The 44,852-nt window shown below is 34.1% G+C and carries 39 protein-coding genes and 1 pseudogene (1 of these 40 only partly in view); 6 read left to right on the forward strand and 34 right to left on the reverse strand.

Features of this window, described 5'->3' with window-relative positions:
* From ACLMCG_RS22275 to ACLMCG_RS22320, 10 genes are all read right to left on the reverse strand, one after another.
* Positions 1-1,134 carry the 5' portion of a DUF5458 family protein gene (locus ACLMCG_RS22275; RefSeq protein ID WP_413961319.1) on the reverse strand. 225 nt of this gene lie to the left of the window's left edge, so the window shows 1,134 of its 1,359 coding nt (coding positions 1-1,134); its start codon is at positions 1,132-1,134; its stop codon lies beyond the left edge, outside the window.
* A 10-nt stretch (positions 1,135-1,144) separates the two neighbouring features.
* Positions 1,145-1,594, reverse strand: coding sequence for a hypothetical protein (locus ACLMCG_RS22280; protein ID WP_413961320.1), 450 nt, complete (start codon positions 1,592-1,594; stop codon positions 1,145-1,147).
* Between the two features lie 80 nt (positions 1,595-1,674).
* The gene (locus ACLMCG_RS22285) at positions 1,675-3,498 is read right to left on the reverse strand and encodes a type VI secretion system baseplate subunit TssF (protein ID WP_413961321.1); all 1,824 of its coding nucleotides are present in this window, start codon (positions 3,496-3,498) and stop codon (positions 1,675-1,677) included.
* A 5-nt stretch (positions 3,499-3,503) separates the two neighbouring features.
* The gene (locus ACLMCG_RS22290) at positions 3,504-3,965 is read right to left on the reverse strand and encodes a GPW/gp25 family protein (protein ID WP_413961322.1); all 462 of its coding nucleotides are present in this window, start codon (positions 3,963-3,965) and stop codon (positions 3,504-3,506) included.
* A gap of 77 nt (positions 3,966-4,042) precedes the next feature.
* Positions 4,043-4,582: a hypothetical protein gene (locus ACLMCG_RS22295; RefSeq protein ID WP_413961323.1), complete on the reverse strand. Its 540-nt coding sequence runs from the start codon at positions 4,580-4,582 to the stop codon at positions 4,043-4,045.
* On the reverse strand, positions 4,582-5,094 hold the full coding sequence (gene tssO, locus ACLMCG_RS22300) for a type VI secretion system TssO (protein ID WP_413961324.1): 513 nt from the start codon (positions 5,092-5,094) through the stop codon (positions 4,582-4,584). Before tssO ends, ACLMCG_RS22295 begins: the two co-directional genes overlap by 1 nt.
* Before the next feature lie 21 nt (positions 5,095-5,115).
* On the reverse strand, positions 5,116-6,270 hold the full coding sequence (gene tssK, locus ACLMCG_RS22305; protein ID WP_413961325.1) for a type VI secretion system baseplate subunit TssK: 1,155 nt from the start codon (positions 6,268-6,270) through the stop codon (positions 5,116-5,118).
* Between the two features lie 9 nt (positions 6,271-6,279).
* Entirely contained in the window at positions 6,280-7,221 is a 942-nt protein-coding gene (locus ACLMCG_RS22310) for a TssN family type VI secretion system protein (RefSeq protein ID WP_413961326.1), read from the reverse strand.
* Between the two features lie 20 nt (positions 7,222-7,241).
* Positions 7,242-8,180, reverse strand: coding sequence for a type VI secretion system baseplate subunit TssG (locus ACLMCG_RS22315; RefSeq protein ID WP_413961327.1), 939 nt, complete (start codon positions 8,178-8,180; stop codon positions 7,242-7,244).
* A gap of 2 nt (positions 8,181-8,182) precedes the next feature.
* The gene (locus tag ACLMCG_RS22320; RefSeq protein WP_413961328.1) at positions 8,183-8,836 is read right to left on the reverse strand and encodes an NlpC/P60 family protein; all 654 of its coding nucleotides are present in this window, start codon (positions 8,834-8,836) and stop codon (positions 8,183-8,185) included.
* A 265-nt stretch (positions 8,837-9,101) separates the two neighbouring features.
* Here ACLMCG_RS22320 and ACLMCG_RS22325 point away from each other — a divergent pair, with 265 nt between their 5' ends.
* Positions 9,102-10,157, forward strand: a complete 1,056-nt coding sequence (locus tag ACLMCG_RS22325) for a PKD domain-containing protein (protein ID WP_413961329.1) — start codon at positions 9,102-9,104, stop codon at positions 10,155-10,157.
* Positions 10,158-10,322: 165 nt separating this feature from the next.
* On the opposite strand, the gene ACLMCG_RS22330 is transcribed toward ACLMCG_RS22325, so the two are convergent.
* From ACLMCG_RS22330 to ACLMCG_RS22360, 7 genes and pseudogenes are all read right to left on the reverse strand, one after another.
* Entirely contained in the window at positions 10,323-11,141 is an 819-nt protein-coding gene (locus ACLMCG_RS22330; RefSeq protein ID WP_413961330.1) for an RsiV family protein, read from the reverse strand.
* Positions 11,142-11,170: 29 nt separating this feature from the next.
* Positions 11,171-12,085: an oxygen-dependent coproporphyrinogen oxidase gene (gene hemF, locus ACLMCG_RS22335; protein ID WP_413961359.1), complete on the reverse strand. Its 915-nt coding sequence runs from the start codon at positions 12,083-12,085 to the stop codon at positions 11,171-11,173.
* Positions 12,086-12,227: 142 nt separating this feature from the next.
* Positions 12,228-12,770: a CopD family protein gene (locus ACLMCG_RS22340; RefSeq protein ID WP_413961331.1), complete on the reverse strand. Its 543-nt coding sequence runs from the start codon at positions 12,768-12,770 to the stop codon at positions 12,228-12,230.
* A gap of 30 nt (positions 12,771-12,800) precedes the next feature.
* Positions 12,801-13,430, reverse strand: a complete 630-nt coding sequence (locus ACLMCG_RS22345) for a porin family protein (RefSeq protein WP_413961332.1) — start codon at positions 13,428-13,430, stop codon at positions 12,801-12,803.
* 21 nt (positions 13,431-13,451) lie between these two features.
* Complete coding sequence (locus ACLMCG_RS22350; RefSeq protein WP_413961333.1) at positions 13,452-15,215, reverse strand: M12 family metallopeptidase; 1,764 nt, start codon at positions 15,213-15,215, stop codon at positions 13,452-13,454.
* Positions 15,216-16,128: 913 nt separating this feature from the next.
* Positions 16,129-16,308: a hypothetical protein gene (locus ACLMCG_RS22355; protein ID WP_413961334.1), complete on the reverse strand. Its 180-nt coding sequence runs from the start codon at positions 16,306-16,308 to the stop codon at positions 16,129-16,131.
* A pseudogene (locus ACLMCG_RS22360) lies at positions 16,299-16,616 on the reverse strand (chloride channel protein); the annotation flags it as partial. The pseudogene ACLMCG_RS22360 and the gene ACLMCG_RS22355, both read right to left, overlap by 10 nt.
* 1,103 nt (positions 16,617-17,719) lie before the next feature.
* On the opposite strand from ACLMCG_RS22360, the gene ACLMCG_RS22365 reads away from it, so the two are divergent.
* Positions 17,720-18,991: an FISUMP domain-containing protein gene (locus ACLMCG_RS22365; protein WP_413961335.1), complete on the forward strand. Its 1,272-nt coding sequence runs from the start codon at positions 17,720-17,722 to the stop codon at positions 18,989-18,991.
* Positions 18,992-19,798: 807 nt separating this feature from the next.
* On the opposite strand, the gene ACLMCG_RS22370 is transcribed toward ACLMCG_RS22365, so the two are convergent.
* Positions 19,799-20,224 carry a hypothetical protein gene (locus ACLMCG_RS22370; RefSeq protein WP_413961336.1) on the reverse strand — a complete coding sequence of 142 codons (426 nt, stop codon included), beginning with the start codon at positions 20,222-20,224 and terminating at the stop codon, positions 19,799-19,801.
* Positions 20,225-20,946: 722 nt separating this feature from the next.
* Here ACLMCG_RS22370 and ACLMCG_RS22375 point away from each other — a divergent pair.
* From ACLMCG_RS22375 to ACLMCG_RS22385, 3 genes are all read left to right on the forward strand, one after another.
* Positions 20,947-23,931, forward strand: coding sequence for a two-component regulator propeller domain-containing protein (locus ACLMCG_RS22375; protein ID WP_413961337.1), 2,985 nt, complete (start codon positions 20,947-20,949; stop codon positions 23,929-23,931).
* 5 nt (positions 23,932-23,936) lie between these two features.
* Complete coding sequence (locus ACLMCG_RS22380) at positions 23,937-24,569, forward strand: response regulator (RefSeq protein ID WP_413961338.1); 633 nt, start codon at positions 23,937-23,939, stop codon at positions 24,567-24,569.
* Positions 24,570-24,940: 371 nt separating this feature from the next.
* Positions 24,941-26,173, forward strand: coding sequence for a helix-turn-helix transcriptional regulator (locus tag ACLMCG_RS22385; RefSeq protein ID WP_413961339.1), 1,233 nt, complete (start codon positions 24,941-24,943; stop codon positions 26,171-26,173).
* 813 nt (positions 26,174-26,986) lie between these two features.
* Here the strand turns inward: ACLMCG_RS22385 and ACLMCG_RS22390 are convergent.
* The 12 genes from ACLMCG_RS22390 to ACLMCG_RS22445 form a co-directional block, all read right to left on the reverse strand.
* Positions 26,987-28,876, reverse strand: a complete 1,890-nt coding sequence (locus tag ACLMCG_RS22390; protein ID WP_413961340.1) for a hypothetical protein — start codon at positions 28,874-28,876, stop codon at positions 26,987-26,989.
* Entirely contained in the window at positions 28,876-29,238 is a 363-nt protein-coding gene (locus ACLMCG_RS22395) for a hypothetical protein (protein ID WP_413961341.1), read from the reverse strand. The genes ACLMCG_RS22390 and ACLMCG_RS22395 overlap by 1 nt, the downstream gene beginning before the upstream one ends.
* 344 nt (positions 29,239-29,582) lie before the next feature.
* On the reverse strand, positions 29,583-30,563 hold the full coding sequence (locus tag ACLMCG_RS22400) for a glycosyltransferase family 2 protein (protein ID WP_413961342.1): 981 nt from the start codon (positions 30,561-30,563) through the stop codon (positions 29,583-29,585).
* A gap of 193 nt (positions 30,564-30,756) precedes the next feature.
* A complete protein-coding gene (locus ACLMCG_RS22405; protein ID WP_413961343.1) occupies positions 30,757-31,689 on the reverse strand; it encodes a Dabb family protein in 933 nt (310 codons plus the stop codon).
* Between the two features lie 70 nt (positions 31,690-31,759).
* Complete coding sequence (locus tag ACLMCG_RS22410; RefSeq protein ID WP_413961344.1) at positions 31,760-32,359, reverse strand: DUF6759 domain-containing protein; 600 nt, start codon at positions 32,357-32,359, stop codon at positions 31,760-31,762.
* Positions 32,360-32,396: 37 nt separating this feature from the next.
* Positions 32,397-32,843 (reverse strand): transposase, encoded by a 447-nt coding sequence (locus ACLMCG_RS22415; RefSeq protein WP_413961345.1) that lies wholly within the window; start codon positions 32,841-32,843, stop codon positions 32,397-32,399.
* Positions 32,844-32,900: 57 nt separating this feature from the next.
* Positions 32,901-33,155, reverse strand: a complete 255-nt coding sequence (locus ACLMCG_RS22420; RefSeq protein ID WP_414136889.1) for a helix-turn-helix domain-containing protein — start codon at positions 33,153-33,155, stop codon at positions 32,901-32,903.
* A 112-nt stretch (positions 33,156-33,267) separates the two neighbouring features.
* Positions 33,268-34,686 (reverse strand): peroxiredoxin family protein, encoded by a 1,419-nt coding sequence (locus ACLMCG_RS22425; RefSeq protein WP_413961347.1) that lies wholly within the window; start codon positions 34,684-34,686, stop codon positions 33,268-33,270.
* Positions 34,687-35,091: 405 nt separating this feature from the next.
* Positions 35,092-36,372 (reverse strand): hypothetical protein, encoded by a 1,281-nt coding sequence (locus ACLMCG_RS22430; protein ID WP_413961348.1) that lies wholly within the window; start codon positions 36,370-36,372, stop codon positions 35,092-35,094.
* 143 nt (positions 36,373-36,515) lie between these two features.
* On the reverse strand, positions 36,516-37,799 hold the full coding sequence (locus ACLMCG_RS22435; protein WP_413961349.1) for an FISUMP domain-containing protein: 1,284 nt from the start codon (positions 37,797-37,799) through the stop codon (positions 36,516-36,518).
* A gap of 554 nt (positions 37,800-38,353) precedes the next feature.
* Entirely contained in the window at positions 38,354-38,758 is a 405-nt protein-coding gene (locus tag ACLMCG_RS22440) for a lipocalin family protein (RefSeq protein ID WP_413961350.1), read from the reverse strand.
* A 720-nt stretch (positions 38,759-39,478) separates the two neighbouring features.
* Positions 39,479-39,892 (reverse strand): lipocalin family protein, encoded by a 414-nt coding sequence (locus ACLMCG_RS22445; RefSeq protein WP_413961351.1) that lies wholly within the window; start codon positions 39,890-39,892, stop codon positions 39,479-39,481.
* Positions 39,893-40,223: 331 nt separating this feature from the next.
* On the opposite strand from ACLMCG_RS22445, the gene ACLMCG_RS22450 reads away from it, so the two are divergent.
* On the forward strand, positions 40,224-40,997 hold the full coding sequence (locus ACLMCG_RS22450; protein WP_413961352.1) for a YdcF family protein: 774 nt from the start codon (positions 40,224-40,226) through the stop codon (positions 40,995-40,997).
* Between the two features lie 486 nt (positions 40,998-41,483).
* Here the strand turns inward: ACLMCG_RS22450 and ACLMCG_RS22455 are convergent, their stop codons facing one another.
* From ACLMCG_RS22455 to ACLMCG_RS22470, 4 genes are all read right to left on the reverse strand, one after another.
* On the reverse strand, positions 41,484-42,083 hold the full coding sequence (locus ACLMCG_RS22455; protein ID WP_413961353.1) for a hypothetical protein: 600 nt from the start codon (positions 42,081-42,083) through the stop codon (positions 41,484-41,486).
* 31 nt (positions 42,084-42,114) lie between these two features.
* Entirely contained in the window at positions 42,115-43,137 is a 1,023-nt protein-coding gene (locus ACLMCG_RS22460; protein ID WP_414136890.1) for an alpha/beta hydrolase, read from the reverse strand.
* 30 nt (positions 43,138-43,167) lie between these two features.
* Complete coding sequence (locus tag ACLMCG_RS22465; protein ID WP_413961355.1) at positions 43,168-43,560, reverse strand: hypothetical protein; 393 nt, start codon at positions 43,558-43,560, stop codon at positions 43,168-43,170.
* A 407-nt stretch (positions 43,561-43,967) separates the two neighbouring features.
* A partial coding sequence (locus ACLMCG_RS22470; protein WP_413961356.1) for a thioesterase domain-containing protein occupies positions 43,968-44,852 on the reverse strand: 885 nt, incomplete at its 5' end.

The raw sequence follows: 44,852 nt of genomic DNA on the forward strand, positions 1-44,852 counted from the left end.
TTCTTTACGGGTCACCGCTGTAAAGTTTTCGAATGCTCTTCTGTTGAGAAAATCCATCAGAACTTTAGTAACATAGTCAAAAACACGAACTACGGAATACGTCTGTAGCCCTAAATTATCTCCATTAAAAAGGGTTTTTCCAGAAAAGGCCATTACCTTTCCATATTCATTGACCATGGGAATAAGTCCTAAATTCTCAAGGTTGGCAATTTCACTTTTTTTAAGATCAAATTTTACTCCCTCCACTTCATTAATTCCTCCGAATTTTTTTCCTGCCGTAACCTGGGACATCAGTGTTTTATAAATTTTTCCCGCTAACGCCGTAGAAGGAGGTATATACATATTTTCCCGCTCTTCAATTTCTTCAAACCTTCCCCTTCCTACTAACCAGTTGCAGGTCATCAAAACATTTGACCTGTATACATCTCCTCCTGTAAGATATGCCTGATCAAACATTTCCATCACATCATCCGGTTCATCAAGGTGCTCAAAATCTGTAACAAGCATTACTTTATTTTCATAGACCAGCTTTGCCCATTTTTCTATGACCTTGTTGGACCCCAGATATCCCGGAATAACCAAAATTCCATAATTATTTTTGAGATCAAGTCTATCATAGTTATCTGTGAGTTCCGTATGTATCGTATCAATAAAACGGGTATTATCCAGATCTTTTAACTGCTCAAGTGTCGCATTGACAACAGTGATATTTTTCACCTTGGCCGATTCCGTATTTTTGTAGAATAAAGCAACGGTTCTGTAATTACCTTCTATTTCCCTGGTATCTTCAACTGCTTTCGATAAATTGTTCACTAAGAGCTGCTCCGCAAATTTTTTCCTTTCTTCACAATCTGTAATCATATCTGATAATGATTCGCTGTTAGCCAATACACTTGCCCATAGTTTCAGTGTCTTTTTCAAGGTTTCCCTTTCTTTTTCTTTACCTGGTTCAGTCAAAAAAATTCTTTTTCTGGCTTTTCTGTCGGGATTAATATTCTGTACTCCATCAATGGATATTTCCAGCAGGTCGAAACCGCCATAACGGGCCAACGCTGCCAGGTGGTCCGACGGCACATAATTTTCTCTGATTCTTTCCTGAGTAGTATGTTGCTGTAATTGTTGTTGCTTGTCCATAATACGTGTTTTAATTGTTATTTTCTAATTCAAGGATCAAAGACTGCAAAGTACTGTATAAGGCTTTTCTGGCATCCGGATCTTCTATAGCAGCTTTTAATATCTTATTGGTCTTCAGCTGTCTGATGATCTGTTGGTATTGATTTTTTTCTGTTTCTAATCCTGACAAAAAATCACTCTGTTTGGTAATACCTTTTATTCCGAAATCTCCCAGATTATTAAACTTGAGGGATTCTATTTTAGAGGCTCCATTTTCATCCTCAAAATCAACTTTAATTTCCGGTTTAAAATGCTCAAAAACTTTCTCTACCGTATCTAACCCTTCTATCAGTTCGGGTTTAACGGGATCGTGAGCGGTTAATTTTTGTGCCAATAGCGTTCTGTTCTGAGGAATCTCAAAAATGGATTCGCTTATTTCTGGTGGTACTTCATTCCCTCCAATTCCTTTGTTTAATAACATAGTATGTATTTTTTAATTATTTTGTCATCGTCTTTATTGCGGCCAGATCAGTATTGACACGCGAGTGATCAGTAATATGCCTAATGCTCAAAAATCCTGTAAGGAAGCATATTAGCTGAATTGTTTTCAAGTGTAAGCAAGAAGCTGTCACATAAGTATTTCCATTCATCCTCATGGATGTCTTTAATGATGGGATTTCTAAAAAGATGAACATCTATTGTTCTGCTAAACCCTTCTTTTAAGGCGACTTCCTTTTTAATTCCTTTTTCTATTTTGACATCTGTTATTGCATCTTTGAAATGCCCCATAGCAGACTCTCTAATATCTGCTGGGGTTACCACTCTTCCTCTACTGAGCAATGCTCTTCTGAATTCTAAAATCTTATCCTGAGGTGAGAGACTGTTCCTTCCGCCAAATGAAGTGGTGATCATAACAGAACTTCTTTCACACGCCAGAGTTCCAGGCTGGTCAGCAATAAATAAAGTACCCGGCCTGATATGATTAGCCTCCTGCGCCTGTGTATTCCAATAAGAGATATTATAAGACGCTTCAGACTTCAAACTGTTACCTTTTATAATGAGATATGGATTATGGATGTATGAGAAATTCTTTTCCTGGGCAAGCTGGTGCAATGCTGCAATATTCTGATTGATCTGTACAAGCATCTCCCGGGCTGAATCACCCCCAATTGCTGAAAACGCAGCGGTTTCATCTTTTATCACTTCTAAAAGATATTGCAGTAGTTCTGAGGCATTCCGCCTATCAAACCTACAGACCCCTCCCTTTCTCAGAATAGCCGAAGCGTCATCTCCTTCTGTAGAATAATTTCTTACATCAAATCTTCGTCCTACATCATCAGCAACATAATCCAAAGCTAAAAAATGATCTTCAGATTGAATCGGAAGGATGTCAAATCTTCCTAAAGCTCTTCTGTAGGTCTTAATATTATAGATATTGATGACCGGAACACAATTAAGAATAATACTGATATTTTGCAGCACATCCTCTTCAACGGCTTCGGGAAACTTAAATCTAAGCCAAACCAGATCTTCATCTTCAGAAAGTGTACAGTCAGGAAAGTACCGGATAAAAAGCTCTTCATGCCGGCCTTTTTCAGCAGGTTTTATTTTTTGCTTTACAGTAAAGTAACGGGAATAATAATAAGCATTCACTTCCTGATATATATGCTCAAGCTCCAGATAGTTCTTCATAAGAATATCTTCAAAGTCAATGGGCCGCTGGTCTGTGTTATACCCTTGGGTAAGCTCAAATTCCTGATCTCCGGAATACACCTTGACCTGTTTGATATAATGGGAAAATAATTCCTTCTGATATTGATTATTAATGTCAATGTAAAACATCAGGTTTTCCAGGTTTTCATTATCAGGAGCGTGCATACCTACCCAGATTTCCCCTGCCGGAATATGGCGATCACTTTTCTGCAGTACAATTCCGGGAAAAGAATTCGTGATCTCCTTAATAACCTTACCATGAGCAATATATTCGATCCTGGCTGTAGTCAGGTAGGCTTCCATTGTTGGGCAGAAGTAAATATCTTTGCCCGTAGTCTCATTGCGATGAAGTCCATTCGATATCTTTTTTTCCATTTTAAAATGATCATGTAATGATATCTTAGAACCATTTTCAGCAGGAAACACCTGAAGCAGCGATCTGGAAGGAACTACTCCGGAAATCTCCTCTGGAAACAACACTTCAAGAACACGCTCTATAATCCGTGCCTTGGAACTTTCCAATTCAAATCCTAACTTTTCAAGTTCCGAGGCCGTTGCTGATAGCATAAGACCTACAATAGGGTCAAAGGAAGAATCTGCCCTCACCTCATTATATCCCCAGAGTTTTGCCGCTCTGCGAAATATTCTGTCTTTTATTTTTTCTTGATTCATATGACTTAATATGAAAGAGGTCCTATAAAAAATGATTTTTGAAAGAAGAAAGGTCTGTCCGTTTCTTTAACTAATCCTTTTACTGAGACCATTACCTTTTTCTTTACTCTTTTTCTGTCTGCTTTTCCAATATCTGTATTTTTAACTGCCACTTCAATATCTTCCAGTAAAAGCCTCTGCTCATGTTTGACAATGGATTCTGTGACAGTCCTTGCAATAAACTCCTTGACTGAGTTATCACTTTTTGGAAGATCAAAGTCAACTTCAAAAATTTCAGCTCCGAAACTGTCATCAAATTTGCACCTTCCTAAAGGGGTTGTAACAATAATAAAAATATGTTGGCTAATCGATTGTTCAATTGACACCTTTTCAGTATCTCTTTCATCCATAATCTTGGCAAAGTCTATGGGTATTTTATAATAAATTCCTTTCATTGCAATGATATTTTTAAATGATTTTTGACCCATTATAAGTTTTTATATGATCAAGCAGTAATTACATAACCGGCTTACATCAACTCTGTCTTAATGATGAGCTATCCTTACTACATTGATTTGATCCTATAAGCAGCCAGACAATGAATCTGATTGTTAATATCATAGTTCAGTGTATTGCTGACTAAAAATTCATAGTTTTTTTGGTAGGTGTATATTTTAATTGCAATCATCTCATTTTCACTGATTTTCTTTAATTCTTTTTTATCAAATTTTCTAACGAAGATCCCATCGCAGTTCACTGAATAGTCATTTTTATAACTAACTGTTTCGCCACTGATATACTGTATTTCAAGGATCTGATCTTTTTTAATACACACATTTTTATCTATAATCCTGATGTACATAAAAATATGATGGCCCCTTTTTCCTAATTGCATCACCGCATAAACAAATTTTTCATTGTTCGCTCTGAGCTGCAGGTTCTGCGTAGTGACAAAATATTTATTTTGAAGTTTTTCCTTTGTCTGTGTTATTTTACAATCGAACTGTGCTGCTTTCAAAGTAGAATCTCCTACCGCCTGTGCCTGCAAAAACATCGCGCCAAAAACAATAAAAAATACAGTATAATAGGTTTTGAGAGTGTCCATTACTGAGCTTTATATAATTGACGGCAAACATCAAGGTCAGTTTTAATCTTATCGTACTCCTGTTTCAGTATCTTATTGAGTGCCTGTAAACTGTCTGCTGCCTTTCCGTTTGAGGATAATCGTTTGATTTCTTTCTTCCTATCCACAAGTTCTTTATAGCCAATAATGATGTTATTATACATTACTTCATTTTTAATACTATCTTTAGGAAGATGCTGATACATGTCTGCAAGCAGTGATAAAGCCAGGTTTTCATTAAAGAAATCATTCCTCCCCGGAGCTCCTATCGAATCTACAGCAGACTTTACTTTCTCTAATTGAAACGAAACATGATCCTGAATCTCCATTTCTTTTTTAAGTGTTACATTTTCGGCTTTTAACAATGAGTTCTCCTTAAAAGGAAAATAAGTATTAAAAAACAAGCCGACAACCAAGGTAGATACAGCAATCAAAAAGAAAAGAATAAAAAACAGAAATGCACGTAATCTTTCTTTTTTATTAAGGATTTCCATAATTCAATATTCATAGGATTATTAATCGGCTAGAAAAGACTGGTTTCGTTTGGAATGAATGATAGCATCACGTTGATCCGGATTCTCAGAAACAAAAATACTACCGTCTCTTTTTTTACCGATATAATCCAATTGGTTAAGAATGGAAAACATCTCTTCCGCAGTTTTGATAAAACGCTCTATTTTAATGATTACCGAACCCACCTGATTATGATTATAGTCAGCATTCAGCACTTCAGAAAAAATTGATTCAAAATCTCCCTGGTTTATATTGCACCATTCTGTTAAGTAATTCAACAACTCTTCTTTTCCGCAGCCCGTATAGGTTTCTATACAATTCTTAAGTATCCTTCCTAAAGCAATCACTGATGAAAACATATAGATCGGAGGAGCATAAGGAGCAGACCATCGGTAATGGTTTACTTCTGATCCCAGGTAACATACAACTTTATCTGCCATATCATCCACTATTACCGATAAGAGGTTATTCTGCTTTTTAGCACGGATCTTTTGTCTGATCTGAGATGCAAAAAGCTCAACCTGACTATAAAAGCGGTCAATTTCAAGATACAGTGTTTTTAATTTTGGATGACTTGATACACTTACACAAGGAGGAATATAATCTGCATCCATAGTACATTCTCCGGCTCTTACAAATATTCTTGCAACTGTAAGATACCCCGTCCCAAATCCCAGTGTGCTTCTCAATTCACTTTCCGCAATAAGCTGCAAAGAATGTCCCGGCTTTGTATAAGGATACCTGGGAGGATTCTCATCGGGATCAGGCTCTCCAAAAGGAACTCTATTGAAGTGATTTGCAGAAATACAGACCATTAGGTTGAGATCTTCTTCATCCTTGACCACATAGTTCGCAACCGGCTGTAAATGTTCAGAAAATCCTGTATCTTGTGTACTGACATCAATTCGGCAGCCATTCGGTGTAACAGCCTGGCACTCTTCAATGGAAACCTTTAGTAATTTGTGCTGATCTACAGACATATTGACTTTGATAGCATCATTAACAGGCAGAAGACCATAATCTACAGGAGATGTATGAACTGCGACTGAATCACGTACCGAGTCACTTATAAAATTTTGTATATCTGTAAAATGGCTTTTATTAATCTTCATCCCATCCATCCAGTGCACAGGAAAATGTTTTAACTTTTCTATCATTTTATTTAATTATTGTAATTCATCATAGTCCCTTTCTTTGTATTCAAAGTCAGGCAAATCTTCATTTTCATTTATATTTTCTTCGATAATCATATGCTGTGCCCGTGCACAGATTACCACACTGTTTTCTTCAATACCATTCATATAAAGAGGCAGGTCCGTATCCACATACCTGGTAGATTCATACCATTTAGGTCGTAAAAAAAATACCCAGTCGTAAAAACCATTTTCCCCTTCTACTTTAATCTCGTTTTCCGAATTCCTTTCATTATAGTCCAATATAAAACTGTAAAAAAGTCTGCCAAAATCAATCCTCGTTGGACCTTTGGCTTTATAGGCACTGTAGTTTTTTGCATTCAGGTCTTTATCTATAAGTAATGTAAAAACTACCAGATCTTTCATCTCTTCATCAGTGACTCCTGGAAGATTCTTATAATTTTCCGGAAAATGCCAGGTTCTGTAAATCTGAGGAGGAATAGCCATCGCCCTGTTAAACGTTTCGTTCAATAATGTGGGAAGAAGAAATAAAACATACTGTCCAGACATGAGAAAAACAAACCTAATCCCATTGAAGAAAGTATAGATTAAAGCAAAGGGAATAATACTGTAACCAATGATTAACAACACAAAAAAGTATTCCAGCCCATTTACCTCATCTCCGAATTTCTTAAAAAAAAACCGGTACATATAACAATGCAGACATCCCACTAATAAGGAACTCAATTGATAAAAAATAAACTCAAACAGCATATGATCAGTAAAAAGTTTATTATATCCGACAAAACCAATCAATAAGTTGATCATCATTATTCCAAAAACATATGAATTGAATTTGGAACCGTACCTTTTTCTAAAATCCGGTATCCTCTGTTTGAAAATCGCAGTAAGGATAATACAAACCGCAAGCAGAATAATAATGGAAACCAGAATTTCAGGTTCCAGTAAATTCATAAAGTATTTTTTCAGCTGCATTATATCCTGGTATTATATCCTAAAACAGTATTTTTCTTCACATCCAAATCAAAGCCCTCTTCTTCCTTTGAAAGCAAAATAGTAATCTCTACCTCGGTTTCTGCAGAAAAAAAATAGGAACAAAGCAAATCCACGAACTGCTTCCTTTTCCCCTCATTAAAATAATCTGAAAAACTTCCATTTTTTAAAGGTCCTATTAACACATTAACATGATCCATATAATGATCATAATGATTACCTGAAACCATATCCAGACCTAGCTTACAATCACCCAGCAAGCTATTCTGCTGATCATCGTAATATTTTTTCCAGTTTTTTCTGGTTATTCTAATTTCTTCTTCCAGAAGTAATGAAATCACCTGACAGGTCAAATCAGCATTTCCAACAATTTTATAAGCAAACGGTAAGATCCTTATCAATCGGGAAGCCATTTCAGGCGCTATATCTTTATTGATACCAAATAATTCATAAAACAGTTCTGGAGAATTTGAACTGTGCAGCTGACAAAAAAATTCCTGTTCAAAATCTTCAATTTCAACTCCATAACTGAAAATTTCATTTTCAAATGGCAGAAAAAAAAGTTTTGCATTCTTTTGATCCTGTTTTTTAATCCTGTATTCCTGTATCATGATATCCACATTCTTCTCTGCGGTCTCACTACTGATATCATGTACTACATTTTCAGGCAGCATATCATATATGCTGTCACGGGAAAGTACCAACTTTAAAAAAGGAGCACTGCCAAAACTGTAATTGCTTACCTCTGAATCTAGAATATCATAACGGTAGGCTCTTGAAAATTGTCCATCCTTTTCTATTATAAAATCTTCGGACTGTAAATCATTCTTCTTCAATAAATCATTGACAATCACCTCTGCCCTAATATCAAAAGGCAAAGAGTTGATCTGCCTGACAATATTTTCAAAATCTCTCATCATGTTCAGCTTTTAGGTTTTAATCTTCCAGCCGCGATATACCTCAGCTGAAAATACGGATCATTAAAATCATAAACATTTAATCCACCAGCTGTACAGGCAATTATTCTGTTATTTTGCAGATATATACCTTCATCAGAAATAGGATGCAGCTTATCATATCGGAAAAATAAAATATCCCCTTCCCGCAGAAAGCTCCTACCTGTAAACAATTCAATAGTTTTTGAACGAAAAACTTTTTCAGGAATAGGAGAAACCGTTTCCTGGTATACTTCGTTAAACAATAACGACGTAAACTGAGCACAATCTGTTTTGTTTTTCTGATCAGAGGCCTGTTTGCTACCTGCTCTGCCAATCCATTGATCAATAAAAGAATACAGCCTATAATTGGTGATGTTTTTGGGCATTACCTCCATAATAATGGAATACCTTTCTTTGATATCCATCTCTTCTTCATTTAGTTTTTCATCATGATTATCGGCGATGGTAAAAGCAGAATCAGTATGGCTCTTTATTCCGCTCTGTTCTTTAGTGTACTGCTCAATAGAATGCATATAGGGAAGTTCTTCAATGTACCTCCCGGAGCTACAGGACACAAGTCCTGATAATGAAAGAAGAATTACTAACGCAATCCAATGTTGTTCTAAATACAATTTCATCTTTATGTAGGGTGTTAAAAACGAGTACGGATTTCCTGATACCTGTAACGTCACAGGACAGAAAATCATCAAAATCAAAAATTTGTTTATATGATCTTTTTCGTACTAGAAGATGCACAAATGTATAGGATGAATTTTCTCATTTTCATGATTCAAATCATGAAATGAGATAGAATAAAATCTATAAAATAGCAACATAAAATATTGATATAAAACACATTGTAATAACATATCATTTTATATCATGGTAATAAACACAAAAACAATGAAATCTTTTTTTTCTTCCAGTCTGGATCCCAAAGTGTTTTGGAGTATCATACTACTTTTATCTTTAGGCTCAATTTTATTAATCTATCAATACAGTCGGCATATCGATTGTGAAAATGCCAAATTCATTGTGTATGCACAGGAGTTTACAACCCATAAAGTAGTAGAATTCTATGATAGCACACCGGGAGCGGAAAGCTGGGAATGGAATTTTGGGGATAGCACCCAAGTGGACAAAAGGCAGCGAACGCTGCATTCATACAAAAAACCTGGGGATTATATTGTAACCCTGACTCTTAATAAAAACTGTATTCACCAAAAGCTAATAACAATACACAGCACTGATGAGCATAGCGAAAATCTGCCTTTGATTATCGCACCGAATGTTGTTACAGCAGGGAAAACAGTTACTTTTAACGGAGTAAAAAAGGATGCTGTTTCCTGGGAATGGAATTTTGGAGAATCCAATCAAATAGATGCCGTGGACCAGGCACCCTCCTATCAGTTTAATTCAGAGGGCCCTAAGAAGATTACCCTTGTCGTTAATGGTGATGTGCAGCATTCTGCTACCAAAACAATTTATGTTGCGCCTATGGCTAAACAGGAAAAACCTAAAATTGATATCAGCTCTTATGAATTTGAAAAGCCCCATTCCTCCTTTTCATTACCGATTGGAAATCCAGAGAAAGATCCATTGGTAGATGCACTAAAATATATTCCTGTCTCTCCGAAATCAGCAGCTAAAAAGGATACGTTAACCACTCATAAAAATGCACCTGAAATATCTAATGAACAGTTCCGCATATTGTTGCAACAAGTAGCTGCAGAATCAAAAACCAAAGAGGATTTCAATCCTTATATATGTGGAAAATATGATATTCCAGTTGTCGTTAACAGCAAAAAATTAGTTTCATTCGAACAGTTTTGCCAGCTTATTAGCGGGAAAAAAATAAAAATTATAATGTTGAGAATGGAGAAAAATCAGCAAAACTGTATAGAGCATATTACGGTTCAGTATAAAGTAAAAAAGTTCATGATATGGATAAAAGAGTAAAATATTTTGAGATTAATTTTTTACTAAAGCCCTGATTATTTTAAATGAAAATAGGCGATTTAAAATTAAAAGATCAGAGAAAGTACAGTTCTCTGATCTTTTATTTTTTAGTAAAGTATAATAAAGAGTTGGAGGTGAAAAAACCGCCGGTATACTGGAATTCCTTTAGTATCCGTCATCTTTATGAATATTCATTCTCTGTTTAAATTCAGGATTTAAGCACCCTTCTAATTCCTCCCAGAAAATCGGAATCACAAAATCTACAGAGGAAGATGAGAGAATTTCATAAGGATTATAATGAAAGTATAAACCTTTAGTATCAAAATAAAAATTATCCGTATTTGGAATTTCACGTAACCCGTTCATCTTAAATATCCTTTCATCAAACTCATTAATTCTTATATTACCTGTTATATTAAAAAAGATTTTGTACATATTCTTTTTCAAGAGTACCAAAAGTTGGTCCCTGGATAGACAAGTTATATCAGTGAGGGTCATTTCTTTATTATTTTTAAGATCAAACATTTTATCCTTGTACGAACATTGTTTAATTTTATCCCCTTCATTATGGGTATCAACATATTGAATATGCATATACTGATGAAGCAAAAATTTCACCTGCATTTCATTCTTGTATACCCACAAACCACCAAAACCTTTTGTTTTATAAAGCTTATTTAACTGATCATATTGCTTTAACATATCTTTTTCTACAGAAATTTTCAACTCTGTTTTCGAAGAATGAGCAGAATCTTTATATCTGAAATAAATGTTGTTCAGCAAATTTGTATTTTGTATAAAGGGAAAGTAAAGTTGCTTTGAAGAATAAACCAGGGACAAAGAATCAGTAATCTTCATTGTATCTGTAATATTTACAGAATCAATATCATAAAATTCTTTCTCTATCAGAGGATGAGATTCAGCCTTTTTACATGATGTAACCAAAAAAAAAGCAATACTTGAAATAACAATTAAATTTTTCATTATGTGTATCTGTGTTAAAATTCGGTGTGTTATAAAGATCTCATATCGATCCAGTCTCTGGGTTTAAGCCATTCTTCCATTTGCGCTTCAGGGCTTCCGGGAACCGGATGAAAATCATATTTCCATTTTGCGGTAGGAGGCAGACTTATAAGAATTGATTCCGTGCGGCCATTGGTCTGAATCCCAAATAATGTCCCCCTATCATGGATAAGGTTAAATTCTACGTAGCGCCCACGCCGGTAAGCCTGCCAGTCTCTATGAGCCTGTGTATAGGGAATATCCTTATTCTTTATAACTAAAGGGATGTAAGCCCTGAGAAAAGCATTTCCGTTCGATTGAGAAAAAGCAAGAAGATCTTCAATTTTTTTTTCCTTATCTGGACGCAGATAATCATAAAAGATTCCTCCAATACCTCTTGGCTCATTATTACGGTGCTTATTGGCAAAATATTCATCGCATTTCTTTTTAAATAAAGGATAAAGTTCTATGCCGAAAGGGTCACAAGCTGCCTTAAATGTGCGATGAAAATGACTTCCATCAGATTCTTTAAGGTAAAAGGGTGTTAAATCGGCACCTCCTCCAAACCAACATTCTTTTAACTCTCCCATCTTATCATAAAGTTCAAAATACCGGAAATTGGCATGTACTGTAGGAACAAACGGATTAACCGGATGGATGACAAGAGAAATACCGCAAGCTGTAAAATGACCGTCGGAAACTTTATTATCTAACAATATCTCAGGGAGCTTACCATGAACAATTGAAGTGCTTACCCCTCCTTTCTCAAACACATTACCATCTTCGATAACGTGTGTACGACCACCTCCCCCCTCAGGATGTTGCCATACATCCTGCCTGAAAAATGCTTTTCCATCTATCGTTTCCAATACATCACATATTTGGGTCTGGAGTGAGTGTATAAAGTGTATGAATTCATTTTTAATTTTCATCTTCAAAAAAATTAGTAACGGGGCTATAACCAACCTATGATAAACATTCCCATTTAGAAAAAACAAGCTCAATAATGCGGTATTATTATAGTATTGGGTTCCGTAAATTATCGTTAACACTATCAATGAATAGATGTTACTTTTCTTTTTTAAACAATTTAAAAGCTGCTATCAATAAAAACATCAGAATAATAACTTCTGTAATGATAAAACCATAATGGATTTTTATTGTATACTTTAAAACAACACTACATCCCAGAAGAAACAAAAGCAGAATGCCTATTTCATTGATCTTCTGCAATTTTATACTGGACATATTAAAATCATAACCACATAATGCTTTTAAATAGCGGATTTTTTCAAAAACCCAATAATGATAAGTGCTCAGCATTGAGAGAAAAATAAGTTTTAAATCAAACCACTGCATCTTCACAAGTTGTTTATTCAAAAAAAACAAAATTACCCCCGTCGTAAGCATAATCAATCCACCGGGAACAACAATCATATTCCATATTCTTTCAATCCTAAAAAGGTATTGCCTTCTTAAAATCTTCTTTTTTAATCTTGAAAATTGATTGGTATGTTTGTAAGAAAGGAAAAGTTGACCTACATAAAATATCCCTAAAAAATAACATACTATAGAAAAAATGTGCAGCAATTTGATTGTAATACTAAACATAACAAATATTTGGCGATTAAAAAGATTAAGCTATATTTTTATAATATATCCAATCATCAATTGAAAACTCCTGTTGTAAACATATTTTGTATTAACAACATTTTGTAATCCTATTTCATACTGTCCCTTGATATAAAGCCCTGCAGGAGACTGATAGCCCAAACCAAAGCTAAGTCCGTAATCAAAACGATTAACCTGATTAACCTGATTCCCAAACACAATATCTTTTGTGCTTTTTTCCACTTCTTTGCCTGTATCAGTTACCGTCTTAAAGGTATGTCCAGCAGCGGCCAAAGCCGCATACATACCTGTTGATACAAACAGTCCACCGACTTTCTCACTATTAAAATAATAAATGACATTAGCCGGTAATTCAAAATAACTGATTACCCGCCTGGTATTAATGGTCGAGCTTTCTGTTAATATGGTCTTTTGGGCTCCTTTAGGTAAATAAAATAATCCTGACTGAAACCACAAGTTCTTATTAAGTTGTATACGGGCCGAAATACCTGCAGTAAATCCTGATGCATTTGAAATACCCACCGTCTCATTAGTATGGACATTAGAGAGTCCAAAACCCGCCTCTATAGCTAAATTTATCTTTTGAGCAGTCAGCGTTACTGAAAGCATCAAAAGTGAAATAACAGATTGTTTTTTCATCTAAGAATAATTTAAACTGATTTATTTCTTGATATCAATGTACATAATACCTTGATCCACATAAGCATCAAGTTGAGTATTGGCTCCTTTCCCATCAATCCCGTCAGGATCTACTGCGCCATATATATATCCGCTATTGATGTCTATGATTGTAGTCAGATAAGATCCAGATCCCTGGTAGGTAATCTCACCATTGTATGATGACTGACTGAAATTGAGATCATCACTTGAATTCCCATCATTGAAATCCAACTGCTTGAGTTTACAACCATCATAAGTAAAGCCATTTGCTGTGTATTCCAATGTAATACTTTGTCCGGCTGCCAATAAGATTTTCTTATTGGAACAATCTGTAAATTTCATAACAACATTCCCCAAAGTCGCATAATTAATATTCCTTATTTTTAAACTGGTAGGTGTATATTTATCAAATGCATGTACTTTTCCATCCGTATTGATGTTTGAATTCCATCGTTTTAAATAGATATAAGAAGAATAGTCATCTTTCTTAAAGGATTCCACAATTGCCTTACCGCTACCGCCATCGATACCATCTCTATTGGTAAAATGATAATACACTGTATTCTCCGGATGAACATAGTCTTTAATAAGTATCAATGATCCATTGGAATCTGTAGGATCAGATTCCTGCATAAAATATTTAATATCATTGGATCCCGACCAGCTAAATCTCATATAATTGTTAATATCATTCCCGTTATTAAGTCCCAATTGCTGTACTATATGGCCGTTATAAGTATATTTATCATTTTGAGCATCATAATACAGCACAATCTTTTCCGCAGGATTTAGAGTCACAATATCAGGATCACTTCCTTCTATCCGTATTTTAACTCTAACAACATTATAATCAATATTTTGCAAAATAAGCTTTCGGCTGTAATAATAATGAACAAGCATAATATCTTTTGGGGTTAAACCTGAGACAGGACGTTCTACAACACTCCCGTCTTTTTTGGTAAAAAAAGGAAGAGATTTGCTTATTAAAAGATCTCTTAAAGCAATGTTGTTTCTTGGATAAGAACCATACATCATCGCGGATTGCATATCAAACATAAAAGGATCACCAAGGTTTGTCCGCTCAATTTGTAAATTGCTAATTAAAGTAGGATATGAAGAGCTATAATTATTTTTTATAAAGTTGAAGGTTTCCGGCTTCATGATAATGTGATCAATTCTACTAGGTTTTTGATGTTCGTGGATTAAGCCCGCGACATGACCGATTTCATGAATAATACTTTGAAGGTCACAGGTTGAACTAATATCAACAGTACTTTTCCCCCCTTTTACAGGATACCCTACAGTAGCCCTGCAACCTGAATCAACTTTTTTAAAATAAACCTTTTCATTAGCCGGAACCTGGATAAAAATGACATTAGTTTTATCATTCCAATGCTGTATTGCCTGATTTATTGTTACCAATTCTGAATTCGTAAAACCGGGACCTATTTTGAAACTGATAGGTCCAGCAGGCCAGAGCGTAACATTAATATCACTAATCTGATCCCAATCCCCAACAACATATTTGTTTGATGTGCCTAAGCTGGACAATTCCTTAACTTCATTTTTATAAAGGATAATATCTTCATCAACAATATAATCACCATCATTATTCTTCCATGCATTAAGCTTCCTGCCCCTGTAATCAACATCAACAACTCCAACTTTGCTCTCATATTGCTGACCCTCATCCAGGCCCTGAAACTCATCTTCTTTACAAGAAAGCATAATAATACCTACAACTACTAATATTAAGTGTTTCATATATTTATTCTAAAATGGTTTATAAGATAGATCTTCATTATTCATTAATTTTACAAATAGTAGCAACATTGAGTTAATCCATACAATCCCCAATCTTACAGATAAGAAGTGTATAAAATCTGTTCAATACCTGCTGGCTTGATTATTAAGTTTTTATGAAGAAGGTTAAAGCAGAAAATCGCATAATATGGTTAGCAGGGATTTACAGTTCTCTATTACTGATAAAAACCTAGAAACTCCACATTATACCAATCGGTAATTTGCAACTGCTTTCTATAACATATAAGTCTAAAAACATTGGGGCCAAAGTTTTAGGCCCGTGCTACACAACACTACTTTTAATGGTTTACCAAAAAATTAGCATGTAAAAAATGTCCAGTACAAAATTAGAAACAAAATTTCCACTACAGGTATAAAACACTGTAGCATTAGCTGTAAATTCATGTAGTTATTTTATGACATTTTAAGGAAATACAACAAATGAATATGCCAGAAAAATTCCAATAGAATGATAAATGTTGAATGTAGAAAGCAAATCAATACTTATAAACATCTATTTTTAAAATGAATATCATCAATATAAGTAAAACCTTGTTAAAAATATCAGAATAGAATTTTATATTTTGACAGCAGATGATAAAAAGGAATCCAGATGTTTCTTATAAACTGTAATCTGAATTCCTTATCAAATGAATTATGAAAATAAAGTTTTTAAGACTTAAAAAATACAGGGTTTTAAATTTAAAACCCTGTGAGGGAACTTCATCATCTCTCTCATCACTTTGCTAAAAATGAATTAAAAATCTGTATTGCAAACATAAGAACAAAATCATAATTACATCGGTTAAAATGTGTAGCATTATCACGAACGATGTATAGTTTTTTAGTTACACAAACGACATTATATCAATTTTTAGCAATCAAAATCAGGAAGAAAAAAGATAAATATCCCAAAGGTTATGGCACCTAAATTTACACGAATAAAATTATTACTTATTCCTGTGAAAAATGTTTTTGCATAAATCTTTTTGAAATAGAGAGCCCCCCCATTACCCCTAATATTATCACAAAAGATATAGCCTGCTAATGCCATTGTTTTACTTCAAATGCAAACAACGGACTGGAGTCAAAATAATGTACGAAGTGGTGAGCGATAAACATTGAACTAATACCACTGATCAGTAAAGTTTTATTATACTTACGTGCAATAATTTCAAATGCAAATAGAAAACCATCCAATGCACTTCCAAACAAGACTGTAACTCCGGCTATAATACCTGCGCAGATCAGCTCTGTTTTACATGCCCGTGCAGCATGTAAATATTTATAGGCTTGATTTTCAACTGTTGCAGTGGCTACCACTGCCGACACTTCCACATCGGTTGAACCACCAAAAAGTACCGTTAAAACAGCTGCTTAAAGATCAAGAAATTCTTCAATCCAAAACTAAAATGATTACTGAACTTCAACAAAAGAATATTGAGTTAATCAAAGAAGTTTCACTATTAAAAAACAAGCTGTACACTATTCTGTCTAACATCTCTGCGTATATAAAGGAGATTTATTTCAATTCAGTGAAGGATACCATTATAAAAGCCATACAGTTTGAAAAATTTAAACAGCCTAAGTTATTTGATACAACCAAGGAAAAATAGTAGCAATAGTTGACAGTATTTGTAAAAAAGTTTCTGAAGAAAATAATATTCCCTTTTCATCACACCAGCTTAGAAATCTTTTCATTATTGTTGAATTCTTAAAGCTTTAATGGAAATGATCTCAAAAACGGATTTAATATACGAATACTATGCTATTGAACAATGGATTACAAGTGCAATATTCGTTTTTATAGGAATCTGTGATCCATACTTCTCGCCAATTTTCTAAAAAAAATTATAAAAAGTACTGAGGTAAAATGTATTGATGTATCAAACGGAACAACTACAATCCAGTCTCTATTTCTTTTCTTAGACAATTATCACACATTTTATTAGTTTCTAATTTTAGAAGCGTTGTATGGAAATAAATGAGTTCAAAAATGGACTTTAGTATCAAAAAAAAGCAAGCAAATAATAAAATAACTGTACAGTAGTTCATTTTATGGGAATCCGGATTTATTATTTCTGCCCTTGTAATCCATTTAAAAAAGAAACATAAGTCACAATAGAATTGTTTTTTCTCTTCCTTTTTTAAATGGATAAATATTCATTTTACATCTAGTAATAAAACTACATTGATTTAGTGATAATATTACCATTGTATCATAACATGATACCTAACAACTTGTTATATTTGTCTTAACTATAAGATACCTAGAGTATATATATGTTAATACTGATGAAGAAATCAACCTGTTTGCTTTTATTTTTTAAGCTGTAAACGAATAAAAAGTAAAAAAGTTAAGACAGCGAGGAAAGAAAGGTATTACAAACCTAATTATACGGATCATGTTAAACTTTTTTTTGATCTAATACTATCAAAAAAAATAATTTTAAAATATTTATCAGATGAGAAAAATGTATTTATTACCAATGGCTTTCATTGGTGCTTTGTCCTATGGACAAGTAGGGATCAATAGCTTGACTCCCAAATCGACACTGGATGTTGCCAGTAAAACATCGGACGGAAGTACTTCAGAAGGGATTTTAATTCCCCGTATTACAGGAAATGCTCTTCATGATGCGGAAACAGCTGCTGTATACGGCAATGATCAAGATGCTATGCTTGTTTTTGTAACTGCTGCGCCTGATCCTAATAACCGTACCGGCCAGGTTGAAGGAATGGATGTTCGAGGTTTTTATTACTTTGATGCAGGTAGTAACCGCTGGGTAAAAATGGTATCCAGTGGTACGAGTACTGCTGCGGTAACCCAGATGCTGTGTTCAGCTTCCATTGATATTGGAGTTCTGGAAGCAGGGAAGCCTGCGGCAGGTATCAATACCTCGATTCCTTATAACGGCGGTAACGGTGGTATTTACTCTGCCGTAAGTGTGCCTTCTACCGGAGTTACCGGTCTTACAGCTACACTCCCTTCCGGTACATTGAATAATGGCAGTGGTACATTCACCTTCAATATTACCGGTACTCCTTCTGCAGCCGGTACTGCTGTGTTTACCATCAGTATAGCCGGGGAGACCTGCGGTTTCACTCGTACTGTGGCAGCGGGAGGATCTTTTCCTGATGTAGTTCCTGTAATCATTAACGGCCAAACCCGCCAGATGATGACCCATAACTTAGGAGCGGATACTTCTCAGGATCCTAATATCCCTAACCAAGCGATTATGGGAAGTTATTATCAGTGGGGTAAGAAGAATCCTGTGGCGACTGCATATACTGGCTCTGGTGCCATCTCCGGTTGGAGCACATCCGCAGCTGCTAATAAAGCCTGGAATTCCGGGACTGAGGCTGTTCCTGTAAAGACCGCCAATGATCCCTGTCCTGCGGGCTTCCGTGTTCCGACAAGAAATGAATGGGTATCATTTGTCACTAACAGTCCTAACCCTACGAATATAGGAACGTTTGTTGGCTCTCCCGGTAGTGCTACAAACTTCACTGTGGGTAAAAAGTTTGTCAATAACGGAAGCACCCTGGTCTTTCCTGTTGCAGGCAACCGCAACAGTACTACGGGAGCCCTGACCCGCCGTGCCTACAACGGCCTCTATTGGAGCAGTACAGAGAATAGTACAAACGCCTATTACCTCCTCTTAATTAGCAGTTCGGTAAATTCCGCCAGCCTCAATCGTACGGACGGATTTTCAGTGCGATGTGTTTCAGAATAGATTCTATTCATTTAATTCATTAGTCTATTAAGCGGAATTTATTTGTCTATTTAAAATTTTATTAAAGACGATACTCATACATCTGTGCGGCAAAGAATTTGCCGCACTTTTTAGTAGCTTTTCTAAAACAAACAAGATATATATTGCAATTATTCTCAATGGCTATCAGTTTAAATTATGAAAGTAAACCACACCGTTTTTATAAAAAATCCTATTATTTGGATTAAGCAATGTAACAAATGAAGGTCGAAAATGAACTTTAGAGGATGTTTCCGCTGACTTATAATATGTTTTAAGGATTTAATTAAAACTTTTGCAGGATTGGGGTGGTCAATTTGACCGTCTTTTTCAGTTTGATCTATTAAACAAAACATTGCTATGGAAAAGCACTAATATAAATTGTTTTTGGACAGTAAATCAATGATAAAAGGAAAAATTAATTATTGGAGTATTGCTAATCCTTACTTTGGACTAAGGATATATTGTATTGAATAATTGACAAATATTTTTATAAACAAACTGTCAATCATGTTGTAGCTATTACAAATATTTTTTTAATCCAAATTTAGTAATGGATCTTTATGTTTTAAAAGCGTAAGCTCTAAATTAATTAAATTACATTTTAAATTTCCTAAATTATTTCAGCATTCAATCCAGTTTTCATAGAAAACTTGAAGCATACAATGGTCTTTCAATTTCCTTTAAAATCTTTTCATTCACCGATCCTTGAAAATAAAAACCATTTCCTGCAACACAGGAAATGGCGAAACATAAAATAATATAGTTGAAAGTGATTGACTTGAAATTTTATAGATGATGACTAAGGTTTTGCTGGACTTTTCGTAAAAACTGATAAGCTTCTACAGAAGTTTTGGTTTCCAACGAAAAAGAAAGAACATTTTCTTTAAGATTTCTGTAATAAATGCTTTCTTTCCAATTTATAAAATGACGTTTATTCATCTTTTTTCTTAAAACGATCTGGACACAGTCTTTTTTCATCTCTATTAGTCCGAAAGCTGAAAGGCTATTTATAATCTCCGAAAGCAAGGCATTTCGGAAATTAATACTGACAACATGCTTTCTGAGGTATTTCATATGCCTTACTTCAGGAATATACTCACCTGTCTGCCATAAACAGTATGCACTTTGTTCATATGCAATCCATGAAGATCCATGCTTATAAAACACTATAGTCTTTCCGTCTTCTTTTAATATAATGTTTTTAATAGTCATAACTTTATCATTGTAAATTTTAAACAATAAAACCATTACGAAATTAAATCCAATGTTCAGCAGTTCTTTGCTTCTCAGATTAATTTTACACGAAGGTTATTAGTCGTTCTTCTGACGATCTAAATTTACATTTATTAAAAATTTATGCAAAAAAATACAATATAGTTTTATCACTATATGCATGCAAAATTATAACTACAAAGCGATAAAACTATAAAATAAACCATTTATAAATATAAAGCGGTATGTAGATTTACATCTATACAAAATGAAATGTAATACTATACAAAATGAAATACAAAACTACATCGCAAGATAATTCTATGACCTAAATTTGTGTAAATAAAGACAAGATGAAAAATATCTACTACACATTCTCAATCTTAAAGGGGGCATTATACCGCTACCATCAGTATTATTTATAGAATATTAATCAAATCCTTCTGGTTATTAATAAACTACTCTTTATTAGTTAATAATTTTAACAAATAATTAACTAATAAAGAAAATCTTCACTTAACAGAGAATTACTATATCCGTAACAAAATACACTCAATATTATATTTTAATATAATATTAATAAAATTAAATATAAAATATTTAATTTTTTAAAATATTCTTAAATTCGAAATCAAAAAATAGCATTTAACACAAAGTTATTTTTTTTAACCTTTATTTAAATTTAGCTTATAAAACATAAAACAACATCAAATATATTAAGAATGAAAAATAGATTTATATTTATTCTATTACTGACTTTCCTTACCCTGTATGCCCAATCTGATCTTGTATGGCAGAATTACACTACTGATAATGGTCTTCCACAGAACAGCGTCAAGGATATCATTAGAGATAAATATGGTTTTATTTGGATTGCGACAGAAAATGGGATTACACGCTTTGACGGAAGCCAGTTCGTCACAATAGACAATCAAAATAATAAAAAAAGATACAGAAATTTTTGGGGAAATATAGAAAAGGATTCTATTTTCAATGTCGACGAAACAGGAAGAACAACTCTATTTATAAAAAAGCGAAAGCTGCTGGAAAAAACAATATCTACAAAATACTTTAAAACAAGGGTAAGCTATAATGGGCATAAATATGCGCTTTATAACAAAAACAGTTCAATAACCCCTAGAATGGATAAAGACCGTGTATATATCAATACAGGTAAATATATATATTTTTTTGAAAAAAGTGGTATCACTTATTATAATCCTTTAACCAATATCGGTAAGAAAATAAAAATTCCTTTTAACGTAAGATTCCTCAAGGATATTTTCATTTGTGAGGATAGTATCTTTATATCCTTTCCCGATTATAAAAAGATGATCAAAATCAATAAAGAGCAGGTTTCAATTGTGGACAGTAATTCCTTGTATACAGAACCACAAAGCATCATCTACTGGAGCCAGGGCAATGAGAAAGTATATATTATCCATAAGGACTTTCTCTACAAGAGTATATACGGCAATGATAAACTCAGCGTGGAAAAAATAGCGTACATACCCAACTTTAATAAAAAATTGAATCTCCTGTACATTAATTCAATAGTGTATGATAAGCAAACCCAACACCTTTTTTTAGGAAGTTTGACAAAAGGATTATATGTAGTTACACTCCCTCAATTCAGCACTCCTACTCAGGAATCTTCATTTGCAGGTAATGTTTTTTATGCAACACTTCCTTTTGACAGCCATAGCATCATAACACCCCAGGGAAATATTTATGACAGCATATCTCAGATTATTAAACCTCAAAAAAACGGCAATGCAGATATATTCAACGATTATAATAAGTATTCGCTGGCAATCAATAAAGCAGAAGATATATTTTTTATCAAAAACAATGCACTTTATAAACGTCTTAAGGCCTACCAGTATGATAAATATACAAAAGTTCCTATAGATGAAGAGATCGATGCCGTGTATAGCAAGGATAAGCAGCTATACGTCGTATATATAAAGAACGACAAGTATTATCTTTCAGAATATAATGATGATCTGCAAAAAACAGACCCTCTGTTTTATTTTAATTATCCTGTTAATGATGTAAAAAAATATAATGATCAACAACTGCTCATAGCAGGATTGAATGGTCTTTACATGGGCGATACATCAAAAAAAGAAATTAAAAAATTATTAAATTATCCTATTAAGAAAATTATACAGACATCTGACCATAATATCTGGATTGTTACAAAAAATCACGGTTTTTTTCTTTTCAGAAAAAATAAGTTTATCAGAATGCCTTTAGATGAGAAGTCTTATTTGCTAGACCCTCATACTATTCTAGAGGATCATCAGCAGAATTTATGGATTTCTACTAACAACGGGCTTTTTAAAGTCAAAATGCAAAATCTTTTGCAATTTTCCAGTCAAATGGATAAGCCTGTTGGTTATTACCGATATACGATGGAAGACGGGTTGCCTACTAATGAATTAAATGGCGGTGGAAATCCAAATGCAAATATTCTCAGCAACGGACAAATGGTATTTCCATCTCTGGATGGTCTGGTATTTTTTAGACCTGATAAAGTAAAATCTTTCCACCTAAAGTCCACTGATTTTTATATTGACAGAGCCCAGCTGGACGGCCATAAAATGACTATTGAAAATAATACGGTCAATATTCCCAATAATAATTTTAATGCTCTCGAAATTTTCGTGGACTTTCCTTATTTCAATAACTTGAATAATGTAGATCTACACGTGTCATTGGATGGCAGTGCATGGATAGATTTAGGCCTGCAGAGAAAACATACCCTCGAAAATTTAACACCTGGAAACCATCAGGTTAAATTTCGATATTTAGACGAGAATAATAATTATATTTATAAAACAGTCGATGTAAAAGTTGGTTTCTTTTTTTATCAAAGCCAGTATTTTAAAATATCAGTCGCTGTTGTTACAATACTTCTTGCCTATTTACTAATCAAATCCAATGAAAGACAACTTAGATCAAAAAATGAACTTTTAGCGAAAGCCAATACAGAAATAAATGCCCAAAAAGAGGAAATCAACAGCAGTAACATCATCCGGGAAAAACTCATTGAGGCAATATCTCACGATATAGCTACCCCAATAAAACATCTCTCGCATCTCTCTAAAAAACTTAATGAAACAGATAGTTTGGAAATCCAGAAAAAATATTTCCACAGCATACATAAATCTTCAGAATTGCTGTATCGATTCACCCTTGAACTCGGTAACTATGCATTCCTTTTTACAGGTACAGTAGAAGAAACCCTCCCTTATCCATTAAATGAACTCATTATGGAAAAGAAAGTCTTTTTTGAAAATATTGCACAGGATAATGATACCGAACTTATATTCCACCCTAAAGAGGAATTGTATATACAAACCAATAAGTCAGTGCTTGCAGCAATTATTCATAATATTATTGACAATGCTGTAAAAAATACCACTGAAGGCCATATAATAATAGATATAGCTCATGATAACTCCTTTGTTTATATTAAAATTACTGATGAGGGAAACGGAATGTCACCCGAACAGATCTATTACTACAACAACCTTCATTCAATTTTGATTGAGGATGTACAGTTGCAGAAAAAAGGGTCCGGCTACGGTCTTAAGTTTGTCCTTCTACTGATCGACAAAATTAAATCGCAAATAACGTTTAACAATAATGTTCCCAAAGGGACAAAAGTAGAAATTAAAATACCTAAATTAAAATGTTGACAATTATGAAAAAAAACATCATGATAGCAGACGACCATTACGTTGTAAGAATGGGGACTGCTATAATCATCGAAGGCGCTCATCCCGATTTTAGTATTGATCACGCAGATAGTTTTCATGAAGTTCTTGAAAAATTAAATGAAAAAGAGTATGACATGCTGATTCTTGACCTTGAAATGCCTGGAAGCACTTTTGAGCATATGATCAAGGATATAAGAAAAATGCAGGCTGACATTAATATTCTTATTTTCACCAGTCATAAAGAAAGCCAGGCGATATCCTACCTATCTGCAGGCGCTAATGGATACCTTAATAAATCCTGTGAAGACACTAAAATTATTGAAGCTGTAAACTCCATTTTTACTTCAGGATACTATTATCCGCAAGCATTACTGCACGAAGTTATCAATAATGATTTTAATCCTTCCGGTAAAGTGACAAGACCTTTGGATCTGCTCTCTGAAAGAGAAGCAGAAATCTATCACCGGCTGGTGGATGGAAACGGTATTCTGGAAATATCTAATATTTTGAATATTCATATGTCTACTGTCAGCACTCACAAGCTCAGAATATTTAAAAAGCTCAATGTCCATTCCATCGCAGAGTTGGTACATCTCCACAATAAGTATTATAATTAATACAGAAGCCGGTTATTATTAACCGGCTTTTTTTTCAACTGTTACAGAAATACTTCTATTAATATTTAATTTTAAAATGACAATATATCCGTAATAATACTATAATAAATACTGCAAATAATAAAAAACATCTTTTTAATTTTGCATAATCAACTGATATACCATAATAGAGGCACCCGCTCTTAAACAATTGGTATGCTGAAATTACTTTCAGATAAAGCATAACAATAATCACAATTTTGTCTATAAAGCTCCCAATATAAAAGGAGTTCAAATCAATTGATTCTGATATCCGGGATCTCAATCAATAAACCTTTATATATAACCATAATAAAAAAAATTATACTATCTACAAAGATTTAGCACTATCAATGATGAAAACATTTATTTTATTTATTTTATTATATACCTCCTCTTTTGTATTTTCTCAAAGTAATACAGATCAGGATATGCAATCCGTATTGTGTTATTTGAAGTACAATAAGTCCGATAAAGCAGAACGTATAATAGATCAAAACTTCATTCATTCCTCCGATGACTCCAAAAAAGTGATCGGTTATGTAGGTTTATCCATACATTATGATGCTTTACATCAATCGAAAAAAAGAATGGAATTATTAAAAAAAGCAAATGAAATTGCCGAAAAAACAAATAAGCCAATAGACCTGGCATATGTACAATATGGATATGCAAAATATTACCTGAGTCACAAAGAATTTAATCTATTTTTACAATCCTATAACAGAGGATTTGTAATTCTTAAAGATTTAAAAAATGAAAATTTTTTGATCAGTATGTTTTACAATCTTAAGGCCAGATATTTGATTGATACTAATAGTAATGAAGATAAAAATTTACAGGATATTAAGAAAAATTCCATAAAAGCGGTTGAATATGCTGTCCAATCAGAAATTCCTCTTTTGATTGATATAGAAGGTGATGGTAAATCATTAGAAATTTTTTATTACATCAACCAAAAAAATCAACTCATCAAAGAACTGAAAGCAAAAAATATAAGATATGTAAAACAGAAATCTGTTTTTCTGATAATGTCCTTATCAACAGGATTGGGAATTCTTGTATTAATATTTACCCTACAATACAAGCAAAAAATAAATAGATACCAAACCAATCTGCTTACTACAGAAAAAAATTATCTCAAAACACAATATCAGATATTGACCCTGCAACGCGAAAGATTACAAAAACAGGCTATTGCAACATCGCTTCAACTTGATTCCAAAAAAGTAGTACTCAACGAGCTAAAAAATAGTATAGAGAACAATGGTACCAATCTGAAAAAAATATTAAAAGAAGATCAATTGGCAGACCATGATTTCAATGAACTTCAGCATATGACAAAGGAAGTTCATCCCAATTTTTTTAATCGCATTCAAAAAATTTCTAAAAACAAACTCACCCATTTGGATATGAAATACGCTGCTTATATTTATCTTAATATGAATAATTTTCAGATATCGAATATTTTAAAAGTAGATCCTAAGACAGTAAGAGTAACAAAATACAGATTAAAACAAAAGATCGGTCTCAATAAAGATGATGATTTATTTAATTTCATTCAAAGTCTGGGAGAAATGGCATAATCATAAGGGAATAATTATTTCAACAGTCCAAAATTAAGCTTGATTAAATTAATTTGAAAAAAGCCATAAATAAGTCATCAACCGAAACTATAAATATTGATAAATTAAAACAACTGTCTTAAAAAAATAGGCAGTCGTTTTTATATACGTAAAGGAAGAATCTTTAAATCCTTTGTTAAATTTGATTTGGAAAAAAAACGGTTCTACATCGTTACCTCTTTGTTTCCAAAGCTTTTCTCCACGCATTGTATTGGAAAGTGGAGAGACTTTTTTGCCGAATCTTTGAAAGTTTTGGTTTTCTGATCTCATCAAAATAATTATACTTTAGGTAGGCTTAATTTTCTCTTTTGAAGACAGAAATAGTTCTCTTCTTAGCGATATCTGAAATCGTTACCAGAGGTCTTAATAAGCCACAGGATGGGGTGCATGATATAGAATTAATGATGAACTGATTGGGTATATACTGAACTGAAGTTTGCAGTCCGTTTTTAATAGCTGTTTCTATTTTTAAAAATTTCTGTTGTTCTATTATGTACTGTGATGGAAATCTTCTTCTTTTTTAGCAACTTGCAAGGGGAATTCCAGAGTTCTCAAAACTAGGCCTCCGTACATTCTTCATTTCTATTTAAAGATTTTTCCATACAAATGTGTAACGGTTAGCATTGGCCTCTATTTTGGGTTCATCACTAAAAATAGCCTCAAGGCCCAGGTAAGCTTTGGGATTCCTTTTTATTACTCATAAAAAAAGCTGCCTCACATTTGAGACAGCTTCCTTTTAAAATATTTATCAAAGTAGAAATTAGTAGATAATATCTAAGGCCAGTATCCAGTGGTAGGGTTTCCTCCGCTACCACCCGGTGTTTTAGGAATGTCACTTCCAAATCCGGGATCAATATTCGTTACTGAAACTGAAGTATCATATATTCCATAGAGAACCACAGCCAGATTGGTTCCTGAATTGGCATAGTCCCTTGAATTATAAATAAAACGGTATTTAAATTTTTTATTTCCAAGACCATTGAACCATTCACTACCTGAAGTGTTATTATTTAAAGTAAATGTTACACCTACTCCACTTACTTCAGGAAGAATGACAGGTGAATAGGCTCCTGCATGTGCACCGATTTCTCCGGTTGTAATAGGTTTGTTTGAATTTCCCTGTAAATAACAGTCAAGAGACCCTAAAGCTTCGTTAGAATTGATAGGTCCGTTCCACTTCTTAATCTGTCCCAGATCATCATCACTAGATCTTATAAAGAATGAAGCTGACATTGCAGCACCTGAAGTATTTCTTACCCAGACTTTATAAAAGTCAGTTATACCTCCCTGAAAATTGAAGTTATCCTGTATTTCAAGTCTGATCATTCCATTATTAGCACCTGTTCTAAGTGAAGTCGGCTTTCCATGGATCATCGTTTCCCATACTTTGGGTTTTACATCTATCGTAAAAGAAGAATTTATCGTTGAACCTCCGGAAACAGTGTTGCTCACATAATAAGTAGATTTCTGATTGTTACTTCCATTACCTCCCATGGATACCTCCTCGGCAGTCATCGGGAATTTGCCAGTTGTAGCAGTAGCTGCCTTCAAAACAATAGTTTGGCTTCCCGCTGCTACTGTGATTTCACCGCTGTCAAAGAAGATACCGTTCTTATCTGTTGAGACCAATCTTAATTTACCTGGCTGGCTGACATTGATAGGAACACTTACCTTATTGGAGGTCGTAAGGTTGGTGGCTACTGTATAAGTTCCGGAAGCTGTTGCTCCTGAACTGGTAAAAATTGCCGGATTGTCAGCGGCAGCAGGGTGAGAAATTTCAATACTGCACAATGCTCCGCTAGAGTTAGTCATTGATAAACTTGTATTGGCAGTTGTAGGCGTTCCACTATACGCAATGTCAATAGAAGTTGTTGAAGATGTTGCACCGGAAATACCCGCAAATGTATAAGAAACCCCATTGATTGTTTGATTAATTGCAGGAATATCTTTTGTACCTGTAACTACTACAGGCACTTTAACAACTCCTGTACCCGATACCCCTTGAATCATAGCCGGAGTAACAGTTGCCATCGTACAATTAAAATTATAGGCATCAACAACCCCTGAGGAATTTTTAGTATAGGTACATACTGATATTCCATTGCTTTTGATAGTAAAATTACTGGTTGATGAAGAAGCAGATCCTGTAGCATTAGCAATGGTTACATTCTGTACCCCCGTAGAGGTAAATGTACCCCCTGCTGAATAGGCAATTCCATTATCGGAGGTAATACTTATAGCATAAGGCCCTATATGGGTCACATTGACACTCAACGTTATAGTATTTCCTGAAACAGAATTACCTACCGTATACGAATTGGTATCTGCGGCAGGAAACTGACCGCAATCAATTGTAAAATCAGCAAATGATGAGGGATCACATGAGCTTTGGCACAATGATACCCATTTGTTCTGTGCAATATTCCAATAGTTATAGCAGCCTGTATCGGTATTATAAATCAATAACCCATCACGGCTAGCATCAATAGTTCCAGGTGAAATAGCATCTCTCTGGACCTGAGTCATCCTTGGCAGTAACACCCCTTTTGCAGTGGAAACAACATCAAGCATGGATTTGGTATTAGGGCTTGTAGTACCAATTCCCACTTGCGCGAAACCAATATGACTTAGCAGTAATAGGATAAAATAAAATATTTTTTTCATTATTTTTTCTTTTTAGAATTTTTACTTTGTTGAACAAGTTTGCCATGTGGCACCGGAATAGGAGAATCTTCCATACCGCACATATGTTTCCATACACTCGACAGAGCATGATAGTAATTAAAACACTTTTCATCAGTGTTATAAATTAAGAGACCGTCATCTTGCGCAGAAACAACAATGGCATCTCTTTCCAAAGTGGTCAGCCTTGGAAATAATACACCGGCATCTTCAGACCCGACATCCAGAATTGCTTTTGAATCCGGTTGGAATGCAACATCCTTACTGATTCCCACACTTCCATTTTGCTGGGAGTATGCTAATCCGGAAACAAAGCAAATAATAGCAAGCAAATTTTTTTTCATTTGTAATGTATTATTGATTAATAAAATTTATAATTGAACATTTCTTGTGACTAAGAAATGAATCGATATGAATAATTGTATACTTGATGTAAATCAGTGGGCAAAGATTGGATTAAAAAACAGATCTGTATAAATTTTGACATTACAATTAGTATACAAGCACTATAATCTCTATATACAATATATATACATCATTATAAAATATTAATTTTCAGTAACTTACAACGCTCGTTTGTTTTTTTTTAAATAGATAATTTATCATCTAATTTCAGGATACAACTAATAAAAAAATCCGGCCTCAAAAGACCGGACTGACAAAAAAAGACAATCCACCAAAATTAGTGCTATATGAATGAAAAAAGATTGGCTATGAATATTAACAGTAAAATGAATAAAGAATCTCTGAAATTACTGTTATAAATATCTGCTCGAATTATAGTATAGTCTGTAATCATATATTTAATAATCATTCTCCACTTTCTTAAAAATGATGCATCTCCTATACTAAAGCTGTGATACATTCTTCGGATATGCAATTTAATTTCATCCGAGATAGAATCCTCCCTGTCAGCCCATTCATGAAGTTCCTTCCATAAGACAACTTTTTTAGAAGCAGGGTTTTCTTTATCCGGAATAATAATACTAATTCTATCAGGTTCATAAATACCTCTCATGGCTATGGGTTTATTGATAATACCTGGATATAGATTCAGATAAAAGGAAATTCGCAATAGAAAATCCGTATCTGCGTAATACGGTATCGGTTTAAAAAACTCTTTCATTTTTTTAATGAAAGGGAGTTTCCGCAAGGTAAGTGTATTAATATGCAATTTTCCAAACAGACTTCCTAAAGTTAACTGGCCTGCAAAAACAGCTTCAGGATGACATTTTTCACAAACAGTCGTTAGACGGTTTCTATAGAGGTGATAATATTTATCTTTTGCTTTTTTTGAATGGTAGTGAACTCCCAAAGCTCCATATACTCCATCTACTTTGTCCTTTTTAAACATTTCTCTTTCGGCATCAAATCTGTTGGGAAGGTAATGGTCATAAGCATTCAGAAATGCTATATAATCACCTCGGGATTTTTCAATTCCAAGATTTCTGCTTGCAGCAGCTCCATGATTATGCAGATCTGAATGCTGAAAAAGTTTGACTCTCTCATACTTGTGTTCAAGATCTTTACAAACAGTTAATGAGTGATCATAAGACCCATCTTCAATAAGGATAACTTCATAAACTTCTCCAAATTGTAAGGCAGATTCAACAGCATTTGTAATAAGTACTTCTGCATTACAGACAGGGATAATAACGGAAATTTTCATTAAATAAATTTTTAACCTTTATAAAATCAGTTTTTTCAGCAAATAAATTCATCTTATATTCCTCAGGTTCAAAGTGAATGACATATAAGAATTTATAAAGCATTCTGGAAACTCATTTGTTCAGTTTAATGATGGTAAAGTTTTTTAGATAAAATTAATAGTAATGTGCATATCTTATGAAGATATTGTTATTTCAAGGTCTGATAGCTTCGTAATCAAAGACCAGTACACCACCCGCAGGATCCAGATATGAACCGACAAAATTCTTAAAATCATCATGCATCGGATCAAAAGTACCAGTATCATTTAAAAAAGGTTTTCCCACATAGTAATCACGATCTTCTAATGATAAAAAGCCTACCCGGAATACCACTTCGAAATCGGAATCCTGGGCATTTTTATTATTCTCAAACCCATACTCAATAAACCGGATATAGGGCTTGCCATTTTTCACAGAGTTCTTAAGGGCAAGAAAGCGATCAATAATCATCTGTTTTTCGGAACTTGTTATATCCTTCCTGAACTTAAAAAAAACCAAGTGCTCAATCTTGTATTCTTTAGCTTGAACATTCAGGGATATTTTCTCATTGCTTATAAAATCAAAATTGAATAGTCCCTGATCTCCATCAAGATACAGGCTGATGAAATTCTTGAAATTATCATACGCAGGATTCAACGAATCCGGAGTCTGTAAAGATTTTCCGTCAAAATAATCCCGATCTTCTATAGAACTAAAAGAAATTCTGAATGCTATTTCGTATCCGGCATTAAGTCCTTCCTTGCTGTTTTGAAAACCATATTCTGCTTTCAGATAAGGTTTTCCATTTTTACGGGATTTATTCAATGCCATAAACAGGTTGAGAATCTCTTGTTTTTTTTCTTCTGAAATATCTTTGCGGAGTTTTACCAGTATTAATCGCTCCCATTTCTGCCTTTGTTCCAGCGACTTAAAGTTAGGATCACAGGACAATGCTGACAGTGCTAATGCAGTCATTATTCCTACACATATCCATCGTACTACATAAGATTTTTTTTTTAATCTGCCCATCACATACTGATTGACAGTTTCGCAATATTCCCAAAGAACGTCTTCTCGCTCCGGAATTAGTTTTCCTTTTTCTTCCATCTGTAATCTTTTAAAACTATTAAAATTTGTTGTAAAAACATATTGTATGAAGTGTTGGCACTACAATAGTTTAACGACTTAAGGTCAGGTAAATCCCTTTATTAAGATCCTTTACTTTTTCATATTTTGCCCCGCAAATATTTCCGCTAATGGTGTACTTTCCTTTTTCAAGTACTATAAAATTTTCGCCATCATGAGGAACTGCAAGATCATATTCTTCAACCCCTTCTTCAATATGTAAAATGGTATTACAATGGCTATGGTTTTTAACAAGCAGTATAGCATTAGGTGAGTCCAGGTTATTGTTGAACATTTCGTTTAAAAAACTGGCGGTCTTTTCCTTATGCTTAATTTTATCAGCCTGTAAAAGCTTTTCAAATCTCTCTGGATCAATATTTGAAGTAATATTTTGCTTTGCTTTTACCCATTTGGGTTCCATGGGATTGGAATTTTTTGTTTTTTGGATCCACTCCCTGTTTTTAAGCTCTCTAATCCTTTTTTTTAATAAACTATTCTTTGGATCATCCGGATGGGCATGAGTAAGATAATTCTGAATCTCGGAAATATCATTACTTGTCAGAATATTATATATATTTTTTCTTCCACTGCATTGAATCGATATCACACACAGCATAAGCAAAAGCATAACTTTCACTATTTCTTTCATCATTTTTTTATTTTTGAATAAATTTTAATAATTAATTTGACTAATCTGTATCGGTTTTGTACTTGGCAACCCATTTATGCAGGGTGGTTTTTGGAATACCATATTCTGAAGTAATCTCGTTGATAGTTTTCTGCTTAGTAGTTACCAGTTCGATCATAAAATCAATAACTTCTTTGGTATAGATATTTTTTCTGAATTTGGGCATTGCGCTCTTATCATTATTACCTGAAGTATTGTGTATAACAGTAGACGCTGGTGCATATAAAATCAGATGCTGTGAATAAATACGGAAAAAATCATATTCCAATAGTTTACTCCACATTAGCAGATATTTAGAATCAACACCTTCCTCTTTGTACATAGCCGAGATCTCTATAGGGCTCAATGATAAGAAAGAACAAATTCTTGATTCATTGATATCTAATTCCAGGACCCTTTTCTGTAAAAGTTCCCCGATATGTATATTTTTAAATATATTAGAACTCATTTTTTATATAATCTTATTCTCCTACTTGGTGAGTTAAATTGAAATTGATGCTATCGATTACAGAAACATTTTTTTCCATTTTGTCACTGTATTCCTGCTTAGCCTGAAATAGTTGGCAAGCTGTAGATTACTGCACTTATATTTTTTCTGGTGGTCAAGAATTCTTAAAATAGTATTAGAGTCATAAGACTTATGTCTCGCATTAAAAGATATCGCTTCATGATCATCCTTTCCAGTTATAATACCACTAAGCTTTAATACATCATAACTCATCAGGCGGTCTTTTTCAAGAAAAATTCGACACCTTTCCATAAGATGAGGGTATTTTAACATAATGAGGTCTGTATATATTTTTTTATAATCAGGCATTCTGTGTGCCGAAGACTTTCTTTTTTTGATATTCTTCATATTGTTCTTTTGCATTTTATTGTTGAGGTGCTATATATGGTCTTGGAGGTTTACGTATTTTCCTCCATAATTCTGTTGATGGATCAGCAAGTGCTTTTAGTGCAGACTCTGCGGTACTTTCACGGGTAACAATGTTTCCGTGCTGATCAATAACGAATAATGTAGGAGTTGCCTGAACACCGTAATTTATAAAATTGGCTCCTTTCATTCCCTGAAGGTCACAGGATAAAGTAGCTTTCCATTGTAGTTTATCCGCATCGTCTTTAAAAACTTTCTGATCTGTATCTCCGGAAATAGCAATCAAACGGATTTTACTTTTGAGAAGATCACCCTGCTTTTCAGAAAGCATTTTCATCTCCGTATCGCAATGCCCACAGTCTGACAAATAAAATACAACAAGGGTCTTTTGGTACTGCGTATCCGTAAAATCTATTTTTTTAACAATATTAGATTCTTTTTCAGGTGAGCTAATAACAATATCCGGTGCTTTACTGCCGGGAGTAGCTTTTTGATATACTGAAAGAATGCCATTGTAAGAGGCAATTTTCCCCGAACCGACAATAATGGGAGAAAGCTTTGCAATTACATTATCATTCCCTGATTGAGTGAGATGGTAGGTCACACATTCTGCCAGTGAAGTGTAGAGCCTGCCATCTGACATTTTATCTCCGATACGCTTAAAATTGTTGACAAAAATGGTTCCTCCGTCTTTTTTTTCTTCAAGATCCGTGAACATCGCAAGGACACTGTCCCAATGGCCCGAAGTATAAAGACTATTCCATGGAATGTCTTCAGTGATGGTACGAAGAACTTCTTTTTTGTTGTCTTCTTCATTCTCCTGTAAAGATGCTCCCAACCCGTTGGTAAGATTCACTGTTCTCAGAAAATCTGATGCGTAATCTTTATTTTTCTGAAGGGTTTTCTGAAAACCGGCATATCGGTCTTTTTGCAGATCGAGCTGCTGCTTATAGAGTGTATAGTTTTTATCGGTATGAGGATAGACTTTAGTGACCATAGCCATTGCCGTAAACTGATCGACAATTTTTTTTTGCTGCTGGTATTCAGAATCCAGCAGACTGTTTTCGTTATTATTTTTGTAAATAATATTTTTATTATCAGGTACAGCAGCCGTACATTCAACAGAAAAATTGTGCCCCGGAATAATCATATCAAGTCCTCCGCCTTCCTGGGTACCGGTAATAAGCCATCTGGACATTCCTGTATAAGGAGAAAGTTCTTTGGGAACTTCCAACGTAAACCTTCCGTCAGGAGGTATGGTTCCTTTTTGCACCCGCGTTTCTTTTCCTTTGAAAAGGATAAAATCATATGTTTTTCCGGCAAAATGAGGAAAATACATACTGACCGACTGCCCATAAGTACCGATAGCCGTGCCTAAAAAGATGATAATCCTGGTAAATTTATTTCTGTAATGCATATCAATCAATTAAAATGGATTAGTAGTTTTTTTATTTTGTTTTTTTAAGTGCTAGTTCAGTTTCTTTTATATTTTGGAGGGGGCGCCGTACTGCTACGGAGGAAGAAATAAATGCTTGTACAATTCTTTTTTTTACTATTAAAATAGTTCTCAGCAGCAGCTACGGACTATGCTCCCATAATTGTTACAGCTTGCACACCACTTTTTATTAAGATTTTGTGCTTTATTATTATCTAACTGAGCCGACCTTACCTTAATTATATCAAGCAGCTGTAACAGTATCCTGTTAATGATTATTATCAGTAATAATCAGTTGTTTTTTTAATAAAGTGCGGCAAAGTTATTTGCCGCACAGGTTTGAATGAAGAAACAAACCTTATAATAGCCTATTAATACGCTAATAAATTATTGTGAAATGCAACGCACTAAAAATCCATTTGTACGAACAGTGTTAGCATTTTGAGGATTTACAGAATCTACAAGGAAAGTAAAACTATATACATTTGATGTTCCGTTCTCCGTACTACTCCAATAAGATCCTGCTAATGCACGATTTCGTAAATCACCAGAACTATAATGACGTTGTCCCGAGGCAGGAAAATACAAAGTCTTCCCATTATTCACAAATACTTTAGCAACACCGAAGTTCGTAGCTCCATCGGTAGTTGTAGTTGCCCATGTACCTATATTACTTGTAGTACTGTCAGCATTAAATCCTACCCATTCATTTCTGGTAGGCACCCGGAAGCCTGTAGGACAAGGATCTTTAGTCGTCTTAATAGGAACTGCTTCTGTACCACTATTCCAAGATTTAGCCGGAGCACCAGTTGTTCTCCATCCTGAAATAGAAGCGCTGGAAGTATATGCTGTAGCTACAGGGGCAAGTATTCCCCATTGATAATAGCTTCCCATAATTGCTTGTATTGGAATATTTGGGTTCTGTGTTGGATCGGCACCGACATTACGGGTCATCATCTGGCGGATCTGCCCATTAACGGTTATATCTACTATATCTGAAAAGGATGAACTTGGTTGCACTGCACGACTAAAACCACAGGATTCTCCACCTATGATAAGGTTAAACACAGCCGTTCCCGCAGAGGCAGGAGTACCGGTAATGTTTAAATTCAGTGTGCCGCTGCCATTATTAAGCGTACCAGACGAAAGCACAGCATTAAGCCCTGTTACACCAGTGGACGGAATGATTATCCCCTCATAAGAACCACCATTACCGTCATTATAAGGAATTATCGTATATATTCCAGACGAAGGTTCCCCAGATTCTAACACTCCGATATCAGTTGAAGATGAACACAGAAGCTGATTTATAAGAGCAGTATCAGTGCTCCTGGTTAGCATCTTTACCCAGCGATTACCTCCCGCATCAAAATGATAAAATCCAGGACTGTCCATTCCTTCCACCTGACCAGTACGATCATCGGGGTTTGGTTCGTGGGTAACATATATTAAAGTGGCATCCTGGTCAGCACCATATACTCCTGCAATTTCTGCCGCCTTTAATGTTCCCCCAGTAACACGAGGGATAATAAATCCTTCTGCGGTACTTCCATCTGTTGTTTTACTCACCACATCTAATGTTGATTTGGGAGTATTATTATTAATCCCCAACTGCCCGTAAGACAATACATTGAGAAAAACAATAGGTAATAAATATATTTTTTTCATTGCTAATAAGTTTATCATAAATTTTTGAATCATAGTATCACTGTTATGGTATACCTGACTATTTAGTCAAGGATATGAATTTCAGTAGAATTACTAATCAAAAAAATAAATGGTTATATTTAATGTAAAATAAACTATAGTATTTATTGTGAAATACAACGTACCTTAAAACCATTGGTACGGGCAGTATTACTGTTTGGTATAGTTATATCAGTTTCGTTGAAAGTAAAGCTATAACCACCTCCTGTAGGATTTTCTGTACTACTCCAATAAGCACCTGCGTAAGCCCGATTACGCAATTCTCCATTAGCATACCAACGTTGCCCTCCAACGGGAAACGTAAGAGTACTTCCATTGTTAATAAATACTTTGGCAACAGTAAAATTGGAGGCACCATTGGTAACACTTGTTGCCCATGTACCTATATTACTTATATTGGTACTGGCCGCATTAAATCCTACCCATTCGTTTCGGGTAGGTACTCGGAAACCTGCAGGGCACGGATCTTTAGATGTTTTTACAGGGACTGCTTCTGTACCACTATTCCAGGACTTGTTAGGAGCGGCACTTGTGGACCATCCCGCAATAACGGCACTAGACCTATATGCTGTAGCTGCAGCATTAAGCTTGCCCCACTGATAAAAGTTACCAAATATACTTTGAACAGGAACATTAGGGTTCTGGCTATTGTCTGCACCAAGGTTCCGGGTCATCATCTGTCGTGTCTCTCCGTTAATAATGACAGGTACTACATCAGAAAAGCCCCCCCCGGCCTGTACAGTTCTGCTAAAGCCGCATGACTCACCTGCTATCGTAACATTGAAAACAGCAGTTCCAGTTGTTGCAGCAGTTCCTATAATGTTAAAAATCAGTGAGCCACTACCATTATTAAGTGTTCCAGAAGGAAGGACCGCTTGAAGACCCGTCACTCCGCTAGAAGGAATAATGATAGAACTAAATACCCCACCATTTCCTCCATTATAAGGTATTATCGTACTTACTCCTGCTGCAGGTAAATTTGATTGTAGTACACCAATATCAGAAGAAGATGAGCACAACATCTGGGTTACTGCAGCTGTATTAGTACCACTGGATACCATTTTCACCCAACGGTTACTACCTGCGTTAAAATAGTAAAATCCAGGAGCATCCATTCCTTCTACCTGGCCAATACGGTTATCAGGGTCAGGTTCCTGAGTTACATATACCAGAGTAACATCCTGATCTGCTCCATATACTCCTGCAGCTTCTGCAGCATGAAGAGCGTCACCTGTTACACGTGGAAGAAGAAATCCTTCAGAAACACTTCCGTTTGTTGTTTTACTGGCTACATCCAAAGTAGATTTGGGAGTAACATTATTGATCCCTACCTGTCCGAAAGATAGAACACTGAGAGAAAACATGGGTAATAAATACATTTTTTTCATTTGTAAAATATTTAATGATTACTTGTTTTTAATATTATCGGATACTTGAACCCTACACAAATTTAATACCTCCATAGCAAACAAAACATCGATTAGCAGTCATATTATCACTAATATATTGTAGTTTTTAAACTATTTGATATTTGATAATCCTATCGATTTTAAAATATAAAAAATGTGGCAAAATATATTTGCCACACAAAGGGGTAATCCCAAAGACTAAGGATGAAAAAAAATAGTAATTAAATTACTGACTATGATGTTTAAAAAAGATATTAAATACAAAAAGTCCCGGCATCTGAAGTACGGCCCAGTGCCGGGTACTCAAGATTAAAATAATAAGGATAGCTTATGTTAATATGAAAAAATATAACTCCTACTGTACTACTATCCTAACACCGAACCGAATTTTATAAGAAAGTTTTCTTATTTTCATTAATTTATCCGCAATTAATATGTACAGATAAGACTAAGGAAAAAAGCCAAACAAAACAAAAACCAAGTCTATAAAACAGAGGTCCATAATGCATTTATTATTTTAATTAAAATATATTTTAGTTTTCTTTATGATAAGATTCCGTATCACTGACATTGGCTCCGATGGGGGAAAGAATTAATTCACTATCATCAAGTTCTTTAATGAGCAGGGTATCAATTCCCTTTGAGATCAGCTTGACACCTTCGGTGTGATATGATAAGTATAAAGTATCTTCAGACACATTCCATCTATCATATTGTAATGTATGGATATTCATTGAAATTACAGTACCATTCTCCCGTAATTCAAACCCTTGTTGTTCTTTTTGCTGACCCGCAATAGGTTGCAACCACTTTCCTACTAACTTTTCCCTATTAGGGTTAGAATCACTAATTGCCAATTGCATTGTAACCTTTTTTTCCGAAGATGGATTACATGCACTCATTATGGCGAGGATGGCTAATAGAAACAATTTTTTCATATTTGTATAATTTTAGCTGTAAAGAATTATAAAAGGCATCAATAAACCAAGTTCGAAATCAACATCATTTTATAAGTGCTTTTAACTCAATGTCATAATACAAATATAAACTGTTATTATTAAATATATGACTGGTAATTAGTCATATTATCACTATGAAATTATAGTTTTTTCGCTAATTATATATAAAATAATATAATAGCTTCTTTGATTGCGTACAGCAAAAAAAGTGCGACAATATCTTGCCGCACGAGGGTTATTTAAACCCAAACACTAAGGATGAAAAATTAGTATTTCTAAAATGGATATGACTGTGAAGCTCTAACAATATTATTTTTTACAACTAAAACACAGAAAATCTATGTTTATACTTAGTGCCTGGTTTTTCAAACCTAATGATAAATTCAACCTTATCAATTTTTATTTTAATAGCAATCTAATTCTTGTAAACTTCGATTGCAGATAGATAAATAATTAAAAAAAAACCTGACAGAAATAGTACTCTGCCAGGTACCCAAATTTAATATGATAGCATGTAAATCTTTTGCATTATTATTACTAGATATTTCAGATCTAAATTTTAATATAATTATGTATAGATTTTTAATTTTTCAAATATAAAAAGATGTTCCTTTTATATAAAACCATTTAAAGTCACATTATCACTAATATGAAGTAGTTTTTTTACTAACGCTATTCAAGTTTTATTGGATGTACAATTTACTTTTCTTTAGTGTATATCTCTTGATCAGCAGTCTTGCTTCCTGTAGGAGAAACCATCAAATTATTAATGTCGAGTTTTTTGATAATTAGAGTGTCAACACCATTTGAAACCTGCTGAACACCTTCTGTATGGTACCAAAGGAAAAGAGTATCCTGTGCAACCATCCACTTGTCATATTGCAAAGTGTGAATATTCAGTGAAGTAGCTACACCGTTATCATAAAGTTCGAAGCCTTGTTTCTCGCTTTCCATACCGGGAATAGGCTGAAGCCATTTTCCTATAAGCCTTACCCTTTGTGAATTCAAATCTTTAGTTGAATCTGAAGTTGAGAGTGAATTTTTATTCCCGGAAGGGGAATTACAAGCGGTCAATACACAAAGGGTAATCCATAAAATAGTTTGTTTTTTCATAACATGTAAAATTTAGAGTTTTCAAAAATTATTATATATAAAATGATTATTATAGATCTTATTTCTGATTATATTAATAATTACATATCATATTTATCTTTTAATCAGAATCCTGTAAAATTAAATCATATATTTTTTGCAGGAATAAAAGTAATATAGATTTACATTGAGAATGATGTAAAATTATCACTACAATATTCCTAAGGATTAGTTTTTTCTCGATTATTAATGGAATAAGTCTTGTGGTACTGTGTTTTTTGTATTTTCGCCAAACTCCTTAGAAATTCATTTCCTCACAAATTACCGTGTAACGTTAACTTTAAATAAACATATGATGAAAATACTATTAAATTCTTTTTTCGCAGTCCTCAAAATATTGGCTGATCCATTTATCTTATTTCTCGCGATGGCTATAGTAATTATTATTTTAAGGAGGAAAAATAAATATAAAGCAGCCTGGACAGGAATTATAATGTTAACATCCACTTTATTAATAACCATGAATGGTATTGCAGGTAAATTCACTGCAAGGTATTTGCAGGAAGAATATCCAACCCAGCTTCCCTCTATTTCTTATCCTTCAATAATTGTGATTCTTGGCGGAGGAACTGCTTGTTTGAATGAAATTCAGCAATCACATATTATTTCCTATTCAAGGCTTATTGCGGCTTTTAAACTATATATGAATGCAAAAAAAAATAAACAACCATGCAAAATATTAGCCTCTGGAAAAGGAAACCAAAATGGTATCTCTGAAGCATCACTTTATACAAAAGCTCTTATAGAGATGGGCGTCCCTGAAGCAGATATTATTAAAGAAGATAATAGTATGAATACGTATGAAAATGCTCAATATTCTAGTGTAATATTAAAAAAATCGCCTCCTGCAAAAGTATATCTTGTAACCTCAGGTTTTCATATCAAAAGATCTCTAATGCTTTTTAAAATATTTGGTGTAAATTCTGTACCCTGTCCTTCCGATTTAATTAATACTCATCTGACACTCATCCCCAATTCCTATAACGCTACGATGACTTCCATGATGTTAAGTGAAATAGTAGGAATATGGCAGGTCCAGATCTATAATAAATTGGGACTGAATTAAGTCTTCAATATGGTATCTGGCGCTTGCTGGGTAATTATAAAAAAGCCAGCCGTAATTTCCAATTACGCTGGCAAAAAATTAAGTGAAATCCATAGGTTATCATCATCTTTGATAACCTATCTTTCTGAAAAAAACTAAAAACCATCTATTTATAAACCAATATTTCTGTTATATATTAAAATCAATCAGAGATCGAGAAATCCAATATATATATTTCAATGGTATGACTATTTTGATTAAAATGCCGGAGCGGGATGAATCCTCCGGCGATAACCACAAATTATGATAATAGAATATTAACTATGTTAAACTACGCCCATCCCAATTTTTCACACCTTACAATTAACTATAAGAATAATATTTATCAAAAAAACGTGAATTTCTTTATTGTGTGTTTTCTATTGTAAATGTAGTACCTATATCTTATATAAAACCTTAATAATCTGTAGTTTTATTGTTTGTCAATGTCAAAAAAACACTACACACCTATTCCTGATACGTTCCCTCTATTTGTTCTGCTATAGCCTTAGCATTAGAATCAAAGTGCTCTGTCAGCAGTGTATTAATGTTATTCAGTTTACTAAGCTTTTCATTTTCTGCCGAAATTTCTTTACGGAGATTAAATCTATTTTTAATATTTCTTTCTTTGTTAAGCTGCTCTTTAAGCTCATTAATTGTTGATACGGAAAAAGCAATTCTTTTAAGAAGGCTTTGATAATCATTCCTGGTGTTAGTCATTCCACCGAAGATATCCTGAAATACAATACGGTCTACTCTATATATTACCTGCCTGTTTGTAATTTCAATAGCATTGGTATAGGAAGGAATTGTAGACTGAGACTCATTATAATGCACTAAGGGTAGTCGTTCTTCAAAGGAAAGAATACCTGACCTTTGATCATCCTTATTAAGGGTATATTGAGAAGAATTATTGGTAAGCCATTTTTTCAGGACCAGATAAAGGTTTTTTTTCTGCTTTCCGGTATTTATAATTTTGGTATAGGTATAATCACCACCTACAAGTTCCAGTGTCTGAGCATGTAAAAACGAGACAAAAATAATAAATAGAAGAGATAATTTTTTCATGGTATATTTTTATATTGTTTATTAGAATCTATTATTTTTTAACTGCCGAAGACAAAAAAGCTGAAACTTTCTCCAGTGCCTTTTTACCTTCATCCCCCTTCAAATTAAACTGATATTCATGAGGTAATACCGGAGAATAATCTGTGGAATAAAATAAAGTATCAACTTTAACATTCATCTGGACCAGTTTACGGGCTAATGAATGAGACTGATTACTTAAAGGGTCACCATTTCCTACACTGATGAATGTCGGAGGAAATGTTGAAGTAACATAGTTCAGTACAGAAGCAGGAGCAATCCTGGGATCGGTCAGAAAATCTTCAGTTCCGGTGTATGCCCAAAGAACTGTCTTTAAAAAACCTTTGTATTTCCCTTCAAAATCAACCTGTTTGAGATCATAGGCACCACAAAATAAAATCACTCCCGACAGCTGCGGTCTTGTAATAGAGGGAAACATTTTCATTTCTGTAGCATAAGAAGGTTCTGAGATAATATTGGCTAACTGCGCAGCAATATGGGCTCCACCCGAATCACCGGCAATAATGATGGAATCAGGATCTACATGAAGCGTCTTATTATTATTTATAAGATAGTCCAATGCCTGATTGGCTTGAATGACGGGAGTAGGATAAGTATGTTCCGGGGCAATGGAATAATTGATTGCAACTACAGTAAATCCTTTACCTGCAAGGATTTTACAGTAATTGGCAACATTCTCTTTACTTCCGGAAACCCACCCTCCGCCGTGAATCCACATAATAGTGGGGAGTATCTTACGGATTCTGATCAGAGATTGCGGATAATATACATCTAGATAAGCGTCTTTATCATCCTTTTGATATTGCAGATTACTTATTGTAGCAATTCCGGTAGGCACAAAGGGCTGGAGTGCCTTTGCTGTTTTTTTACCGTTTTTGTTAAAAGCAAGACGGATAAGCATAGCCTCAGGCCATGGACTTATCTGACAAAATATAAAGGAACCGCCACCTAGAATTATGAGACAGGCAAAGAGTTTGATCAAAATTCTTTTCATTGCCTTAAGAGCTTTGTTCATATGTATTATTTCCATGGTTATTCAGAATTACTAGTAAGATACTGTTCTAAGTTTTTTTTGTCGTTTGGGTTCTGATTGATGGTGGAAAACCACCATATCAAGGGTTCTGTTTAAAAAAGTGATTTCTCCTTTAATATCAGTATATCTATATTCACTATTTTCAGCAGTATATTCAGGCATATCAAGACTTTTCTTAAGTATATGAGTCTCCCCGTCCAAATGTATGGTCACCATGTTGGTAGCAGTGTTGATATTAACTTCCATTTCATCTTCTGCGAATTGATCATCAAGGTAGACGTTCTTAACAATATGATTAGAAGGAGTCTGCTTGTCAGCTTTAAATAGCTTTGTTTTTCCTGGCTGCTCGCACGCTGTTACTGAATATATCAGTATTGTTAAAAAGAAAGGTAAAATATTTTTCATGGCAGTACATTATTTTAATTGTTATGCCCAACAACAATCACAAAATATTCATTATGACAGTTATATCCAATATTGTTGTTAGCTATAAAGCTTGCGATGAAAATGTAGTTCCCCTACTTATCTATGTAAATTTAATACTTATACCACATGAAAACCACATAGGAAATGTAGGTTTATGTTGAATTTAATGTAAAACTATCACTACCTATACTGTATTTTCAGACTGTAAATTCTTTCAGAGGTTAATTGGTATACTGTGTTGAGAACGAGTCAGAGTATGAGCAGCGGAAAGAAATCCATTATCATGATAATAAAAAACAACCAGGATATAATCCTGGCTGCAAAACCAATTAAAACTAAAAACTTTCAAAAAGTCTTCTTTAGAAGATTGAAATTATTTTTTATAGTTATTGTATAATACTTTTAATAATATCTATGATAAATTCTTCCTCTTTTATAATTTCCTGATGCGATGCTTCAACTGGATATACCAGTAATAAGTCAGGATTTTCAATTATTTTGTCTACATTATTATAATTTAACCTATGGATATGGTTAAAAAGCAGCTGATTTTCTTTTTCCCCTTTAGTCATAGCCTTTAACAATACCAACCTTGTAAATCTCAGAGGTGTGGAAATTCCTTGACCTACAATACAATGTTCAGCCAATGCAAACTTTTTTGATGCCAAAAAAAGCTCACTGTCTGTAGGAGCCTTAAACTCCTCACTTATTTCTTCATCAGTAGGTATGGAAGAAAGTTCCATTAATTTAGCATCTTCGGCCCTGAGTATAGTATCCAGCATTAATACCGTAATATTTTTATGACCGCTGCTTTCTAAGATCGAAGCGATTTCCAAGGCAATCTGCCCACCTAAACACCATCCTATCAAAATATACTCTTCCTGCTGACTGGCTTTTTGTATTGCTTTGATATGGTTCAGATAATACACAGCTAAACCATTAAGATTACTTATTTTTTCATCATTGTATAAATTATAGGAATCAACTCCATAGCACTGACAATAAGGCTTTAACTGTTCAGCCAGTGCCTTGTATACTTCACATCCCGCTCCCCCCGGATGGATCATAAAAACTTTGGGTTTACCCATAATATGATTTAAAGGGATGACAGCTTTATATTCAGGTTCATAATGATTGATCACTAAACTTAATCTGTTAATGGTCTTTTCATTAAAAACATCAATAACCTTAGGTTGTATACCCGTTCCCTGATAAATTTTGTTGACCAGCTTAATAGCCATAATACTATTGCCTCCCAATCTGAAAAAATC

It is taken from the genome of Chryseobacterium sp. S90 (assembly GCF_047444895.1).
Lineage (GTDB): Bacteria > Bacteroidota > Bacteroidia > Flavobacteriales > Weeksellaceae > Chryseobacterium.

Coding starts and splice junctions, on each gene's coding strand:
- ACLMCG_RS22385 (WP_413961339.1), top strand. CDS start 24,941: ATGATGAAAACATTTATTTTATTTATTTTATTATATACCTCCTCTTTT.
- ACLMCG_RS22455 (WP_413961353.1), bottom strand. CDS start 42,083: ATGAAAAAATTATCTCTTCTATTTATTATTTTTGTCTCGTTTTTACAT.
- ACLMCG_RS22425 (WP_413961347.1), bottom strand. CDS start 34,686: ATGCATTACAGAAATAAATTTACCAGGATTATCATCTTTTTAGGCACG.
- ACLMCG_RS22285 (WP_413961321.1), bottom strand. CDS start 3,498: ATGAATCAAGAAAAAATAAAAGACAGAATATTTCGCAGAGCGGCAAAA.
- ACLMCG_RS22330 (WP_413961330.1), bottom strand. CDS start 11,141: ATGAAAAATTTAATTGTTATTTCAAGTATTGCTTTTTTTTTGGTTACA.
- ACLMCG_RS22395 (WP_413961341.1), bottom strand. CDS start 29,238: ATGAAAAAAAATTTGCTTGCTATTATTTGCTTTGTTTCCGGATTAGCA.
- ACLMCG_RS22280 (WP_413961320.1), bottom strand. CDS start 1,594: ATGTTATTAAACAAAGGAATTGGAGGGAATGAAGTACCACCAGAAATA.
- ACLMCG_RS22440 (WP_413961350.1), bottom strand. CDS start 38,758: ATGAAAAAATTGTTTCTATTAGCCATCCTCGCCATAATGAGTGCATGT.
- ACLMCG_RS22410 (WP_413961344.1), bottom strand. CDS start 32,359: ATGATGAAAGAAATAGTGAAAGTTATGCTTTTGCTTATGCTGTGTGTG.
- ACLMCG_RS22420 (WP_414136889.1), bottom strand. CDS start 33,155: ATGGAAAGGTGTCGAATTTTTCTTGAAAAAGACCGCCTGATGAGTTAT.
- ACLMCG_RS22325 (WP_413961329.1), top strand. CDS start 9,102: ATGAAATCTTTTTTTTCTTCCAGTCTGGATCCCAAAGTGTTTTGGAGT.
- ACLMCG_RS22445 (WP_413961351.1), bottom strand. CDS start 39,892: ATGAAAAAACAAACTATTTTATGGATTACCCTTTGTGTATTGACCGCT.
- ACLMCG_RS22390 (WP_413961340.1), bottom strand. CDS start 28,876: ATGAAAAAAATATTTTATTTTATCCTATTACTGCTAAGTCATATTGGT.
- ACLMCG_RS22365 (WP_413961335.1), top strand. CDS start 17,720: ATGAGAAAAATGTATTTATTACCAATGGCTTTCATTGGTGCTTTGTCC.
- ACLMCG_RS22320 (WP_413961328.1), bottom strand. CDS start 8,836: ATGAAATTGTATTTAGAACAACATTGGATTGCGTTAGTAATTCTTCTT.
- ACLMCG_RS22350 (WP_413961333.1), bottom strand. CDS start 15,215: ATGAAACACTTAATATTAGTAGTTGTAGGTATTATTATGCTTTCTTGT.
- ACLMCG_RS22355 (WP_413961334.1), bottom strand. CDS start 16,308: ATGGCATTAGCAGGCTATATCTTTTGTGATAATATTAGGGGTAATGGG.
- ACLMCG_RS22450 (WP_413961352.1), top strand. CDS start 40,224: ATGATGAAAATACTATTAAATTCTTTTTTCGCAGTCCTCAAAATATTG.
- ACLMCG_RS22370 (WP_413961336.1), bottom strand. CDS start 20,224: ATGACTATTAAAAACATTATATTAAAAGAAGACGGAAAGACTATAGTG.
- tssK (WP_413961325.1), bottom strand. CDS start 6,270: ATGATAGAAAAGTTAAAACATTTTCCTGTGCACTGGATGGATGGGATG.
- ACLMCG_RS22415 (WP_413961345.1), bottom strand. CDS start 32,843: ATGAGTTCTAATATATTTAAAAATATACATATCGGGGAACTTTTACAG.
- ACLMCG_RS22345 (WP_413961332.1), bottom strand. CDS start 13,430: ATGAAAAAACAATCTGTTATTTCACTTTTGATGCTTTCAGTAACGCTG.
- ACLMCG_RS22430 (WP_413961348.1), bottom strand. CDS start 36,372: ATGAAAAAAATATATTTATTACCTATTGTTTTTCTCAATGTATTGTCT.
- ACLMCG_RS22315 (WP_413961327.1), bottom strand. CDS start 8,180: ATGATGAGAGATTTTGAAAATATTGTCAGGCAGATCAACTCTTTGCCT.
- tssO (WP_413961324.1), bottom strand. CDS start 5,094: ATGGAAATCCTTAATAAAAAAGAAAGATTACGTGCATTTCTGTTTTTT.
- ACLMCG_RS22290 (WP_413961322.1), bottom strand. CDS start 3,965: ATGGGTCAAAAATCATTTAAAAATATCATTGCAATGAAAGGAATTTAT.
- ACLMCG_RS22295 (WP_413961323.1), bottom strand. CDS start 4,582: ATGGACACTCTCAAAACCTATTATACTGTATTTTTTATTGTTTTTGGC.
- ACLMCG_RS22460 (WP_414136890.1), bottom strand. CDS start 43,137: ATGAACAAAGCTCTTAAGGCAATGAAAAGAATTTTGATCAAACTCTTT.
- ACLMCG_RS22465 (WP_413961355.1), bottom strand. CDS start 43,560: ATGAAAAATATTTTACCTTTCTTTTTAACAATACTGATATATTCAGTA.
- ACLMCG_RS22435 (WP_413961349.1), bottom strand. CDS start 37,799: ATGAAAAAAATGTATTTATTACCCATGTTTTCTCTCAGTGTTCTATCT.
- ACLMCG_RS22340 (WP_413961331.1), bottom strand. CDS start 12,770: ATGTTTAGTATTACAATCAAATTGCTGCACATTTTTTCTATAGTATGT.
- ACLMCG_RS22405 (WP_413961343.1), bottom strand. CDS start 31,689: ATGGAAGAAAAAGGAAAACTAATTCCGGAGCGAGAAGACGTTCTTTGG.
- ACLMCG_RS22380 (WP_413961338.1), top strand. CDS start 23,937: ATGAAAAAAAACATCATGATAGCAGACGACCATTACGTTGTAAGAATG.
- ACLMCG_RS22310 (WP_413961326.1), bottom strand. CDS start 7,221: ATGAATTTACTGGAACCTGAAATTCTGGTTTCCATTATTATTCTGCTT.
- ACLMCG_RS22400 (WP_413961342.1), bottom strand. CDS start 30,563: ATGAAAATTTCCGTTATTATCCCTGTCTGTAATGCAGAAGTACTTATT.
- ACLMCG_RS22375 (WP_413961337.1), top strand. CDS start 20,947: ATGAAAAATAGATTTATATTTATTCTATTACTGACTTTCCTTACCCTG.